The following is a 41,192-nucleotide window of genomic DNA, read 5'->3' on the forward strand; positions in this document are numbered from 1 at the left end:
CTTAACGACATTATATTATATTGTCAATAAGTTTCAATTTAATGTTCACTTTATACCTTTTGTATCTAGTTTTATCCTGTATTTCGTAATAGCAAAAATACATTATGATAATGTAAATAGCAGTGAGTCTTGTACCAAGTACCGAAGGCTTCTTACATTTTTCATCATGTTTATGTCAGTACCATTTTTACTATTTAGCGGTATAAGATTTTCAACTTCTATTGCTGTTTTTTTATTGGGCTGGCACTTATTCTACAGAGGTTCAAAATTATTGGGAGTGGGGTTGGTTTTGGCCTCTTTTTCCTTCCATTTCAGCATGATATTACCAACATTATTGTTTTTAATATCTCTGTTGACTAAATTTTCTTACAGCCGAAAATTTAAAATATTGGTTATTATCGTTTGTGCAATTTTAGGTTTTTTATCTGATTTAATGATAGATGTTATGACCTCACTAGTACTAAACTTTAATAGTGTATTTGGGCTGGCGATTGATTATACCACATATGTTACAGGCCTCTATGGTGTTGAAAGAAGTAGTTCATTTAACGAGACGGGGAGAATGGTATTTCTAATAAAAAATTATGGAATTGTTTTTATTTTATTTGCTTTGAATTGGAGGGATTTGAATAGAAACGGTAGTCGTGAAAATTTTTTATTTTATTTATTTTCTTTTTGTTTGCTCAGTTTTAACTTTGCTACTATTTTTGGCCGTTATTCACAACTATTGATTATATTAAGTTTATCTTGTTGTATCTATGATATAGCAATAAACAAAAGAAGGTTGTTCAACTTTTGTTTACTTTTGCTTACTACGATTTATTTTTTATTATTTAGATTTATTGAAATAAAAAACAATTTGCCGATATTGTTGTCAAGTTATTCTGATTTTTACAAATTCTCATACTTTAATATTATTTTACAATTGTGGAGCTAATGACATTGAAAAGTTATGAACTATCGATAATAGTGCCTTGTTATAATTCAGAAGCCTATATTCTAGAGTGTATAACTAGCTTGGTTAATGAATGTAAAGAAATAGATGTTGAATATGTTTTCGTCAATGACGGATCCACTGACAACACAGTAGATTTGATTAAAGAAAGTATCGGTAGCAATAACTTTAAATTAGTTGAACAAATTAATAACGGAGTCTCCTCTGCAAGAAATAACGGGTTAAAGCATTGTTCTGGTAAATATATCATGTTTCTCGACTCTGACGATATACTATTGCCAGGGTTTTATGAAGGTTTCTTTAAAAACGCTTTTGTTTCAGAACTTGATCTTATTGTTAGCGAGTATATAACATTTACAGATCCTTCAGTATTAAGAGCTGTACAAGATCTCAACATTGAGACATATCCGGTTGATGATTTCTTAAAGGGGTATATATATGATGATCTGATTAAGAAATATAGTGTGTGTTCTACATTATATAACCGTAAATTTCTAATTGATCATCAGCTAAAATTTGATGAATCACTGGCTTATGCAGAAGATCAATATTTCTTACTAAACTGTATCAGGCAGTCCAAATCTATCAGAATCAATGATTTTAAACTAATTGCTTATCGACAACATTCAGAGTCAGTTACAAAGTCCTTTAACTTAAAAAGACTACAAACGATAAAAGTTTTCGAGAAATTGAAGAGTGTTTATCCAGAATATAGAACCGGTTTTGACTTTAGAATTAATAAAGAGCTTATGAGTATACTTATGTTCTATTCTAGAGCCAATAACGTCATGGATACAATAACCTTTTATAGAAAGTATATAAAACCAAAAACTAAAAGAGTTAAAGCTCAGAGTTTTCAAATGTTCGTATTCTTGCGCGCTGGTCTATTTTATGCGATGTCTTATAAACTGATGAAGTTATTTAAATGAAAAAAATACTTATACTAACCCCTCGCCTTTCCGATGGCGGTATAGAAAAGGTTGCCTCAAATTTATCAATTGGGATGTCTGACGTAAAACATAATGTACTTGCTCTATATCGGACAGAAAATACTAGGTATGATTTTTCAACCACATCTGATGTGTTAGATGTCAGAATAAGAAGTGGTATCCTTGGTAAGATACTTTCTACTGTTGAAAGGGTTCTAAATGTCAGAAAATATATAAAAGAAAATAATATAGATGTTGTCGTTAGTATGGGGGAAACTTGCAATATAATAGCAATGTTGTCAGGGATGAAGTTGAAGAAAATTCTGACAATTCATAGTCAACTTAGTATTGAATCTAAAACAAAAGGAAAGTTTGGTATTATTCAGATTATAGTAGCCAAGTTTTTATATCGTTATGCTCAACACATTATTGCAGTTTCTCACGTAGTTAAAGAAGATGCAGAAAAGCTACTTAAAGTAAATAATATCTCTGTTATATACAATGGGCATGATTTAAATTCTATTAGAAAAAAATCTGATTTAGATGATAATCTTACAAAAAAATCTGATGCCATTATTGTTGGGAGAATAACATTTGCAAAAGGACATTGGTTTTTATTAAGAGCATTATCTAAAGTAAAACAGGAACTCCCTGAATTCCGATTAACAATACTCGGCTCTATTGAAGATAAAGAGATATATACAAAGCTTTTGGATATGGTAGAACACTTTGACTTGGGCAGTAACATTGAGTTCGTGAAATATACAGACAACCCTTACCCTTATATTAAAAATTCAAAATTTCTCGTTCAGTCTTCGGTCTATGAAGGTTTTCCAGGAGTGGTAATTGAAGCTTTGTCATTGGGTGTACCGGTATTAACGACTAATTGTGGTGGGGCTACTGAGCTAATAACAAATGGCCTTGTACCTTCTAAGTTAAGTGCTAGTGTGTATATTGGTGATTTAGGTGTGGTTTCTAAACATATGGGAACAGATATCTTGGACTACCAGGAGCTTACTGGAAGTGAAATTGAATTCAGTAATTCAATTATTAAAATGATGAATCGGGACTTTGACAAAACACTTTTATCTTCTACCTCCGAAAATTTTTCTTTAAAAGTTATGGCTGAAAGATATATGGGAATTATAAATGATATATAAAATTAAACTTTTACTAAGCTCTCTATACTATACTTTATTGTTTTTTACGCGGAACTTGTTTTTTGGTAAAGCATTGTCTGCTGTTGAAAAACCGAGTCTAGTCATTTCTCTAACCTGTTTCCCAGCTAGGATCCATAAAGTTTTCTTAACTATCGAATCTATTTTTTACCAGCAGTGTGACTTTGAATTTATAGTTGAGCTCTATTTATCTTTAGATGAATTTCCGGACAGAAACTTACCATGTTCGCTTTTAAGATTGGAGCGACGTGGGTTAAAGATACACTTTGTTGATGGGAATGAAAGGTCTTATAAAAAGCTGATTTATTCCTACAGAAAATGGGACAAACCAGTTGTTACAATAGATGATGATATTTTTTATCCATCAAACTTTGTTAATACTCTATATAAAGCTCATACAGCTAACCCTGAAGATATAATTTTTTTTAGAGGAAAAGAAATACAGTTTGAAGGAGGTAATGTTGGACTCTACTCAACCTATCCAGAAGCCTCTAATTTTCAAGCAAATAAGTATCTACTGCCTACCGGAGTTAGTGGTGTTTTATACCCGGACGGTTGTCTACATCCAGACTTTGATAATGCAAACATCTACAAGAAGCTGGCACCATATGCCGATGATATGTGGTTTAAGGTTATGACTCTATTAAATGGTCGTTCTTCAAGGCTATGTTATTCTCAATCTATTCACTTTCCTTTGATATTTGGCTCGCAAAGAATATCTTTACGGAATGTTAATGTTGCGGATGGCCTTTCTAAGAACGACGTTCAGCTAAGAGCCATATTAGAATATTACAATATTACTGAGCATGAGTTCAAAGAAGACTAGTGACCTCTTGTGCTCTCTGTGCTTAGTTTATTTTAAGTGGTTTATTTTAACCCTAATTGAGTTACTTGAATGAAAATTACTGTTGCCGGTACCGGCTATGTAGGCTTATCAAATGCGATGCTATTAGCCCAGCATCATGAGGTTATCGCAGTTGATATTCTCGAAGGAAAAGTAAAATTATTGAATGATAAAATATCACCAATCGTCGATGCTGAAATAGAAGATTTCCTGGCGAATAAGCCATTAAACTTTACTGCAACACTTGATAAAGAACTGGCGTATACCGATGCTGAATTCGTGATCATCGCTACCCCAACCGACTACGATGTTGAAACCAATTACTTCAACACATCTTCTGTTGAGGCGGTAATCAAAGACGTAATGGCGATTAATCCGAATGCGGTAATGGTGATCAAGTCTACTATCCCTGTGGGCTATACTGCGCGTATTAAAGAGGAAGTAGGGTGTGAAAACCTGATGTTTTCGCCGGAGTTTTTACGTGAAGGCAAAGCGTTATACGATAACCTACACCCATCGCGCATTGTAGTGGGTGAGCGTTCGGAACGTGCTCAAGTCTTTGCTAACCTTCTGTTAGAAGGGGCAGTTAAGAAAGACGTTGAAATCTTGTATACCGACTCGACGGAAGCGGAAGCGGTAAAATTGTTCTCTAATACTTACTTGGCTCTGCGCGTCGCTTACTTTAACGAACTTGACACTTACGCGGAATCTCACGGCTTAGATACGCGGCAAATCATTGATGGCGTGTGCTTAGACCCGCGTATTGGTTCGCATTACAATAACCCTTCATTTGGTTACGGCGGTTACTGTTTACCGAAAGACACCAAACAACTGCGAGCGAATTATTCAGACGTGCCGAATAACATCATTGGTGCGATTGTAGATTCGAATACCACACGTAAAGATTTTATTGCTGATTCAATCATCAAGCGTAACCCAACGCGCGTCGGCATCTACCGTTTAGTGATGAAGTCTGGCTCGGACAATTTCCGCGCTTCGAGCATTCAAGGTATTATGAAGCGCCTGAAAGCCAAAGGCATTGAAGTGGTGGTGTTTGAGCCGGAGCTGAAAGAAAAAGAGTTTTTCCGCTCATTGGTGCTAACGGATTTTGAGCAGTTTAAATCAAGTTGTGATGTGATCGTTTCAAACCGCATGGCGCAAGAGTTACAAGATGTTGCCACTAAGGTGTATACACGTGACTTATTTGGTAGCGATTAAAGGAAAACTGAACGATGTTAGTATCGATTATCACTCCTTGTTTTAACCCTAATTTAGAGCTGATAGAAACGATAGAGAGTGTCCAAAAGCAAACATACTCAAATTATGAACATATCATCATTGATGATTGTTCAACGTCTTCTATACACAATGATTTGTTAAAGATTATAGAAGCTGATCCTAAGATTAAACTGATTAAGAGGGCTTGGAATGCCGGCCCTGCGGTCACTCGTAATCGAGGTATCGCGGAAGCGAAAGGTAACTTCATTGCGTTCTTAGATGCGGATGATATTTGGCACCCGAATAAATTGGAGCTGCAACTTCAATTTATGCAAGACAATGATGTCGCTTTGTCTTACACCTCATATGAGGTGTTTGATGCAAAAGGTAAAGTTATCGGGTATAGGACACCACCTCTAAGCCTGACTTACAAGGATATTCTACAATCTAATCAGATCGGCTGTTTGACAGCTATGTACAGTGTTGATGCCTTGGGAAAGGTTTTTATGCCTAATATCGCTAAAAGGCAGGATATGGGCCTTTGGTTGGAGATTTTGAAAATGGGAGTGGTAGCCAGAAGGGCTGAAAATAAGCCACTTGCTAGGTATCGGGTTGGTGGGAAATCGGTTTCATCCAATAAACTTGGTGTGCTTAAGTATCAATGGCGTATTTATCGCGAGGTCGAACGTTTATCGTTACGGGCATCTATTAAATACTTTGGTCACTATGCATTTAAAGGTATGACTAGAAAAGTATAAGTGCCTAAAACTTAATTTCTCCTTTTTTACAAAACAGAACCTAGTTATTCGAATTTGATTAATGCGGCCTTTGATATGGCATCATGCAATTAATCCGTGTCGAAAAATAAATCAATATATTGATTTTATTTATCTATCTTTTATTCGAGGGAGCTAAAAAGCTTTGAGTGTGTGGAGCAAGTGCTCACTTTGAAGCCCTCTATTTCGGTATGTTTAACCAATGGTTCAAAACATGCGTTAATTTGTATTCAATATTTAGTGCTAAAAGCGCCAGTAACAAAAAAACTAATAAATATGATAAAAAAATGCCTTTTCCCTGCTGCCGGCTATGGAACCCGATTCCTTCCGGCGACTAAATCTATGCCAAAAGAAATGATGCCAGTGGTGAACAAGCCGCTTATTGAGTATGGCGTGGAAGAAGCCATTCAAGCTGGCATGAGTGATATGTGTATCGTAACTGGCCGTGGCAAACACTCGTTAATGGATCACTTTGATAAGAACTATGAACTTGAACACCAAATCATGGGCACGAGTAAAGAGTCTTTATTGGATGACATCCGAGGTTTGATCGATTCTGCAAGTTACACCTACATTCGCCAGCGTGAAATGAAAGGGCTTGGGCATGCGGTTCTTACGGGGCGTGAACTTATTGGTGATGAACCATTTGCCGTGGTATTGGCTGATGATTTGTGTGTTAACGAGCAGCAAGGCGTATTAGCACAAATGGTCGATCTGTATAAACAGTTTCGTTGCTCAATTGTCGCCGTGCAAAAAGTCCCAGAATCAGAAACCCACAAATATGGCGTGATTTCTGGAGAAATGATAAAGGATGATATCTTCCGCATTGACGATATGGTTGAAAAACCTGAACCCGGGACGGCACCAAGTAATCTAGCGATTATTGGGCGTTATATTCTTACGCCTGATATCTTTGAGCTGATTGAACAAACAGAGCCGGGTAAAGGAGGGGAAATCCAAATTACGGATGCATTACTTAAACAAGCAAAATCAGGCTGTGTTCTTGCTTATAAGTTTAAAGGTCAACGTTTTGATTGCGGCAGCGTAGAAGGGTATATCGAAGCAACGAATCATTGTTTTGAAGCTTTCTATAAGTAAGATCCCGGTGCGGAGCTTACTAAAAGAAAAGCCAACCTTGAAGTGACTAAATCAATTAGAAACGGTTTAGTGGCTTTTGAATTTCAATAGCGTGGGCTAGTTACTTTTGTAGCTAGCCTTTTTTATTCTACGCACTTGTTGTATTTGCAAATAAGACAGGTTTCGCGGTGAAAAGTGACAAAAGGTAATAAACGAACATGGAAATTTTAGTGACTGGTGGTACCGGTTATATTGGCAGCCACACTTGCATTCAAATGATTGAGGCTGGCATCACCCCTATTATTTTGGACAACCTCTACAACAGTAAAGCGGTGGTGTTAGAACGTGTAGAGCATGTCTCAGGAATTAGACCTACCTTCTATCAAGGTGATATTCGTGACTCGGCTATTCTTCAACGCATTTTTGCTAAACATAACATTGTGGGTGTCATTCACTTTGCAGGCCTCAAAGCGGTTGGTGAATCCGTCGAAAAACCCTTGATGTATTACGATAACAATGTCTCTGGGACATTGAACCTGGTTAGAGAGATGGATAAAGCTGGCGTGAAGAGCATTATTTTTAGTTCGTCGGCAACGGTGTATGGCGACCCGGCTTCGGTGCCTATCCGCGAAGACTTCCCAACGTCAGCCACTAACCCTTATGGGCGCAGTAAGCTGATGGTGGAAGAGTGCTTAACGGATTTTCATAAAGCGAACCCAGAATGGAGCATTACGCTCCTTCGTTATTTTAATCCTGTTGGCGCACATCAATCGGGGTTACTGGGAGAAGACCCTCAAGGCATTCCTAACAACTTGTTACCATTTGTCGCGCAAGTAGCGGTGGGCCGCCGCGACAAGCTAGGTGTGTTTGGTAATGATTACCCCACATCGGATGGCACGGGAGTTCGTGATTATATCCACGTGGTTGATTTGGCTGAAGGCCACTTAGCGGCATTAAATAAGGTTGGTAGTCAGCGTGGCTTGCATGTCTTTAACTTAGGCACTGGTCAAGGGAATAGTGTGCTTGAAATGGTCACGGCTTTTGAGCAGGCCTCACAACGCGCGGTGCCTTATCAGGTATTACCTCGCCGTGCAGGAGATATTGCGGAATGCTGGGCTGATCCAAGTTATGCTGAACAAGTACTTGGTTGGAAAGCAACGCGTTCATTGAAAACGATGGTTGAAGATACGTGGCGTTGGCAATCGAACAACCCGGAAGGGTACCAATAGTTTATCTACCGTGAGCGTCGATCGATGTTTTGAAAGGGATGGCTAAAGCTGTCCCTTTTTTCGATGAATCATAGATCATAGCGGCTGACTATGACGTTCAATAGATGAACTAATTAACCATTAGGTATTTTTATCAATGAATGAAACACCGAGCATTTTGCTCTGTTCTCACTCGCTTTATCAACGTATGGTATCGATCACTGCTAAGCTGGCTTTGTTGTGTGTATTGATTGGTATTTGGTATTTGGTATTTGGTATTTGGTATTTATCGCTTACACCACGTAACCCCACAACAGTGATGAGCTTTGAGGGCATCGATAAAATCAAACATGCTTGTGCGTATTGTGTATTGGGGCTGACTACTTTTATTGCGCTTCCTCAGCGCTTTTTTTTCATGACTTTAACTGGTTTTTGGATCATGAGTGGGGGCATTGAATTATTGCAAGGTATTCAAGTTGGGCGTCATGCGTCTTTCTACGATTGGCTTGCTAACTTTTTAGGGCTAGAGCTCGCGTATGCGGTGTCTTTGGTACACAAACGATATCGTAATCTTCCAACATGAGGTGGGTGAAATGCCTCTTGATGAGTCTGGCTTGTTAGGACTCGGCACTCATATATTTGACGTGGCTTAAAAAATTAAAAGGCACCAATAAACAGATATTGATGCCTTTTGATAAACGATCAGGTTTTCTACTAACGACCCATTCCAAAGATTACAGTTTTCACAGTCAGGAATAAAATCTTCAGCTCCATACGCCAGTTCTGGTGCTTAATGTAGTAGATATCAAACTTATGCTTCCAAACCGCGTCTTCAACAGAAGCACCATATGCGTACTTTACTTGAGCTAAACCTGTTACTCCGGGTTTTACGGCATGGCGAAAACGATAGTATGGGATCTCTTTTTCTAGTTCCTCGATAAACACCTCACGCTCAGGGCGTGGGCCTACCATCGACATCTCACCTTTATAGACGTTGATCAACTGTGGCAGTTCATCAATACGTGTCTTACGAATGAAGTTACCTACTTTGGTTACTCGAGCATCATTCTTCGTTGCCCACTGAGCGCCATTCTTTTCGGCGTCGTTACGCATTGAACGGAACTTGATAACTTCAAATTCTTGATTATATTGGCCAGTTCTTCGTTGTTTAAAGAAGATAGGGCCTGGTGATTCAAGTTTGATTAATGCTGCCGTCAAAAGGCCAACTGGAATAGCAATCAAACCAATCATGAAAACGAACAATAGATCGATAAAGCGTTTTTCGTTTACATGTCTTTTGTTTGAAAGTATTGAGAAGGCTTTTTGGTGTAGAAAGTATCCACTGTGAAGCAGTTCCGTTTCAGTATAGCCAAGTGTTCTATCAAAGTAGCTGACTAATGGTTCAACCCAAGCACCCAGCTCCGTCGCTCCAATTAAAAATGTGCGGTGCTCTTCATCAAGCTTCAAACTTTGAAAGTGGCACAATGTTGCACCTTTAAAGTCTCTGATTGAGTAGTTGTTTATATCATACTCAATGTCATGGCGAGCTAAAACAGAATGAAGGGTATCTAAACATGATTCAGGTGCGTATATGTGAAGTGTCGATTTACAGTCTGATGCTGAGGTTTGTTGAGCCTGATGATCTGCCTCGGCTTCAATGGCAAGATCGGAAAGTTCGCTTGGGGCGGTTTGTTTAAGAGCAACTGAGTTTTTCATTATAAGTTAGATTAATAATTGTTGTTCTATGAACGTTTAGTTAAATTCACTTTTCGTTAAAATAAAGTCTCTCGTAGTAATCTATTTTTGGATCTAGATTGTTGAGATTAGTTGCTTGAAAGTGAAAGACTTATGACGCCATAAAAAATTTTTATAGTTCTTGAATGCGTGCATCTTACGTTAAAACTATCAATATGTACACTTGGTTGAGTATGGTTTGTTCACTTTTTTGGAACAAAGTCTACATTTTTAAATGTGCATCAAGGTTTATATTTAGTGTGAATATTGCGTTATTATGCGCCGTCTAATCCAAAACATTGCCTCGGAGTCTTGAACACAAAATGACATTTTTTTTCACATCCGATCGGCCTACCTGAGACGTTTCTTGATCTTCCACTACAGTTTTGACTGTAAACTGTAGTAAAATTACGCTAATTTGTTTTTATACCGATTTATTTTGAATTGAACGAGGTCAGTCCTATGTCAGCTAAGAAGCCAATGGCTCTAGTGATCCTTGACGGTTACGGTTACCGTGAAGACAACCAAGACAACGCTATCGCGAACGCTAAGACACCAGTATTAGACGGTCTTATTGCTAACCAACCTAACACGCTAATCTCTGCTTCTGGCATGGATGTAGGCCTACCTGATGGCCAAATGGGTAACTCTGAAGTTGGTCACACTAACATCGGTGCTGGTCGTGTGGTATACCAAGATCTTACTCGTATCACTAAGTCAATTGCAGATGGTGAATTCGGTCAAACTGAAGCGCTAGTGAATGCTATCGACAAAGCTGTGAAAGCGGATAAAGCGGTTCACATCATGGGTCTTATGTCACCAGGTGGTGTTCACTCTCATGAAGATCACATCTACGCAGCCGTTGAAATGGCAGCAGAGCGTGGCGCAGAGAAAATCTACCTACACGCATTCCTAGATGGCCGTGATACGCCGCCACGTAGCGCTGAAAACTCTCTACAACGCTTCCAAGATCTGTTCGCTAAACTAGGCAAAGGTCGTGTGGCATCTTTGGTTGGCCGTTACTACGCGATGGACCGTGATAACAACTGGGATCGCGTTCAGACTGCCTACGAGCTGCTAACGGAAGCAAAAGCAGAGTTCACATTCGACACTGCAGTTGCAGGCCTAGAGGCGGCTTACGCTCGTGATGAAAACGATGAGTTTGTTAAAGCGACTGAAATTAAAGCTGAAGGTGAAGAGTCTGCAGCTATCGTTGATGGCGATGCAGTTATCTTCATGAACTACCGTGCAGACCGTGCTCGTCAAATCACTCGCACATTCGTTACTGATTTTTCAGGCTTCGAGCGTAATGTATTCCCAGCAATCGACTTCGTGATGCTGACTCAATACGCTGCTGATATCCCACTGTTATGTGCATTCCCACCTGCTTCTCTAGAGAACACTTACGGTGAGTGGTTATCTAAGCAAGGTAAAACGCAGCTACGTATTTCAGAAACAGAGAAATACGCGCACGTGACTTTCTTCTTCAATGGCGGTATCGAAGACGAGTTCGAAGGCGAAGAGCGTCAACTTGTTGCTTCTCCAAAAGTAGCCACTTACGACCTACAGCCTGAAATGAGCGCACCAGAACTAACTGAAAAGCTAGTTGCAGCAATCAAAGGCGGCAAATACGACGCTATCGTTTGTAACTTCCCTAACTGTGACATGGTTGGCCACACTGGCGTTTACGATGCAGCAGTAAAAGCCGTAGAGTCTCTAGACGAGTGTCTTGGTAAAGTGGTTGAAGCAATCAAAGAAGCTGACGGTCAACTGCTTATCACAGCAGACCACGGTAACGCAGAAATGATGGTTAACCCAGAAACGGGCGGCATCCACACTGCACACACTAATCTACCAGTACCACTTATCTACGTAGGTAACAAAGACGTTGAGTTCAAAGAAGGCGGTAAGCTGTCTGACCTTGCACCAACAATGTTATCTCTAACTGGTACAGAGATCCCTGCTGAAATGTCAGGTGATGTTTTAGTTAAGTAACTTTTAACTTTCATCGAATACTAGAACGGCTGCACGCGAGTGTGGCCGTTTTTTTGTATCTGGAATTTGAGTATAGATACGGGATGCGAGTAAACGGGATTCGAAGAGCGTAAGAGCATCGTTATTTTCATCTGTTCTAGTATGTCATTCCAGAATTGAGGGACGAAATGTCTGGAATCTCATGTCACGTTGATGTGTCATATTCAATACCCTGAAAGAGATTCCCTATCACGCTCGTGCCTAGCTGTAGGGAATGACGTTGTCAAACAAAGGTAGATATGGGATACGAGTAAGCGAGATACGAAGAGCTTAAGAGCGGATGCGGGATTCGGGTTAACGAGTGACGAAAAGCGGTAAAGCCAAAAACAGGAAGGGAATGCCCTGTTTCTTTTCGCATCCCGAATCTCGTTACTTTCATCTGTTCTAGTCTGTCATTCCAGAATTGAGGAAAGAAATGTCTGGAATCTCATGTCACGTTGATGTGTCATATTCAATACCCTGAAAGAGATTCCCTATCACGCTCGTGCCTCGCTGTAGGGAATGACGTCGTCAAACAAAGGGTAGATACGAGTAAACAAGCTATGAAGGGTTTTAGAGCAGGTTCGAGATGTAGGTAATCGAGTAACTAAGAGTATAAAGTCGGATGCCGGATTGGATTTAAGTATGAGCGTAAGAGTAGTGTCTTTTCGTATTATCTTGTTGCTTTTCGTCTCGTATCCCGCCGCTCGTTTACTCTCATCTCGCTTTCAGAACTGACTGTTCAAAATCCAACAACCACTCTTTGCGGTTCATGCCACCGGTGTAGCCAGTTAATGTTCCATTGGCACCTATCACTCGATGACATGGAACCACAATACTAAACGGGTTCTTGCCGTTCGCACCTCCTACCGCTCTTACGGCTTTTGGTTTGCCCATTCTCTTGGCTTGTTCGCCATAGCTAATAGTTTCGCCATAAGGAATAGAAGCGAGAGCCTGCCAAGCTGATTTTTGAAAGTCTGTGCCTTTTGTCGCTCTCAATGGCAAATCAAATTCAGTTCGTTGACCAGTAAAATATTCGTCTAGTTGTCGTAATACTTTGAGACATAATTCATCGGGATTGCAATCAATCGCCTCATCGTGGTTCACATGGTCGATTTCTATAATCGATACGCCATCACTAACAATGATCATCTTGCCAATCGGCGCATCGTAGAGCATTTTGTAAGTACTGCCTTCCATGTCATCTTCCTTCTTCTAGTCTATTTCTGCTCTCAAGCACTTCGAATTTTGTATCCGCTTGAAGCTTTTAACCCTTTCAGTATCTCGAACCTATTTTTAATCTTTTCGTATGTTGATACCCGAACCTCGAATCTACTGCAGTACCTTAAGCCGTCATTCCAGAATTGAGGGACGAAGTGTCTGGAATCTCAAGCAACGCGGTATTAGCAATGGGTAATAGATTCCCTACTGCGCTCGTTCCTCGCTATAGGGAATGACGTGGTTAGAGTCGAGTGTCACTTGAGCCTGATATTCGCACTTAAATCCTTTCGAATTTGCTTTTTAATCCTTTCGAATTTGCTTTTTAATCTTTTCGCATCTCGATACCCGAAACTCGAATCTGCTTTTTATCTTTTCGCATCTCGCATCTCGCATCCCGCATCTGCTCTAGCTCTAACACGAAGCGCAAACAGGTACCCTGAAATGCCACCCATTATGTTTCCTAATGCTAGGCCAATAAACAGCCCTTCGACACCATCAATTTGGCTGCCCACCCAGGCAAACGGCAGGGTAAATACGAAAAGGCGCATGAAGCTCCATTGGAAGGCTTTGAGTGGTTGATGCATGGCATTCATTGCACTTATCAGCATCATCACAATGCCTTGGAAGCCATAGCTGAATGGCACAACTAACAGGTAGTGCCACAAGATACCTCGAACCGACTCCTCTTGAGAAAAGAGAGCAGCTAATGGGATGCTCAATGGCACCATCATTAAAAAGATCAAACCTTGGAATAGCACGGCGAAACGCATGCTCAAGAATAGAGCTTTGAAACTACGTTGTGGATTCTCTGCTCCAAAGTTTTGCGCCATAAAAGGGGTGAGAGCTGAAGTGAGAGACATCAAGACTATGATCAGAATCGACTCAATACGCTGAGCAGCGCCATAAGCGGCAACGGCTTCGGTTCCTTGCTTAGCCAGCATCATCATAATGATGGCACCCGCGAGTGGGTTTAGGGCGTTTGAAAGTGCAGCGGGTGTACCAATCGTGAGGATTTGCTTCCAGTCGCGGATAACCTCTTGAGCTTTGGGTGGAGCAAGTAGCTTTTCTCGTTTGATTAATACATACAGCGAACCACACAACGCACCAAACCAACTGAAACCACTGGCGATGGCTGCGCCTTGAATCCCGAGTTCAGGGAAAGGTCCGTAACCGAAGATCAGCAAGGGGTCGAGGATACCGTTAATTAGGCCCGCTAACATCATGATCTTGGCGGGGGTTTTGGTATCACCACTCGCTCGTATCGCGCTATTGCCTGCCATTGGGATAACAAGCAGCGGAATGGCTAAGTACCAGACAGTCATGTATTCAGATATCAGTGGCAGTAACTCTGGTTCTGCCCCTAATAAGGTAAACATGGGTTCTAGAGTTACAAGCCCCAGTGTTGATGCAAATCCAACAAGCAGCACGGCAAGCAATAATCCATGACAAGTAAAGCGAGCGGCATTTTGTGCGCAGCCTTGACCCAGCAAGCGCCCAATACATGTGGACAGCCCCACACCTATGCCCATTGTGATGCAATTGATGGCGAAGGTAACTGGAAAGGTAAAGCTCACTGCTGCAAGCGCTTGTGTGCCGAGTAGTGAGATAAAGAAGGTATCGACTAAGTTAAACATCAAGATCGCAACCATGCCTAAAATGGTCGGTATGGTCATAGTGCGCAGAGTATTTGCTATTGGGGCAGTAAGAAGCCCGTGCTTATCTTGCATGTAAAACGCCGATTGAATTAGAATGTGAGTAGAATACAGTGAAACTTGAGCAGTCTGAAGATCACTTTCGTAAAGTTTACAAATCACACAAGACTTACAGCATATGCTGTGATAGCACTTTTCCCGTTACTAATTTAGATGTTTGAGAGATTTATAGTGAAGCAACAAAGTGAGCTACCATCGATGCCCCCAGAAAATACACCTGTATATAATTCAAATGATTTAGTCGACCTTAAAGAGCTTTTTAAGGCAATTTGGAACGGTAAGCTAATAATCATGTTAGTTACGGCTTTATTTGCAATTATTAGCGTTGGTTATGCGCTATCAGTGCAAGAGTGGTGGTCATCGAAAGCTAAAATAGTGCAAGCGCAACCTCAAGACATTACTGCATATCAACAGCAGGTAAAGCAGTTTCAGCCTGTTTTCAATATCTACCAAGATGATGGTACCGTTTTAGTCAGCCGAGAGCTGGATACCTTGGTTAATGCAGAAGCTTTGTTTAATAGCTTTATTAATATGCTGAACTCAACCAATAACAAGCGTTCTTTTTTCGAGAGTAATTCTGATTTTCAAGCTTTAAGAGATATAACTTCTTCAGATGAAACAGCTATTTCGGAAGATGCTACCAGGGCGTTCTATTCACAGTGGTTTGGTAGAGTTTCAACATCCATTGTTGACATAAATAATAGAAATTCTCCTTATGTGGTTAGTTTTCAAACTATGACTAAAGAAAGCAGCTTTGATTTGTTAACAGCTTATATTTCATTTACTGAGTCCAAGGTGTATGACGATGCGTTCAACAACCTAAAAGCGGTTGTTAACGGTAAAAGAAATGAGTTGATTCAGCAAAAACGAATTCTAGAGAGTCAGGCGAGGAATCAATTATTAGTTGAGAGTGAGAGAGCTAAGTATGCTATGGGTATAGCACAAGCCGCAGGGGTCGAGAAACCTATACAAGTTGGTAATGACAATGAGCTATTTGGTATAGATTTAGGGGCAAAAGGCTTAGCTGCAAAGGTTCAAGCTTTGGAGTCTGTAAAGAACTTAAGTGTTATTGAGCCTCGCCTTCAACAAATAAATGCCAAATTAGATATGTTGAGTAACCTTGAAATAGATCGAAGTGTTGAATTTCAGACTTTTCGATTTTTGGAAAATGTCGAACAGCCAATAGCGAGAGATAAGCCTAACCGCGCTTTGATCGTTATACTAGGTACTTTTTTGGGGGGTATTATTAGTTTGGGTATTGTGCTGATACGTTTTTTGATTAGAGAAAAAGATTAAGTTCAAATGGCTAGTGTTACTCACTAGCCATTTTTCTTTTTACATTTCTTGTTGTTTGAGTTTCCTCACAAAAAGTCCGCCTCCCCCCTTGGGATCTTTCACTTCGCCCCAACATACTCTTTAACCCCATGCCAATCGTGGCAACTATCAAATTAAATGGAAATTATCAGGAGATACGACCGATGAATATCCGTCCTCTACACGACCGAGTTATCGTTGAGCGCCAAGAAGTTGAATCTAAATCTGCTGGTGGCATCGTTCTAACTGGTTCTGCCGCTGAAAAATCAACTCGCGGTGTAATTCTAGCTGTGGGCAAAGGCCGCATCCTAGAAAACGGTTCAGTACAACCATTGGACGTTAAAGTTGGCGACACTGTTATCTTTGCTGAAGGCTACGGCACTAAGTCTGAAAAAATCGACGGTAAAGAAGTTCTGATCATGTCTGAAAACGACATCATGGCGATCGTTGAGTAATCCGCGCTATACAAACTGAACTGACTGAATAAAGAATTTAAAGGAAATAAAGATGGCTGCTAAAGACGTTAAATTTGGTAACGACGCACGTATTAAAATGCTAGAAGGTGTAAACGTTCTGGCTGACGCAGTAAAAGTAACACTTGGTCCTAAAGGCCGTAATGTTGTTCTAGACAAATCATTTGGCGCACCAACAATCACTAAAGATGGTGTTTCTGTTGCACGTGAAATCGAGCTTGAAGACAAGTTCCAAAACATGGGCGCACAAATGGTTAAAGAAGTGGCTTCGCAAGCGAACGACGCTGCGGGCGACGGTACAACTACAGCTACAGTTCTAGCTCAAGCTATCATCACTGAAGGCCTAAAAGCGGTTGCAGCTGGCATGAACCCAATGGACCTTAAGCGTGGTATCGACAAAGCAGTAACGGCTGCTGTTGAAGAGCTAAAAGGCCTTTCTGTTCCATGTGCAGATACTAAAGCTATCGCGCAAGTAGGTACTATCTCTGCAAACTCTGATGCGACAGTAGGTAACATCATTGCTGAAGCGATGGAAAAAGTAGGTCGTGATGGCGTTATCACAGTTGAAGAAGGTCAGGCTCTACAAGACGAGCTAGACGTAGTTGAAGGTATGCAGTTCGATCGCGGTTACCTATCTCCTTACTTCATCAACAACCAAGAAGCAGGTTCTGTTGATCTAGAAAGCCCATTCATCCTTCTTATCGACAAGAAAGTTTCAAACATCCGTGAACTTCTTCCGACTCTAGAAGCAGTAGCTAAGGCATCTCGTCCACTTCTAATCATCGCTGAAGATGTAGAAGGCGAAGCGCTTGCAACTCTAGTTGTAAACAACATGCGCGGCATCGTGAAAGTTGCGGCTGTTAAAGCACCTGGTTTCGGTGACCGTCGTAAAGCAATGCTACAAGACATCGCTATCCTAACTGGCGGTACGGTTATCTCTGAAGAGATCGGTCTAGACCTAGAGAAAGTAACGCTAGAAGACCTAGGTCAAGCTAAGCGAGTAACGATCACTAAAGAAAACTCAACCATCATCGATGGCGCGGGTGAAGAAGCGATGATCCAAGGTCGCGTTTCTCAAATCCGTCAACAAATCGAAGATGCAACGTCTGACTACGACAAAGAGAAACTTCAAGAGCGCGTGGCTAAGCTAGCTGGCGGTGTTGCAGTAATCAAAGTTGGTGCTGCGACTGAAGTTGAGATGAAAGAGAAGAAAGACCGCGTAGAAGACGCACTTCACGCGACTCGCGCTGCAGTTGAAGAAGGTGTGGTTGCTGGTGGTGGTGTTGCACTTATCCGTGCTGCGTCTAAAGTTGCTAACCTTGAAGGTGACAACGAAGAGCAAAACGTCGGTATCCGCGTTGCACTACGTGCAATGGAAGCGCCTATCCGTCAAATCACTAAGAACGCAGGCGATGAAGAGTCTGTTGTTGCTAACAACGTTCGTGCTGGCGAAGGTAACTACGGTTACAACGCTGCAACGGGCGAATACGGCGACATGATTGCTATGGGTATCCTAGATCCAACTAAGGTGACGCGTTCTGCACTACAATTCGCGGCATCTGTTGCTGGTCTTATGATCACAACAGAAGCAATGGTGACAGACAAGCCTCAAGAAGCAGCTCCTGCAATGCCTGATATGGGTGGCATGGGCGGTATGGGTGGCATGGGCGGTATGATGTAATCCCCCTTTGCTATTCGTAGTGAAATTAAAAACGGAGACTTCGGTCTCCGTTTTTTATGTCTAAAGAGCAGATGCGGGATGCGAGTAAGCGGGATACGAAGAGCTGAAAAAGCAGATACGGGATGCGAGTAGACGAGATGAGAAGAGCTTGAAGGGCAGATGCGGGATTCGGGTTAACGGGATGCGAAGAGCTTGAAAGGCAGATACGGGATTCGGGTAAACGAGATTCGAAAAGATTGAGAGCAAGTTCGAAATTACAGACACCACTGAACAGAAGTCTCGAACTTTGGTTCTTTTTTGGGGCTTTTCAATGGGGTACTTTTGAGATGATTAGGTTTTCGGTCTTTAGGTGGAAATTGTGCTTTATAGAAAACTAGATGTTTGGCAGCGTAGTCGTCTGCTGTCGATTTCTGTTTATAGGGAAATGGCGACTTGTCGTGACTATGGTTTTAAAGATCAGATTACTCGTAGTGCGTTGTCCGTCCCAAGTAATATAGCTGAAGGGTGTGAGCGAAGGTCTCTTAAAGAGCGTAAGCATTTCTTTGCAATCGCCAAAGGATCCATTGGTGAGTTTGCTACTCAAGCCGATATCGGTTCTGAAGTTGGTTTTGTAGCTAAAGATGTTGCTGTTAGGTGGCAATCGGAGGCACTTCATATATCTCGCATGTTAGGCGCTTTAATCAAGTCACTAGAACAATAACTTCCCCTTCTTCTTGCTTAATAAACTCGCTGTTATGTTTTGGTCTTTCACCTCCGCCCTTTGCCTTTCGTATCTCGTTCACTCGAATCTCTCATCTTATTTTCTTCACCCGCTTTTATTCTTTTCTCATCTCGCTACTCGAATCCCTCATCCGCTTTTATTTTTCCGCATCTCGTTACTCGAATCCCTCATCCGCTTTTATTTTTTCGTATCTCGTTTACTCGCATCCCGCATCTGCTCTTAACCATTGCTCTTTCTGATTTACCGTCTTATATTCAACAGTGCAGTTATGACATTGATATAACATGGATAGCTGTTGAATAAAGGACAATAAACGCTTGATTGATAATGTATAAATCAAGTTAACAATAAGTCAGTGGAGACTCCCCAATGAAAAAACTACTTTCAGTACTTGCTGTGTCGGCAGCGGTAATGGCACCGGCGGCATTCGCTTCTTCGCCTGTTATGTTTTCAACGATCAATGGCTTCAACGCACCTGATTCAGATGCAGTTGGTGGTGTGCGCTTGGCTCTGCTTCATGGCCAAGTAAACGACCTTAAAGGTGTCGACCTTGCGGTTGTGGGTATGTCTGAGACTCAAACAACAACGGGTGTGAACCTTGGTATTTTTGGCGCATCTAAAGTGAACCAAGAGATGACAGGTGCATCACTGGGCTTCTTTAACTGGAATACGGGTAAAACAACGGGTCTTAACCTAGGTGCTGTGAACATCACTAACGATGTAAAAGGCGCTAACGTAAGTTTCGTAAACTACTCTGAAGGCGACACTATGGTTGATGTTGGTGCGGCGAACCTTTCAGAGGTGTCGACGGTACAAGTTGGTATCTTCAACAAAACCAACAAAATCGAAGGCGTACAGGTTGGTCTGATCAACTGTGCAGATAACGGTTTCTTCCCATGCTTCCCGATTGTAAACTTTGCTAAGTAAGGCTTAGTGTTACTATTGTGATTCATAACGCCTAAGTGAATCTGACTTAGGCGTTATTGCAACTCAGCAATTTCTTATAGATTTCCAAATGCCCCTTCCTAAATAAGATAAGCATATTGTTTTATATTTGCTGTTGCAGTGATTGTATTTATTGGTACAATGTTCTCTAAATTTTCAACGATGATTTATATGCTTTGATTAATCCCCATACTATCGATTTTAAGAAGGCTTTCTTAGGCCTGACCGCCAGTTTTTTAGTAGTTTTGAGCTTATTGCTCGTTGATTCAGCGGAAGAATCAGGTAAACAGTATGGAAATGAAAACCAAGGCGTAACACGCTCTTTAGCGGAGCTCACACAGATCATTAATGCGCTTGAATACAACATCACGGCGCTCTATCCGTTGCATGGTGACACCTATGCTTTTTCGCACGACAAAAAGGTAGAAGACGAGACGTGTTATTTCATTAGTGAGGACCCGCAAGCCCCTCGCTTTGATTTCATGTTTTCAGGTCCAACTGAGATGTGTGACCCTAACTCCGGGCTATATTCGGAGGCGGGTAAGCGTTTGTTTATAGCACCTACCATGGCTTATTTCGCTAATACCATTGATACCATTTCAGCGATTTATTTTATCTCGAAAGAGAAGTTTGTTATTTCTTCCCCCTCTGATATTGCCCAATATATGAAAGGCGATGCGTTCGATTCTGTCGTAAATAGCCGGCCATATTGGATTAATACGGTTCGCTTTGGTTTGTCACAGGACAAGCATCAGGTTGTTTATACCGGACAGTACGATGATTACCTAACAGGTGAGAAGGTGGTGACCTTGACCAAGGGAATCTACGTTGACGGTGAGTTCAAAGGGATATTAGGTGTTGATGGCTACGTTTCTAATCTGGTATCAAACCCTAAACACGGTTATGAGATAACCAGCGTTAGAGGGCTAAATAAGTATGGTCTGATGGACTTTACTCACTCTCGACCGTTATATGTAGATGGTATTAATACTCAACTCTATCTGACCATCGAAGAGGACAAGAGTGAACACTTCTTACATGTGTTAGAGATGGAGCGCGCTCAGTTATCGATACTGTTGGCGTTATATATTGTCTCAGCATTATGGCTATGGCGTTTCTATACCAAGCAAGAACATAACCGTTTGAATGACTTAGCGATGCAAGACCCATTAACCGGTTTATTGAATCGACGTGGCTTTGAAGCGCGACTGTTAGCGCAAGATGAAGAACCTATTATTGGCGTTGGCGTGTTTGATATCGATGACTTTAAAGTGGTTAATGATCACTATGGTCATAAGGTAGGGGATGAGGTGATTTGTCATGTGGCTCAACTGATGACAAACAGCGTTCGTCAGCAAGATATCGTCGCTAGATTTGGCGGTGAAGAGTTTGTGGTCGCGATTACAGGCGAGTCTTCTGAGCTGCTTTCATCGATCTTTGAGCGAATTCAGAATGATATCAGCTTGCAGTGCTATCGAACACCAGCTGGGGATAAGGTTAATATTTCGGTGTCTGGTGGAGCTACCCTTTATTCTCTGTATAAGTTCGACAGCGTAGGGCACTTGTGGGAAAACCAGAGTATCCGATCTTCTGATGAGCAGCTCTACAAGGCCAAAGCCGCGGGTAAGAACCGAGTGTGTATTGAGGTGTATTAGCACCCCACCAAATAACGAAAAGCCTAGTCGATTGACTAGGCTTTTTTGTATCAGTGGTCGTGCATTTAGGTCTTGAGGAGAAGGCTTTGAAGGACGGTATTATTTCTTCACGCGGCCTTTTCTCATCCACTTTTGGTGAACACCACGACGTAGGCTTTGGAAGCTGTTTTCCACTTTATCTACACCAAGCAAGATTGCCAACGCTAATAGCGTGATAATAACCGATTGTGAAAGGTGACCAAGCGCTATCATCATCCCAAGTGCCGCCAATACCCAAATAATGGCAGCTGAAGTTACACCATGAATTTTGCCATCGAGTGTCATCATCACACCCGCACCCAGGAAACCAACACCAGTAATGATCTGACCAAGTACACGAGCCTGGTCGAGTGTGTTTGGGGACAGGCTAATCGCCATGGTAAGGAAGAAATAGGTACCGCTGATGATCAGAATCGAGGTTCTGATACCTACTGGTTTACCGCGTGTTTGTCGCTCGATACCGATTAACGAACCACACAGCATACACACTGCTAGTCCTGCCCAGCTAAAGGGGGCAAGGTTTAAAGTTTGTTCTATAAATTGTGACATATCACCCCTCCTAAAAATTTAGAATAGAGCCGAGTATGCTAATAATAGACCGGACGATCGAACAAAAACTTTTTGTCTTAACGATTGATGTTGCTAATAAAATCTAACAGCCTGTTGTAGTTAATGTGAAGACAGGTGTCGTAGTCTCAGTCGCCTCTTGATACTCAAGGTAGCAGTTATCAGATTGTTTTTTTCGGCTAGAAGGTGCGTACAAAATGATGCCATCATCCGCATCTGTATTGGTAAAGAACCAGTCAGCCCTACCAGTGTCCCAAACTGCATCTAAAAATGTGGATTCGATAAGCAGTGACCAAGTTTGATCATTCATTGCTGCAGGATAGCCATACGCTACTAAAATATCGTCGCCTTCAACATTAATCGACGCGCTGACTGCCTTATCTAATCCTAATGCTGATGTCTTACCATAAAGCATAGCACTTGCGCTCTCCATGCCACCTTTAAGGCCGTTTAATGTCGAGATACGTGCATCGGTTTGAAGGTTGAGAAACTTGGAAGCCGCCGTTACAGAAATAATGCCCAGAATCACGATCACCACAACCAGTTCAATGATAGTAAAGCCTTTTGCGTGGTTAGCTAAAGCTGGTGGCATAACTGAAGCATTGTGTTTCATCGATACGACTTCTCTATTCAATGTGTAGGTCGAGAGGTGTTTTACTGCTTCGGCCACCGATCTCGCGGGTTAACTTGGGTACTAGGTAGCCAGAAACCTCAGAGATTAATCCCTTGAAGTAATGCTTCGCCTCTTCGTCTGAGATGTAGAAGTGAGCGGCGCCCTGGACCTTATCAAGCACGTGCATATAATACGGTAAAATACCGGTATCGAATAGCTTTTCACTCAATTCTTTCAATGAGTTAACGCTGTCGTTCACGCCTTTTAGCATCACGCCCTGATTAAGCAGAGTCGCGCCACTAAGCTTTAATTTAAGGAACGCTTGTTTGAGCTCTGCATTGATTTCATTGGCGTGATTAATATGGCTCACCATCACTATATTTAGGTGAGTCTTAGATAACACTTGGCAAAGTTCGTCAGTAATACGTGCTGGGATCACCACTGGTAAACGGCTATGAATACGAACGGTTTTCACATGGGGGATTTGTTCGATAGCGTGAATCAGCCATTCGATTTCGCTGTCTTTGGCCATCAGTGGATCGCCACCTGATAAGATAACTTCATTAATCTCAGGGTGTTGAGTTACATAGTCGAGGCTGGTTTGCCACACCGACTTTGAGCCCTTATTGTCTTGATAAGGGAAGTGGCGGCGAAAGCAGTAACGGCAGTTGATCGCACAACCGCCTTTCACAATCATCAATGCGCGGTTCTTGTATTTATGTAATAACCCCGGGATCGCGTTGTCTTGCTCCTCTAATGGATCTGCAGAGTAACCCTGATGAACCTCAAACTCTTCGCTTAGCGGTAAAATCTGTCGCAGCAAAGGGTCGTGTGGGTTGCCTTTTTCCATTCGTTCGACAAAGCTAAGAGGAACCCGAAGCGCAAATAACTCACGTGCAGCAAAGCCTGCTTGCCACGGTGTTGGGTCTATTTCCAATGCTTCAAGGAGTTTTGTCGGGTCTGAGATCGCATTCGATAGTTGTTTGAGCCAGTTTTGCTCAACAGATTCGACTTTTCGGGTTATGATATGCGGCATTGAAATCAACTCAAAGATGTGTAAGAGGAAATCATGGCGTCAGTAAGCACCAATGAATTCAAAGGCGGTTTAAAATTCATGATGGATAACGAGCCTTGCTCAATTATCGAAAATGAATACGTTAAGCCGGGTAAAGGCCAAGCGTTTAACCGTGTAAAACTTCGTAAACTGCTGTCAGGCAAAGTGTTAGAGAAAACATTTAAGTCAGGCGATACAGTAGAACTAGCTGACGTTGTAGACGTTGAACTAGGCTACCTATACAGCGATGGCGAATTCTACCACTTCATGAACAACGAAACATTCGAGCAAATCGCTGCTGAAGTAAAAGCAGTGGGCGACACAGCTAAATGGCTAGTTGAAAACGACGTATGTACTCTAACGTTGTGGAATGATAACCCTATCACAGTAACTCCACCAAACTTTGTTGAGATCGAAGTAACTGATACAGATCCTGGCCTAAAAGGCGACACACAGGGTACTGGTGGTAAGCCTGCAACTCTAGCAACTGGCGCGGTAGTTCGCGTACCTCTATTCATCGCTATCGGTGAAGTTGTAAGAGTAGATACTCGTACTGGCGAATACGTTGGTCGTGTGAAGTAACTTGATTGTACTCACCTTGATTTAAGGTGGTTCAGTTAAATGAAAAAGGTCGCTTGTGCGGCCTTTTTTTGTATTAAAAAAAGCAGATGCGAGTAAACGGGATTCGGGATGCGAAGAGCTTGAAGGGCAGATGCGTGTAAACGAGATACGAAAAATAAAAAAAGCAGAACAAAATAGTATTGTTCTGCTTTGATTCTTTTCGCTCTTAAGCTCTTCGATACTGGTTTACCCGAATCCCGTATCAGCTCTTAAGCACTTCGATACTCGTTTACCCGAATCCCGTATCAGCTCTTAAGCACTTCGATACTCGTTTACCCGAATCCCGTATCTGCTCTTAAGCGCTTCGATACTCGTTTACCCGAATCCCGTATCAGCTCTTAAGCTCTTCGATACTCGTTTACTCGAATCCCGAATCTGCTTTTTGTCCCTAACCCGCTATGGCTTAAGCAAGCTAAACACCAACGCGCTTACAGCGATGACACCCACCAACAAGACGAATACGCACGACAGATCACTGCGATAGCGGCGTAACGCCTCCACCTTAAACACGGCCACCATAGGCATGACGAACAAAATCATCGCGATCACCGGGCCTGACAAGGCTTCCATCATTCCTAAAATGCTTGGGTTGATAATCGCTACTACCCAAATCGATGCAAACAGCGAGATTATTGTCACTTTATGAGCCAAAGATGTTGATAGGGAAGTACTTTTGGTTAGCATCCCGACCATGCTTTCTCTCGCACCTAAGAAGTGGCCAATAAACGATGATGTTATCGCTAGGAACGCCACAATTGGGCCAAGCGTCGCAATGAACGGATTGTCTTTAACATTGGCCAGATAAGACAAAATCGACACGTTTTGTTCCTTCGCTTGTGCTAGCTGTTCAGGAGACAGTGTCAAAACACAAGAAAATACAAACAGCATCACAAACATGATCAGCATGATGCTGGTACGTCGTAAGATGTGCTCTGACTTCCCTCTAGCGCTGTCATCGTAATGGCTGCGTTGAGCGTGAGCAAATGAGGAGAGCGCTGCTAAATGACTGAATGAGAAGATCACTACTGGTGTCGATAGCCATAGCGTGCTGCCCAAAGAAGATAATGAAGGCATTGTCAGCTCAGGAACCTGCCAGCTTGGAATCAAGTAGACAGACAAAAATAGCAGAATCGCGACTAGGGGATAAACCATCAACGAGAGTGTACGAAGTATGATTTTCTCGCCAGCGATCATCACTGCGATTAACCCTGTCACTAAGGCCCCCGACAGCAAAGGTCGCGGCAGTGACTCTAGCCCAGCTTGGTTAACCATAAAGCTATCGACGGTATTCGTTAGCCCGACACCATAAATTAATAAAATTGGGAAGATAGACAAAAAGTACAGCAGTGAAATGATTTGTCCCGCAGTGGCTCCAAAGTGCTCAGCAACTACATCGGTAAAGTCTGCGTCTTTTTGGCTGGAAGATAGAACGAACCGAGTAAAGCCACGGTGCGCTAAGAAAGTCATAGGGAACGCTAAGGTTGCCATGATGAGCAATGAAACGAAACCACTGAGGCCTAGGTTGATCGGTAAGAAGAGAATACCAGCGCCGACAGCTGTACCAAATAAACTCAATACCCATTGAGTATCGTGCTGTGTCCAACGCCCGCTTTGACTGTTTAAAGCTGTATCTGATTGGTGCATGGATAGGTAACCGTTTGTATAAGAAAGGGGCAAATGCTAATGGTTTTATCAATGACTTCAATTTAAACAATGGGTTGCGATTATGGTAATCGCAAAAATCAAAATCGAGGGGCTCTTATTAGTGATAGAGATCGTGCTATTCACTTTCTTTATTTGCGCTAATGATGAGCCTCAAATGCATTCTCAAGCGACTTTTTAAAACCAATTGATGTGAGGCAAAGAACGGTTGGTGAATAGTTGAACTGCATCTCACTATCACGTTGCTTTGACAAAGATGAACAGGCGAGTCGAAAATTTGTGACTATAGTGAATCAAACACCAGTAAGCGCAAGGAAGCACTATGCACTGGATGACATCGCTACCTTTCTTTGATGAGCATATCTCGATGAGATACAACCCGTAGCTCACAACAAAGCTGGCAAGATGCCAGCTTTGTTGTTTTTATCTTTGCTTTTTTATTAGTCAGTTACTTATTGGCAAAGAAGTGTGTCTCTAGGTAGTTGTTTAACGGCATAAATGCAGGGTTAGCCCAAGAGACAAATACAGAGGCTGGATCACTATCTAAATTACCAGAACCGACCTCTCCAGCGATTTTGAACTTAGTACCTCTTGAACCGATCAGTTCACCGCCACCTTCACTCAGCTTTGGAGATACTTTGTATTCGTAAATTAAACCAAGCAGTGAGCCTGGGTTCAGGTTTGCATTGGTATCTTCATGTATAGGGTCAATCTTACCATTGGAAATGTCATTTCCGTCATCATCGGTTGTTTTACCACCCTCAGTACACGGGGTTGGTGTCCCCAATGCTCGCTGAGCTGTCAGCTGGCCGTTTCCGTAGTTACATTCGTTGAAATGGAGCGACTCCATACCAGCGACAGATGCCAGGCCATCTTGAACGGCAAGCACCACTCTAAATGTGTCGTATGCGTCACTCAAGTCCGAACCTAACAGGTTGTTTTGGTTATCATCAACGTAGTAATCGAAAAGCTGCATCAGCTTTTGATATGTCGTTGACTTTTTGGTCTCATCTTTTCCGCCAAGAGCGGTATACACCAACTCAACACCATCTACGATTTGCTTCGCTTGGCTAAGTGCAATAACAAATTGGTCGGCGGCTGTAGAGCCATCAGGTTCTGTCTCCATGACCCCAATGATTAGGCTTTTCTTGTTCAACTGCTTTTGAACGTCTTCACTTGCCCATGTCGTGAAGTTCTTTACTTGGCTTATTACACGCTGGTGCTGTTCATCCGTTACGGTTGAATTCGCTTTTAATACGTAAATACCTTTCTCGAAGCTACAGTTTGGCACGTCTGCTGCTGTTGAGCAGTTATCTACAGATGAATAAACGGTGACTAGTGACTTTGGTTTCGCTGTTGATGTAGAAGTCGAAGAGTTGCCGCTAGATGAACCATTACAACCCGCCACGGCTAGGGTAAGTAATGCTAAAAATATTGGTTTCATAATATTCACTAATTTAATTGAATGGGTGTTGAGTGATTTGTTTTTATTATTTGTCGCAACGGTATCATTTAGTGAAATGAAGGAATGTAAGTCAGCGTAAGCCTATGTAAGGGCAGATGCGCGTAAACGAGATGCGGGATACGAAGAGCGGGAAGAGCAGATTAGAGTAAGCGGGATGCGAGATACGAAGAGCTGGAAGGGCAGATGAGAGTAAGCGAAATACGGGATACGAAGAGCTGGAAGGGCAGATGAGAGTAAGCGAAATACGGGATACGAAAAGCAGGAAGAGCAAGAGCTAGTGAGCTAGGTGTGTGATATTCGACAAGCAACAAAAAAGCAGAACAAGATAATCCTGCTCTGCTTTTAGTCTTTTCGCTCTTAAGCTCTTCGAATCTCGATTACTCGAATCCCGCATCTGCTTTTAAGCTCTTCGATACTCGGTTAACCGAATCTCGAATCTGCTCTTAAATCATAAAGATGAAAATAACAGACAATGCGCTAATTAGGCCTGCAAAGAAGTAGCAGCCTACTTTACCTGCAACGCCGACGTGGAATTTCAGGTCGTGCATGCCGTGGTGAAGGCGGTGCATTGCGTGCCACATTGGCAGTGCTAGAGTACCGATGATGAATAGTGCACCGATAATGCTAGTGGCGAACTCTGACACACGCTCGTAGCTCATTGCTTCTGCATCGATGATGCCCATTGGCACTAAGATACCTAACACTAGAATCGTGATTGGTGTGATCATCGCAAACCAAGTACCGCCAGCGCCGAATAGACCCCACCAGATTGGCTCATCAGAGCGTTGAGGGTTGTGGTTAACAGGCTTAACTTTGTAGTTTGTGTTCATAACGAAAGCTCCTTACACCACAACAAGAACGATTAAAGAAATAAAAGCCACCGCTGCCCACTGAGTCAGTACGATGATTCTTTTATCTACCAATTTACCTTTTAGGCGGATTGGCATTACTTGAGGCATCATGCTGAAGAAGGTTTGAGCGTGCATTAAGCTGCCTAGCAGAGCCACGATATTAATACCGACAATGATAGGGTTCGCCATAAAGCTCAACCAACCAGCCCACGCTTCAGGGCCTTTCACTAGCGCACCCAAACCAAAGGTTAGGAATACCGTGAACAGAATCAAAGGCAGTACAGTTGCTTCACGTAGCATGTAGAAGCGGTAGAACGGATGGTTGCTCCACCACGTTCTCTTCATCTCACGAACATAAGGCTTACGATTGCTCATCTTATGCCTCCTCTGTTGTTTTTACTTGGTTCTTGCTAACTGATGTACCGTCAGGTTTGAACATCGAGATAACGAAGTCCATTGAAGACTCAACTTTACCTTGGTTAACCGCCGCTGCTGGGTCTACTTTCTTCGGACATACTTCAGAACAGTAACCAACAAACGTACAGCCCCAAGCGCCATTTTCACCATTGATAAGCTTCATACGCTCATCTTTACCGTTGTCACGGCTATCTAAGTTGTAACGGTGAGCAAGAGTCAATGCTGCAGGGCCGATGAACTCAGGGTTCAGACCAAATTGAGGACACGCCGCATAGCAAAGACCACAGTTGATGCAGCCAGCGAACTGTTTGTACTTCGCCATTTGCTCAGGTGTTTGTAGGTTAGTGCCGTCTTCAGGTTTACGGTCGTTGCCAATGATGTAAGGCTTGATCGCTTCTAGGCGCTCGATGAACGGCGTCATGTCGACAATCAAATCTTTCTCGATTGGGAAGTTAGCAAGCGGCTCGATAGTTAGGCCGTTCGGGTAGTCACGTAAGAAGCTCTTACACGCTAGCTTAGGCACACCATCAACCATGATGCCGCAAGAGCCACAGATCGCCATACGACAAGACCAACGGTATGAAAGGTCTTTGTCTTGGTGATCTTTGATGTAACCAATCGCATCAAGTACCGACATGGTTTCATCGAAAGGTACTTCGAAAGTCTGCATGTAAGGTTCTGCATCTTTCTCTGGGTCGTAGCGCAGAATGTCTACTTTTTGGATACGGTTCGCTGACATTATGCTTGCTCCTCTTCGCTCTTCTCATCTTTCTTAGCATTCGCTTCTGCAGCTTTTTCAGCGGCAGCGGCTTTCTCTGCTGCTTCACCGTATAGACGAGCTTTAGGTTGAGATTTAGTAATCTTCACACCGCTGTAGTCAATAGTTGGTGCTGCATCTTCGTTGTAGAACGATAGAGAGTGTTTCAGGAAGTTCACGTCATCACGTTCTGTGCAGTTGTCGTCTAGACGTTGGTGTGCACCGCGAGACTCTTTACGAAGGATCGCTGAGTGAACCATTGCTTCTGCGACTTCTAGGCCGTAGCCCACTTCGATAGCGTAAAGTAGGTCAGTGTTGAACACCTTGCCTTTGTCTTTAATGCTGATCTTCTTATAGCGCGCTTTCAGTTCAGTGATCTTGTTGATGGTCTCTTGCATCAAGTCTTCTTGACGGTAGATACCACAGCCCGCTTCCATGGTGTGACCCATTTCAGTACGGATATCAGCCCAGTTCTCGTCGCCTTCTTGGTTCATTAGCGCAGCGATGCGATCTTCAACCGCTTTCACTTGCTTAGCGATAGACTCTTCATTCCAGCCTTTGAACTCTGCTGCGCGTTTCACTGCATGCTCACCAGCAACGCGGCCAAATACTACGAACTCAGCCAGAGAGTTTGAGCCTAGGCGGTTTGCACCGTGTAGGCCAACAGAAGCACATTCACCAACAGCGAATAGGCCTTTGATGCGAGTTTCACAAGTACCGTTAGTTTCAATACCACCCATGGTGTAGTGAACAGTCGGACGAATTGGGATTGGCTCTTTTGCAGGGTCGACGTTCACGTAAGCTTTCGCCAGCTCACAGATGAACGGTAGACGCTCTTGCAGGTACTCTTCACCAAGGTGGCGAAGGTCAAGGTGTACTACATCACCAAGAGGGTGCTTGATGGTGTTGCCTTTTTGCTGCTCGTGCCAGAATGCTTGAGAAACTTTGTCGCGAGGACCCAGTTCCATGTATTTGTTTTTCGGCTCGCCCACTGGAGTTTCAGGGCCCATGCCGTAATCTTGTAGGTAACGGTAGCCGTTCTTATTAACGATGATACCGCCTTCACCACGACAACCTTCGGTCATCAAGATGCCAGTACCCGGTAGGCCTGTTGGGTGGTATTGAACGAACTCCATGTCACGTAGTGGCACACCGTGGCGATAAGCCATTGCCATACCGTCGCCGGTTACGATGCCGCCATTAGTGTTACAGTGATAAACACGACCTGCGCCACCGGTTGCTAGAACAACCGATTTTGCTTTGATGGTAACAAGCTCACCTTCAGACATATGAATCGCGATAAGGCCTTGTACTTCGCCTTCTTCAACGATTAAATCCACCACAAAGTACTCGTCAAATCGTTTGATTTGGTCGTACTTCATCGAAGTCTGGAACAGAGTATGAAGCATGTGGAAGCCAGTTTTATCGGCTGCGAACCACGTTCTTTCTACCTTCATACCGCCGAATCGGCGTACGTTTACTTCACCGTTTTCTTTACGACTCCATGGGCAGCCCCATTGTTCCATTTGGATCATTTCGCGAGTCGCGTTTTCAACAAAGTATTCAACAACATCCTGTTCACATAGCCAGTCGCCACCGCCAACAGTATCGTTGAAGTGGTTATCTAGGCTATCTTCGTCTTTAATTACCGCTGCTGAACCGCCTTCTGCTGCTACCGTGTGCGAACGCATTGGGTAAACTTTAGAAATCAGTGCTACTTCCAAATCAGGATTAGCTTCAGCTGCTGCAATAGCTGTACGAAGACCAGCGCCGCCTGCGCCGATGACTGCGATATCTGTGGTAATTGTCTTCACAGTTATTCTCCAGTGTGATGCGGAGTATTCCGCTTGTTATTATAAAAAGCCTATTTAGAGAGCAGTAAACGGCATCAACCGATCATCCCCCCTAAGCCTTAAGTGGTAGGTTCAGTGTAAGAGAGGAGGGGGTTTGAAAAATTGATGTATTTAGGTTTTTGCTTCGGTAATGCATATGGAGGCATAGAATTTATAGGTTATGTGACTGCAATCACGGCAATCAATTATTGATAACGATTCGTCCACAGGGCTTGTGTTAACGGCTTGTTGAGTATGATTTTTGTTATCAATGTTGGGTGGGGTTGAATATTAATAATTGTATTGTAGAACGTGATTTTATGGCTTCATCTAAACAGCACGACGGTTTAATAAAAGCAAAGATAGAAGCTTACAAAAGCAGCGAAAAGTGATAATTTTCGTCGCCTAGAATTCAGTGATATGGAACTTAGTAATGCACTCTACATGGCAACCTGCCGCAACAATTAAGCAGTTAAAGCAACGTGCTGATATCCTTAGTCAAATCCGCCAGTTTTTTGCAGAGCGAGACGTGATGGAGGTCGATACGCCAGCCATGAGTCACGCCACGGTGACCGATGTGCATCTGCATACCTTCAAAACTGAATTCGTTGGCCCAGGTTACGCGCAAGGCCAGCCTCTGTTTTTTATGACAAGCCCTGAATTTCATATGAAGCGCTTGTTGGCAGCAGGTAGTGGCTGTATTTACCAAATTTGTAAGTCGTTTCGTAACGAAGAGAACGGCCGTTACCACAACCCTGAATTCACTATGCTGGAGTGGTATCGTGTCGGTTTTGATCATCATGACCTGATGGATGAAATGGACTTGCTACTACAGCAAATCTTAAAGTCGGGCGAAGCTGAGCGTATGACTTACCAACAAGCCTTCATAGACGTGCTAGGTGTGTGTCCTCTTGAAGATTCGATGGATACTCTAAAACAAGCGGCAGCCAAGCTTGGGTTAAGTGATATTGCCGACCCTGAAGAAGACCGCGATACCTTGCTGCAACTGCTATTTAGCGTGGGTGTCGAAGAAAAGATTGGCCAGACAGTGCCCGCATTTGTTTATGACTTCCCAGCTTCACAGGCGGCATTAGCCAAGATTAACCCGAATGATTCGCGAGTGGCTGACCGTTTTGAGGTGTACTTCAAAGGTATCGAGCTGGCAAACGGCTTTCATGAGTTAGATAAGCCACAAGAGCAGCTTAAACGCTTTGAAGATGATAATGCCAAGCGTATCGAGATGGGCTTGTCGCCTCAGCCGATTGACCATCATCTAATTGAGGCGCTAAAAGCAGGCCTACCAGACTGTGCGGGTGTTGCACTGGGTATCGATAGGTTAATCATGCTGGCTTTGGGTTACGACCATATTGATGATGTGACCGCTTTCCCATTCCCACGTTCTTAACTTTAGTTGGCAGCAGTTAGCTAGCTGCTCGATTAGCTGACAAGAATACCAGTACCCACTACGGCAACAATGGCACCAATCCAAGCGTAGGCGTTTGGTCTCTGCTTGGTGTATAGCCATAGAATGGGCAGCAACATGATAGGTGTGGTTGAAGAGAGTAGAGCAACCATGCCGACATTTCCTTCTTGCAGTGCATATAAGATCAGCGTCATTCCCACCGCCATAGCAAGAAAGCCGTTCACTGCGGTAATCGCGAATATCTGACCATTCATTGGGTTGATTGCGCGTGAAAGTTTAGCACCCGTTAAACGAAATGCGGAGTGGGCGACAAAGGCGGTGATCATTCGAATCGCAGAGGCAGCTACCGGGTCGATGCTAGTTTGCATCACTGGCTTTGCGATGATCCCCCCCAATGCTTGGCAGATAGCCGCCGTGATTCCGAGAGCGACACCAATCCATACGGTGCCCTTGATGGTTTCAAGTTGGTTATTAGCTTGGCCTCGACGACCAAAGAATATCGCGGTTAATACGCCACTGAATACCAAGGCCGAGCCAATAAGCTCGCCAGAGGTCATGCTCTCACTAAACAGGAAGTAACCGAGAATCGCAGAGAACACAGCGTGACAAGAGAACAGTAAGCCAGCTTGGCGCGGGCCCATTCGGTTCAAACAGGCAAATAGGGCGGTATCACCAATGAAGATGCCAATCAGCCCTGATAGCATCATCGGTGTGACTAAGTCTGTTTCGACAGTTGACCAGCCACCCGTAAACCAAGCCATGCTTGATAAGATGACCGCAGTGCAGCCCATACGCCAGCGGCTATAGGCAAAAGAACCTAGGTGTTGAGCAGGCTTTACGGACATTAGGCTTGCGATAGCCCAAAGAAAAGCAGCAGCGAGAGCCAACCATTCGAACCCCATCGATTAACAGTCCTTGTGTCTGGGATAAATTAGCTCATCAATATGCATCAAACCGAACTGAGAACAAAGCGATTCTTAATAAATGCACGGCTTTGCTCCCCAGTGATAGGTTTACTCCAGTTATCCGTTTCGCTTGTCTAAATAGCGAGGCTTTATACCTTAAAGCGCTCGACATCTCGACGCATCGACTCAGCAGCGTTACTCATTTCATTTGAGCTATTACGGCTGCTTTCAGCTTGTTGGGCTAGGTCGTCAGAGGCATCTTTGATCCCTTGTGTATTACGGCTGATGTCTTCGCTTACTGCTCGTTGCTCTTCGGCTGCGCTGGCTATCTGTAGTGCCATATCGTTGATTTCACTTATGGCTTGGGTGATTTTAGACAGGCTGTCGTGTGCTTGTTCTGCGAAGCCAACACTGTTTTCTGCCAGTTGAGTGCTGGTGGTCATGCTATCCACCGCATGTTCAGTATTCTTCTGTAGGGTATCGATCATCACACGGATCTCTTCCGTTGAGCCGTGCGTTCTTTGGCTTAGCACTCGAACTTCATCGGCGACAACCGCAAACCCACGACCTTGCTCGCCCGCACGTGCCGCTTCAATGGCAGCATTCAATGCCAATAGGTTGGTTTGTTCAGCAATGCCTTGAATGGTGGATAGAATTTGGTTGATGCTTTGCGCGTTGTTTTCCAGCTCTCGGATAACATTGGCCGCGTCTTCTACTTGGGTCGCAAGGCTAGTGATGGCATCGCGGTTCTGTTGAATCACTTCTTGGCCGTCATTACACGCGGTTGCAGAGGCTTGAGAAGCGGATGCGGTTAATTCTGCATGGCTCGCTACTTCGGCTGCGGTAGCCGACATCTCATGAATTGCAGTCGCAATCTGGTTGATATCGTTTTGTTGATTCTCCACACGAATGGAGGATTGCGTTGCCAACTGGTTGGCTTTTTCGGCGTGGTTGTTTAAATCGTGGCTGTGCTCAACGACACCTTTCAGCATGCTCTGCATTTGGCTTAAGAATTGGTTCACCAGCTCAGCAAGCTTACCTATCTCATCCATGCGTGTGATATCGATGCGTTGAGTAAGGTCACCTCGGCCTTGAGCAAGCTGGGTTAGCGCCTCTGACAAGGTTTGTAATGGGTAAAGCAGTCGGTTGATGACCATGGTGCTAGCGATTGAAATCACGATGTACAGAACAAGTGAAGTCAGTGCGATGAATTGAATCGCATCAGTGACCGCAGAGAATGCCAGCTCTTTATCGATAACAATGCCTAGAGACCAATCGGTGTTTGGCACGTTAGCAATATAAACCAACTTATCTCCCTGACCAGGCCAAGCTAATGTGGTGATAGTTTGGTTCTGAATCAGTTGTGACACTCGGTTTGCGGTCAGTTCTGGGTTTAAGCTGGTGAGTGGTTTTTGACTTAACGCTTCATCGCTGTACGCCACGATGTTGTTGTTACCATCCACTAAGAAGGCGAAGCCATCGTTATCCAGTTTTACGTTAAGAACCGCATCGATAATGCTCGTCACGGTTAAGTCCGCAGCCAGTACGCCCTGCTTTTGGCCACTGAAGGCTTTCGCAAAGCTGATGACGATACTGCCATCGAAATCTTGATACGGTTCAGTAATGATCAGGTCTGATGCGGTATTCGCATCTTTGTACCATGGACGCGTGCGAGGGTCGTAGTCTGCTGGCCAACTTTCCGTTTTATCACCATAAGCGATCGTGCCATCGCTAAAACCAGCATAAACAGACAAGAACTGCCCGGCTTGTTTGGTGATCAATAATTCTCGGTCTGAGTTACTGTTGCTTGAAATGGTTGGCTCATTGGCCAGCATCATGTCACTGCGAGTCGAGAGCCAATCGGCAATGTAGTTGGTCGTCCCTACACTGACATTCTTCATTTCTTGGTTGATCGCGACTTCAGTCTCTTGAGTTAGCTGGGTAACCGATATCCAAGCTTGGGTGCCACTCACGACGGCGATAATGATCGCAATGGCGATCTGAATTTTAAATTTAATAGTATGTCTCAAGGTCCATTCCTCTCTGATTAGACAAAAACCTAACTACAGTGACGTACTTGATGGTGAATTGATGTGTCTCTGATGCGTGTATAGTGCCGCTGTCTTAGGCTGAATGACTGTGTTTGAAATCATAAATTCTTAATATATTGGCTCTGCTTTTTGTAAAACAGTGAAGTAAAATCACAGTTACCTGTTGATTGAAATGTTAGTTAATTGCTTGGGGTGGAGTGGTATAGATCGAAAAAAGCGCTAAATTTACATTTAGCGCCTTAGTCCGGAGTAAGGATGATCGTTGAACGTCTTTTAGGTGATGATGAACAACGCGAGGTAAACCATCAACAAGCCGACAATCCCCAAGATGATCCCCATCTTAGCCATGTCTTTGCTTTCGATAAGCCCGGTTGAGTAAGCCAGTGAGTTGGGTGGTGTCGATACTGGAAGAATCATGCCGAGTGATGCTGAGAAGGCAACCACAACCAATAATCCTTGTAAGCCACCAATCGCCACTAGGCTTTCCATCGATGCGCCAATCGCAGCGGCTATTGGCATTAGTAAGTTGGCCGTAGCGGTGTTCGACATGAAGTTAGCCATTAACCAGCACACGATGGATAGCGTGATGACTACGGCTGCAGGGGAAAGAGACTCATAGTCGATCGCGTGTGCCAATGCAGAGGCCAAGCCTGTTTTATCTAAGCCGATACCAATCGCAATACCACCGGCGACTAGCCACAACACATCCCAGTTGATTAGTTTCAATTCTTCTTTGCCCATGATGCCCGTCAAAGTGAAGACCGCCAGTGGAATGATAGAGACCACATAGGTGTTCATGCCGTGCAGTTTGGTAGTCATCCACAACAAGATGGTCGCTGCAAAGGTGACGTAAACGACGATCGCACGCCAACTCTTTCTGAACTGCCCATCGAGTTTAAGCACCATGTTTTTCTGCGTGGAAGGGAAGATTTTCTGAAGAAGGAACCAAGCAATGGTGAGTTGGATGATCACAAAAGGTAAGCCCATCATCATCCAGCTCAGGAAGTCGATGGTGTTTTCACCGGTTAGGTATTGAAGTGCAATGGCATTGGGAGGCGTACCGATTGGTGTCGCGATACCACCAGTATTGGCGGCAATCGGAATACACAATACGAGTGCTTTGATCCCCATATCGCCTTTGGGTGCCGAAGCTACAATTGGGCCAAGCAGGGCCAGCATCATGACAGTGGTTGCGGTATTCGACATAAACATTGAGAACACGGCGGTGATCAGCATTAAGCCAAGCATTATGAAGCGCGGTTCTGTACCGAATGGTTTCAGCAGCACTCGAGCTAGGTTGTTATCGAGTTCGTACTTAGATGCCGAGATTGCGAGAGCAAAGCCACCCATGAATAGAATGATGATTGGTGATGAAAATGCACCGAATATGTCGGTATATTTAATTAATTCACCAAGATCGTGTCCCGCTGGTGGATTTCGAAATAGGTGCAGACCTTTGTCGGAAATCATCACCAGTTCAAGTGCAATGATCAGTATTGAGGTGGCGAAAACTGGAACGGGTTCAAGTACCCAAAGTAGGGCAGCAAGTAGAAATATCGCTAGCAGGCGGTGTTGAATCAGCGTCAGGTCATCGATAGGTATTGAATCTATTGGCATGAATAACACGCCCAAGGGAATCGCAAAACAAATCAACAGCTTGACCAGAACGCCAACATTGAGTTTAGGCATGTACAAAGACCCTATGAATAAAATATCTTCAAATAGAGTAAGTTATCTGGATTTTTGGTACTTGGAGACGGGTTGGAAAATCAAAAAGTTGTTTAAGGTTTCGGCAACTGTTTTGTTTTTGGTCAATCTTTTATAGCGCTGATTTATGCATTGCTCTTTTAGGTCAGGGCTTAGGGGTATTGGAAGGTTAGAGGGCTGGGTAATAAAAAGGCACGTTATTCATTCAAATAACGTGCCTTGAAAGCTAAATGAGTTTACTCAAATTATTACGCTTGGTCTGTGTTCTCTACTGAATCAACAGCTTCAGTCTCAACTTCTTTACCAGCGATGTGCGCGTAAGGCGTACCAAGAACCGTTTTCTCGCCATTTTGCATCGTGTCGTCGAACTTGATTGCATCTTTCGCAAATAGGTTGATAACCGTTGAACCAAGCTTAAAGCGACCCATTTCTTCGCCTTTCTTCAAGATGATTGCTTTATCGCCTTGTGCTGGGTAATCCCATTTGTACACAGAGTTACCACGTGGTGGAGTAATCGTGCCAGCCCATACTTGCTCGATGCTACCTACGATAGTTGCACCAACTAATACTTGTGCCATTGGGCCAAACTCAGTATCAAAGATACACACTACGCGCTCGTTACGTGCGAATAGGTTTGGAACATTCTCAGCTGTTAATGGGTTAACAGAGAAAAGGTCACCTGGAACGTAGATCATCTGACGCAGCGTACCGTCACATGGCATGTGTACGCGGTGGTAATCACTTGGAGATAGGTAAAGCGTTGCGAATTCACCGTCTTTAAACTCTTCAGCAAGAGCGGCATCACCACCTAGCAGCTCACGTGCAGAGTAGTCGTGGCCCTTCGCTTGAATCAGTTGACCGTCAGTAATTGGGCCAAATTGGCTTACGCGAGCGTCTGCTGGGTGAACGATAACAGAGTCGCCTTCAGCGATAGGGCGCATGCCGTCTTTCAATTCACGTACGAAGAATTCATTGAATGTTTTAAAGTGTTTTGGGTCGCTATGTAGCGCTTCATCCATGTTCACTTTGTATTGTTTGATGAACCAATTGATGATCGCTGTCGTTAAGCCGCCCGCTTTAGCAGACGCCAGTTTGCCGACTAGACGAGTTAGTCCATGTTGTGGAATCCAGTACTGCAATCCAACTTTAATCTTATCCATTGTATTAATTTTCCAATGCTATGTGTTTTTCAATTCAATCTGTCGATGACGCTTTAGGGCGCGAGATGTTACTTAAATTCGCGCCAATTGTCAGTAACTGCACATATTTGTTCACAAAAACGCGATTAAAGATCTGCTTTTTTGTTTCGTGAATACTGACGGTTGTCTTTGTTGTTGACCATGCTCTCAATGATGCGGTGGTAGTTGTCGAAGCGCAGTCGACTGATCTTCCCATCCTCAACGGCTTCACGCAGGATGCAGCCTGGATCATCATTGTGCTTACAATCGCGGAACTTACAGCCGCCAAGGTAAGGTTTGAACTCGACGAAAGCTTCGGTGATTTCATCGGCTTCTAAGTGCCATAGGCCAAATTCACGAACTCCAGGTGAATCGATTAGATCGCCGCCTGAAGGGAAGTGGTACAAACGAGCTGCAGTGGTGGTGTGCTGACCAAGGCCTGAGTTTTCAGAAACTTCACCTTCTTCGATGTCGAGTGTCGGCATTAGCGCATTCACTAGGCTGGACTTACCTACACCAGATTGACCAACAAAGATGTTGATACGGCCTTTAAGTTCAGCTTCTAGCTCTTTAATGCCGTAGCCAGACTCTTTACTCACGAACATCACCTTGTAGCCGATCTGTTCGTAAATCTTCAGTGTCTCTTTGTACTCAGCAATTTGCTCTTCAGTCAGTAGGTCGACCTTGTTGAGTACAACAAGCGGTGCGATTTTTACTGTTTCTGAAGCAATTAAGTAACGGTCGATAATATTAAGTGATAGCTCTGGAAGTACAGCAGACACGATAACCATCTGGTCTACGTTAGCCGCAACCGGTTTTAGGCCGTCGTAGTAATCTGGGCGAGTCAGCATTGAGGTTCTTGGTTCAACCGCTTCCACAACACCTGAAATACCAGCCATCGACTCTAAGCCTGCACGCCAAGTCACTCGGTCACCAGAAACTAAAGTCTCGATACTACGGCGTAAGTTACAACGATGAACTTCGTTTGTTTCAAGATCTTCGATATCAGCATGTTGACCAAAGCGTGTAATCACGAGTCCGCTTTTGGTACCACCAAGCATGTTCTCATCCCACTGGATAGAATCTTCTTTCTTGAGTCGCTTGTTCTGGTTGCTACGTACACGACGTACCTGACCTTTAGTTAACTTCTTTTTTTTAGCCACAATTTTTCACTTAACACATCTAACTTGATGATTGGGAACTCAAACTGGTGTTGCTGGTGCCATTTGATTTCGATGGTCCTAAAGCTAGTTTGAGTATAGTTATTTGGGTATAGTACCTCTTTTAAACATAAACAAATAGGCGACGCCTTATGTCCTTTAGCGATCAGAACCTAATTTGGGTAGATCTAGAGATGACGGGACTGGATCCTGAAACTCATAAAATCATTGAAATTGCGACTATCGTGACTGATAGTGAGCTTAACATCCTTGCTGAAGGACCTGTTTTGGCTATTCACCAACCTCAAAGTGAACTAGACAAAATGGACGAGTGGTGCACAACGACGCACACTGGCAGCGGGCTAGTGAAGCGTATTCAAGAAAGCACCATCACTGAGCAAGATGCTATCGAACAGACGATCGCGTTTCTTGAAAAGTGGGTACCAAAAGGTAAATCGCCGATTTGTGGTAACAGCATTGGCCAAGACCGCCGTTTCTTATACAAGCACATGCCTGAATTAGAAGAGTACTTCCACTACCGTTATGTCGATGTAAGCACCCTAAAAGAGCTAGCTCGTCGTTGGAAACCTGAAGTATTAGATGGTTTTTCTAAGTCAGGAAGCCACTTAGCATTAGACGATATTCGCGAGTCAATTGCCGAACTGCAATACTACCGAAAAACAATTATTAACATCTAATCGGATAAACTGATCACGTTTGTCTAACTTTTCAGGGACATAAGAGCTAATTTTTTTGCAAATCTGTGTGCTTTTACAGCAGTTGAATAAAAAGTTTCGTAATTTTGCATTAAGGACTTGCATCACAAAAAAATGCTCTTATAATTCGCAGCCCTGAACGGCGAAAGACGTTTTCAGAATGCGACACTAGCTCAGCTGGTAGAGCGCAACCTTGCCAAGGTTGAGGTCACGAGTTCGAACCTCGTGTGTCGCTCCAATTTGTAGATTATGGCGAAAGCGGTAATCAGAAGGTGAAAGACCTTTCTATGCGATACTAGCTCAGTTGGTAGAGCGCAACCTTGCCAAGGTTGAGGTCATCGGTTCGAACCCGATGTATCGCTCCAATTTGTAGGTTACGGCGAAAGCGGTAATCAAAAGGTGAAAGACCTTTTCTAATGCGATACTAGCTCAGTTGGTAGAGCGCAACCTTGCCAAGGTTGAGGTCATCGGTTCGAACCCGATGTATCGCTCCAAATTCGCCTTTTAAAGGCAAGATTCA

36 protein-coding genes and 3 tRNA genes are annotated in these 41,192 nt (G+C 43.4%); 22 read left to right on the plus strand and 17 right to left on the minus strand.

From position 1 onward, the window contains the following. The 9 genes from F0228_RS22905 to F0228_RS22945 all read left to right on the plus strand — a co-directional run. Positions 1-937 (plus strand): EpsG family protein (locus F0228_RS22905; protein WP_171762830.1); only part of this gene is annotated, 937 nt, incomplete at its 5' end. Further along, on the plus strand, positions 937-1,884 hold the full coding sequence (locus tag F0228_RS22910) for a glycosyltransferase family 2 protein (RefSeq protein ID WP_171762831.1): 948 nt from the start codon (positions 937-939) through the stop codon (positions 1,882-1,884). The genes F0228_RS22905 and F0228_RS22910, both read left to right, overlap by 1 nt. After that, positions 1,881-3,044: a glycosyltransferase gene (locus F0228_RS22915; protein ID WP_171762832.1), complete on the plus strand. Its 1,164-nt coding sequence runs from the start codon at positions 1,881-1,883 to the stop codon at positions 3,042-3,044. Before F0228_RS22910 ends, F0228_RS22915 begins: the two co-directional genes overlap by 4 nt. After that, entirely contained in the window at positions 3,034-3,888 is an 855-nt protein-coding gene (locus tag F0228_RS22920) for a hypothetical protein (RefSeq protein WP_171762833.1), read from the plus strand. Before F0228_RS22915 ends, F0228_RS22920 begins: the two co-directional genes overlap by 11 nt. 69 nt (positions 3,889-3,957) lie before the next feature. Next, entirely contained in the window at positions 3,958-5,124 is a 1,167-nt protein-coding gene (locus tag F0228_RS22925) for a nucleotide sugar dehydrogenase (protein WP_171762834.1), read from the plus strand. A gap of 14 nt (positions 5,125-5,138) precedes the next feature. Further along, complete coding sequence (locus F0228_RS22930) at positions 5,139-5,882, plus strand: glycosyltransferase family 2 protein (protein ID WP_171762835.1); 744 nt, start codon at positions 5,139-5,141, stop codon at positions 5,880-5,882. Between the two features lie 294 nt (positions 5,883-6,176). After that, positions 6,177-6,998, plus strand: a complete 822-nt coding sequence (gene galU, locus F0228_RS22935; RefSeq protein ID WP_171762836.1) for a UTP--glucose-1-phosphate uridylyltransferase GalU — start codon at positions 6,177-6,179, stop codon at positions 6,996-6,998. Positions 6,999-7,195: 197 nt separating this feature from the next. After that, positions 7,196-8,206 carry a UDP-glucose 4-epimerase GalE gene (gene galE, locus F0228_RS22940; protein WP_171762837.1) on the plus strand — a complete coding sequence of 337 codons (1,011 nt, stop codon included), beginning with the start codon at positions 7,196-7,198 and terminating at the stop codon, positions 8,204-8,206. Positions 8,207-8,342: 136 nt separating this feature from the next. Further along, a complete protein-coding gene (locus F0228_RS22945; RefSeq protein ID WP_171762838.1) occupies positions 8,343-8,768 on the plus strand; it encodes a VanZ family protein in 426 nt (141 codons plus the stop codon). Positions 8,769-8,899: 131 nt separating this feature from the next. Here F0228_RS22945 and F0228_RS22950 read toward each other — a convergent pair whose 3' ends face one another. Beyond that, entirely contained in the window at positions 8,900-9,901 is a 1,002-nt protein-coding gene (locus tag F0228_RS22950; RefSeq protein WP_171762839.1) for a sugar transferase, read from the minus strand. A gap of 480 nt (positions 9,902-10,381) precedes the next feature. Between F0228_RS22950 and gpmM the strand changes: the two genes are divergently transcribed. After that, a complete protein-coding gene (gene gpmM / locus F0228_RS22955; RefSeq protein WP_171762840.1) occupies positions 10,382-11,914 on the plus strand; it encodes a 2,3-bisphosphoglycerate-independent phosphoglycerate mutase in 1,533 nt (510 codons plus the stop codon). A 735-nt stretch (positions 11,915-12,649) separates the two neighbouring features. Here the strand turns inward: gpmM and F0228_RS22960 are convergent. Together F0228_RS22960 and F0228_RS22965 are read right to left on the minus strand one after the other, a co-directional pair. Continuing rightward, positions 12,650-13,132, minus strand: a complete 483-nt coding sequence (locus tag F0228_RS22960; protein WP_171762841.1) for a methylated-DNA--[protein]-cysteine S-methyltransferase — start codon at positions 13,130-13,132, stop codon at positions 12,650-12,652. 386 nt (positions 13,133-13,518) lie between these two features. After that, positions 13,519-14,880, minus strand: a complete 1,362-nt coding sequence (locus F0228_RS22965; protein ID WP_171762842.1) for an MATE family efflux transporter — start codon at positions 14,878-14,880, stop codon at positions 13,519-13,521. 183 nt (positions 14,881-15,063) lie between these two features. On the opposite strand from F0228_RS22965, the gene F0228_RS22970 reads away from it, so the two are divergent. From F0228_RS22970 to F0228_RS22995, 6 genes are all read left to right on the plus strand, one after another. Further along, the gene (locus tag F0228_RS22970; RefSeq protein ID WP_171762854.1) at positions 15,064-16,161 is read left to right on the plus strand and encodes a Wzz/FepE/Etk N-terminal domain-containing protein; all 1,098 of its coding nucleotides are present in this window, start codon (positions 15,064-15,066) and stop codon (positions 16,159-16,161) included. 182 nt (positions 16,162-16,343) lie between these two features. Then, positions 16,344-16,634 (plus strand): co-chaperone GroES, encoded by a 291-nt coding sequence (locus F0228_RS22975; protein ID WP_004741353.1) that lies wholly within the window; start codon positions 16,344-16,346, stop codon positions 16,632-16,634. A gap of 52 nt (positions 16,635-16,686) precedes the next feature. After that, the gene (gene groL, locus F0228_RS22980; RefSeq protein ID WP_171762843.1) at positions 16,687-18,333 is read left to right on the plus strand and encodes a chaperonin GroEL; all 1,647 of its coding nucleotides are present in this window, start codon (positions 16,687-16,689) and stop codon (positions 18,331-18,333) included. Positions 18,334-18,691: 358 nt separating this feature from the next. After that, positions 18,692-19,033: a four helix bundle protein gene (locus F0228_RS22985; protein WP_061033191.1), complete on the plus strand. Its 342-nt coding sequence runs from the start codon at positions 18,692-18,694 to the stop codon at positions 19,031-19,033. A 390-nt stretch (positions 19,034-19,423) separates the two neighbouring features. Then, positions 19,424-19,981, plus strand: a complete 558-nt coding sequence (locus tag F0228_RS22990) for a hypothetical protein (RefSeq protein ID WP_061033192.1) — start codon at positions 19,424-19,426, stop codon at positions 19,979-19,981. A gap of 194 nt (positions 19,982-20,175) precedes the next feature. Further along, positions 20,176-21,654 carry a sensor domain-containing diguanylate cyclase gene (locus F0228_RS22995; RefSeq protein WP_171762844.1) on the plus strand — a complete coding sequence of 493 codons (1,479 nt, stop codon included), beginning with the start codon at positions 20,176-20,178 and terminating at the stop codon, positions 21,652-21,654. 99 nt (positions 21,655-21,753) lie between these two features. Here F0228_RS22995 and F0228_RS23000 read toward each other — a convergent pair whose 3' ends face one another. The 3 genes from F0228_RS23000 to epmB form a co-directional block, all read right to left on the minus strand. Then, positions 21,754-22,242 carry an MgtC/SapB family protein gene (locus F0228_RS23000; RefSeq protein WP_004741346.1) on the minus strand — a complete coding sequence of 163 codons (489 nt, stop codon included), beginning with the start codon at positions 22,240-22,242 and terminating at the stop codon, positions 21,754-21,756. A 103-nt stretch (positions 22,243-22,345) separates the two neighbouring features. Beyond that, the gene (locus F0228_RS23005; protein WP_171762845.1) at positions 22,346-22,873 is read right to left on the minus strand and encodes a prepilin-type N-terminal cleavage/methylation domain-containing protein; all 528 of its coding nucleotides are present in this window, start codon (positions 22,871-22,873) and stop codon (positions 22,346-22,348) included. 13 nt (positions 22,874-22,886) lie between these two features. Beyond that, complete coding sequence (epmB, locus tag F0228_RS23010; protein ID WP_171762846.1) at positions 22,887-23,909, minus strand: EF-P beta-lysylation protein EpmB; 1,023 nt, start codon at positions 23,907-23,909, stop codon at positions 22,887-22,889. A 33-nt stretch (positions 23,910-23,942) separates the two neighbouring features. Here epmB and efp point away from each other — a divergent pair, with 33 nt between their 5' ends. Further along, positions 23,943-24,509: an elongation factor P gene (efp, locus tag F0228_RS23015; protein WP_004741343.1), complete on the plus strand. Its 567-nt coding sequence runs from the start codon at positions 23,943-23,945 to the stop codon at positions 24,507-24,509. A gap of 435 nt (positions 24,510-24,944) precedes the next feature. On the opposite strand, the gene F0228_RS23020 is transcribed toward efp, so the two are convergent. The 6 genes from F0228_RS23020 to frdA all read right to left on the minus strand — a co-directional run bounded on the left by F0228_RS23020 (position 24,945) and on the right by frdA (position 31,514). Continuing rightward, positions 24,945-26,192 carry an aromatic amino acid transport family protein gene (locus F0228_RS23020; protein WP_171762847.1) on the minus strand — a complete coding sequence of 416 codons (1,248 nt, stop codon included), beginning with the start codon at positions 26,190-26,192 and terminating at the stop codon, positions 24,945-24,947. Positions 26,193-26,658: 466 nt separating this feature from the next. Next, positions 26,659-27,654, minus strand: coding sequence for a histidine ammonia-lyase (locus tag F0228_RS23025; RefSeq protein ID WP_171762848.1), 996 nt, complete (start codon positions 27,652-27,654; stop codon positions 26,659-26,661). Between the two features lie 464 nt (positions 27,655-28,118). Next, positions 28,119-28,505 carry a fumarate reductase subunit FrdD gene (gene frdD, locus F0228_RS23030; RefSeq protein WP_004741337.1) on the minus strand — a complete coding sequence of 129 codons (387 nt, stop codon included), beginning with the start codon at positions 28,503-28,505 and terminating at the stop codon, positions 28,119-28,121. 12 nt (positions 28,506-28,517) lie between these two features. Next, positions 28,518-28,901 (minus strand): fumarate reductase subunit FrdC, encoded by a 384-nt coding sequence (gene frdC / locus F0228_RS23035; RefSeq protein ID WP_008219063.1) that lies wholly within the window; start codon positions 28,899-28,901, stop codon positions 28,518-28,520. A 1-nt stretch (position 28,902) separates the two neighbouring features. Then, a complete protein-coding gene (locus F0228_RS23040) occupies positions 28,903-29,682 on the minus strand; it encodes a succinate dehydrogenase/fumarate reductase iron-sulfur subunit (protein WP_105057805.1) in 780 nt (259 codons plus the stop codon). Further along, on the minus strand, positions 29,682-31,514 hold the full coding sequence (gene frdA, locus F0228_RS23045) for a fumarate reductase (quinol) flavoprotein subunit (RefSeq protein WP_061033200.1): 1,833 nt from the start codon (positions 31,512-31,514) through the stop codon (positions 29,682-29,684). Before frdA ends, F0228_RS23040 begins: the two co-directional genes overlap by 1 nt. 451 nt (positions 31,515-31,965) lie before the next feature. On the opposite strand from frdA, the gene epmA reads away from it, so the two are divergent. Beyond that, positions 31,966-32,937, plus strand: coding sequence for an elongation factor P--(R)-beta-lysine ligase (gene epmA, locus F0228_RS23050; RefSeq protein ID WP_171762849.1), 972 nt, complete (start codon positions 31,966-31,968; stop codon positions 32,935-32,937). A gap of 32 nt (positions 32,938-32,969) precedes the next feature. Here epmA and F0228_RS23055 read toward each other — a convergent pair whose 3' ends face one another. The 5 genes from F0228_RS23055 to rsgA form a co-directional block, all read right to left on the minus strand. Then, positions 32,970-33,857, minus strand: a complete 888-nt coding sequence (locus F0228_RS23055) for a DMT family transporter (RefSeq protein ID WP_171762850.1) — start codon at positions 33,855-33,857, stop codon at positions 32,970-32,972. 152 nt (positions 33,858-34,009) lie between these two features. After that, positions 34,010-35,890 carry a methyl-accepting chemotaxis protein gene (locus tag F0228_RS23060; RefSeq protein WP_171762851.1) on the minus strand — a complete coding sequence of 627 codons (1,881 nt, stop codon included), beginning with the start codon at positions 35,888-35,890 and terminating at the stop codon, positions 34,010-34,012. Between the two features lie 294 nt (positions 35,891-36,184). Then, entirely contained in the window at positions 36,185-37,600 is a 1,416-nt protein-coding gene (locus F0228_RS23065; protein WP_061033204.1) for an SLC13 family permease, read from the minus strand. Positions 37,601-37,866: 266 nt separating this feature from the next. Beyond that, positions 37,867-38,778 carry an archaetidylserine decarboxylase gene (gene asd, locus F0228_RS23070; protein ID WP_171762852.1) on the minus strand — a complete coding sequence of 304 codons (912 nt, stop codon included), beginning with the start codon at positions 38,776-38,778 and terminating at the stop codon, positions 37,867-37,869. 125 nt (positions 38,779-38,903) lie between these two features. Beyond that, positions 38,904-39,959, minus strand: coding sequence for a small ribosomal subunit biogenesis GTPase RsgA (gene rsgA, locus F0228_RS23075; RefSeq protein ID WP_171762853.1), 1,056 nt, complete (start codon positions 39,957-39,959; stop codon positions 38,904-38,906). A gap of 149 nt (positions 39,960-40,108) precedes the next feature. On the opposite strand from rsgA, the gene orn reads away from it, so the two are divergent. The 4 genes from orn to F0228_RS23095 all read left to right on the plus strand — a co-directional run bounded on the left by orn (position 40,109) and on the right by F0228_RS23095 (position 41,166). Then, complete coding sequence (gene orn, locus F0228_RS23080) at positions 40,109-40,654, plus strand: oligoribonuclease (RefSeq protein WP_004741326.1); 546 nt, start codon at positions 40,109-40,111, stop codon at positions 40,652-40,654. A 180-nt stretch (positions 40,655-40,834) separates the two neighbouring features. Then, positions 40,835-40,910, plus strand: a tRNA-Gly gene (locus F0228_RS23085). Positions 40,911-40,961: 51 nt separating this feature from the next. Further along, positions 40,962-41,037, plus strand: a tRNA-Gly gene (locus F0228_RS23090). A gap of 53 nt (positions 41,038-41,090) precedes the next feature. Beyond that, positions 41,091-41,166 (plus strand) — tRNA-Gly (locus F0228_RS23095). Positions 41,167-41,192: the final 26 nt, after the last annotated feature.

It is taken from the genome of Vibrio sp. 99K-1 (assembly GCF_013114585.1).
Classification (GTDB): domain Bacteria; phylum Pseudomonadota; class Gammaproteobacteria; order Enterobacterales; family Vibrionaceae; genus Vibrio; species Vibrio chagasii_B.

What these genes read in the sequence shown, in the direction of transcription:
- F0228_RS22910 (WP_171762831.1), top strand. Translation starts at nt 937, where the DNA reads ATGACATTGAAAAGTTATGAACTATCGATAATAGTGCCTTGTTATAAT.
- F0228_RS22915 (WP_171762832.1), top strand. Translation starts at nt 1,881, where the DNA reads ATGAAAAAAATACTTATACTAACCCCTCGCCTTTCCGATGGCGGTATA.
- F0228_RS22920 (WP_171762833.1), top strand. Translation starts at nt 3,034, where the DNA reads ATGATATATAAAATTAAACTTTTACTAAGCTCTCTATACTATACTTTA.
- F0228_RS22925 (WP_171762834.1), top strand. Translation starts at nt 3,958, where the DNA reads ATGAAAATTACTGTTGCCGGTACCGGCTATGTAGGCTTATCAAATGCG.
- F0228_RS22930 (WP_171762835.1), top strand. Translation starts at nt 5,139, where the DNA reads ATGTTAGTATCGATTATCACTCCTTGTTTTAACCCTAATTTAGAGCTG.
- galU (WP_171762836.1), top strand. Translation starts at nt 6,177, where the DNA reads ATGATAAAAAAATGCCTTTTCCCTGCTGCCGGCTATGGAACCCGATTC.
- galE (WP_171762837.1), top strand. Translation starts at nt 7,196, where the DNA reads ATGGAAATTTTAGTGACTGGTGGTACCGGTTATATTGGCAGCCACACT.
- F0228_RS22945 (WP_171762838.1), top strand. Translation starts at nt 8,343, where the DNA reads ATGAATGAAACACCGAGCATTTTGCTCTGTTCTCACTCGCTTTATCAA.
- F0228_RS22950 (WP_171762839.1), bottom strand. Translation starts at nt 9,901, where the DNA reads ATGAAAAACTCAGTTGCTCTTAAACAAACCGCCCCAAGCGAACTTTCC.
- gpmM (WP_171762840.1), top strand. Translation starts at nt 10,382, where the DNA reads ATGTCAGCTAAGAAGCCAATGGCTCTAGTGATCCTTGACGGTTACGGT.
- F0228_RS22960 (WP_171762841.1), bottom strand. Translation starts at nt 13,132, where the DNA reads ATGGAAGGCAGTACTTACAAAATGCTCTACGATGCGCCGATTGGCAAG.
- F0228_RS22965 (WP_171762842.1), bottom strand. Translation starts at nt 14,880, where the DNA reads ATGCAAGATAAGCACGGGCTTCTTACTGCCCCAATAGCAAATACTCTG.
- F0228_RS22970 (WP_171762854.1), top strand. Translation starts at nt 15,064, where the DNA reads ATGCCCCCAGAAAATACACCTGTATATAATTCAAATGATTTAGTCGAC.
- F0228_RS22975 (WP_004741353.1), top strand. Translation starts at nt 16,344, where the DNA reads ATGAATATCCGTCCTCTACACGACCGAGTTATCGTTGAGCGCCAAGAA.
- groL (WP_171762843.1), top strand. Translation starts at nt 16,687, where the DNA reads ATGGCTGCTAAAGACGTTAAATTTGGTAACGACGCACGTATTAAAATG.
- F0228_RS22990 (WP_061033192.1), top strand. Translation starts at nt 19,424, where the DNA reads ATGAAAAAACTACTTTCAGTACTTGCTGTGTCGGCAGCGGTAATGGCA.
- F0228_RS23000 (WP_004741346.1), bottom strand. Translation starts at nt 22,242, where the DNA reads ATGTCACAATTTATAGAACAAACTTTAAACCTTGCCCCCTTTAGCTGG.
- F0228_RS23005 (WP_171762845.1), bottom strand. Translation starts at nt 22,873, where the DNA reads ATGAAACACAATGCTTCAGTTATGCCACCAGCTTTAGCTAACCACGCA.
- epmB (WP_171762846.1), bottom strand. Translation starts at nt 23,909, where the DNA reads ATGCCGCATATCATAACCCGAAAAGTCGAATCTGTTGAGCAAAACTGG.
- efp (WP_004741343.1), top strand. Translation starts at nt 23,943, where the DNA reads ATGGCGTCAGTAAGCACCAATGAATTCAAAGGCGGTTTAAAATTCATG.
- F0228_RS23020 (WP_171762847.1), bottom strand. Translation starts at nt 26,192, where the DNA reads ATGCACCAATCAGATACAGCTTTAAACAGTCAAAGCGGGCGTTGGACA.
- F0228_RS23025 (WP_171762848.1), bottom strand. Translation starts at nt 27,654, where the DNA reads ATGAAACCAATATTTTTAGCATTACTTACCCTAGCCGTGGCGGGTTGT.
- frdD (WP_004741337.1), bottom strand. Translation starts at nt 28,505, where the DNA reads ATGAACACAAACTACAAAGTTAAGCCTGTTAACCACAACCCTCAACGC.
- frdC (WP_008219063.1), bottom strand. Translation starts at nt 28,901, where the DNA reads ATGAGCAATCGTAAGCCTTATGTTCGTGAGATGAAGAGAACGTGGTGG.
- F0228_RS23040 (WP_105057805.1), bottom strand. Translation starts at nt 29,682, where the DNA reads ATGTCAGCGAACCGTATCCAAAAAGTAGACATTCTGCGCTACGACCCA.
- epmA (WP_171762849.1), top strand. Translation starts at nt 31,966, where the DNA reads ATGCACTCTACATGGCAACCTGCCGCAACAATTAAGCAGTTAAAGCAA.
- F0228_RS23055 (WP_171762850.1), bottom strand. Translation starts at nt 33,857, where the DNA reads ATGGGGTTCGAATGGTTGGCTCTCGCTGCTGCTTTTCTTTGGGCTATC.
- F0228_RS23065 (WP_061033204.1), bottom strand. Translation starts at nt 37,600, where the DNA reads ATGCCTAAACTCAATGTTGGCGTTCTGGTCAAGCTGTTGATTTGTTTT.
- asd (WP_171762852.1), bottom strand. Translation starts at nt 38,778, where the DNA reads ATGGATAAGATTAAAGTTGGATTGCAGTACTGGATTCCACAACATGGA.
- orn (WP_004741326.1), top strand. Translation starts at nt 40,109, where the DNA reads ATGTCCTTTAGCGATCAGAACCTAATTTGGGTAGATCTAGAGATGACG.